At 50.1% G+C, this 43,892-nt stretch carries 44 protein-coding genes, 1 tRNA gene and 2 pseudogenes; 17 read left to right on the forward strand and 30 right to left on the reverse strand.

The genetic code is table 11. The features are described 5' to 3' along the window. Positions 1-233, forward strand: a 233-nt coding sequence (locus tag LBF86_07030; protein ID MDR0665256.1) for a S1 RNA-binding domain-containing protein, incomplete at its 5' end; no start/stop codon positions are given. A 334-nt stretch (positions 234-567) separates the two neighbouring features. Here the strand turns inward: LBF86_07030 and LBF86_07035 are convergent. The 3 genes and pseudogenes from LBF86_07035 to LBF86_07045 form a co-directional block, all read right to left on the reverse strand. After that, a pseudogene (locus LBF86_07035) lies at positions 568-1,710 on the reverse strand (PepSY domain-containing protein). 138 nt (positions 1,711-1,848) lie between these two features. Further along, a complete protein-coding gene (locus tag LBF86_07040) occupies positions 1,849-4,152 on the reverse strand; it encodes a TonB-dependent receptor plug domain-containing protein (GenBank protein ID MDR0665257.1) in 2,304 nt (767 codons plus the stop codon). Further along, the gene (locus LBF86_07045; protein MDR0665258.1) at positions 4,149-4,562 is read right to left on the reverse strand and encodes a hypothetical protein; all 414 of its coding nucleotides are present in this window, start codon (positions 4,560-4,562) and stop codon (positions 4,149-4,151) included. Before LBF86_07045 ends, LBF86_07040 begins: the two co-directional genes overlap by 4 nt. A 399-nt stretch (positions 4,563-4,961) precedes the next feature. Here LBF86_07045 and LBF86_07050 point away from each other — a divergent pair, with 399 nt between their 5' ends. Together LBF86_07050 and LBF86_07055 are read left to right on the forward strand one after the other, a co-directional pair. After that, entirely contained in the window at positions 4,962-5,282 is a 321-nt protein-coding gene (locus LBF86_07050) for a CCDC90 family protein (protein MDR0665259.1), read from the forward strand. Between the two features lie 97 nt (positions 5,283-5,379). Further along, a complete protein-coding gene (locus LBF86_07055) occupies positions 5,380-5,862 on the forward strand; it encodes an NAD(P)H-dependent oxidoreductase (protein MDR0665260.1) in 483 nt (160 codons plus the stop codon). Positions 5,863-5,945: 83 nt separating this feature from the next. On the opposite strand, the gene guaA is transcribed toward LBF86_07055, so the two are convergent. The 5 genes and pseudogenes from guaA to LBF86_07080 all read right to left on the reverse strand — a co-directional run bounded on the left by guaA (position 5,946) and on the right by LBF86_07080 (position 11,330). After that, entirely contained in the window at positions 5,946-7,481 is a 1,536-nt protein-coding gene (gene guaA / locus LBF86_07060) for a glutamine-hydrolyzing GMP synthase (protein MDR0665261.1), read from the reverse strand. Positions 7,482-7,536: 55 nt separating this feature from the next. Further along, on the reverse strand, positions 7,537-8,472 hold the full coding sequence (locus LBF86_07065) for a hypothetical protein (GenBank protein ID MDR0665262.1): 936 nt from the start codon (positions 8,470-8,472) through the stop codon (positions 7,537-7,539). Between the two features lie 271 nt (positions 8,473-8,743). Next, a pseudogene (locus LBF86_07070) lies at positions 8,744-8,833 on the reverse strand (GMP synthase). 70 nt (positions 8,834-8,903) lie between these two features. Next, positions 8,904-9,695, reverse strand: coding sequence for a hypothetical protein (locus tag LBF86_07075; GenBank protein ID MDR0665263.1), 792 nt, complete (start codon positions 9,693-9,695; stop codon positions 8,904-8,906). Between the two features lie 192 nt (positions 9,696-9,887). After that, the gene (locus tag LBF86_07080) at positions 9,888-11,330 is read right to left on the reverse strand and encodes an FAD-binding protein (GenBank protein ID MDR0665264.1); all 1,443 of its coding nucleotides are present in this window, start codon (positions 11,328-11,330) and stop codon (positions 9,888-9,890) included. 79 nt (positions 11,331-11,409) lie between these two features. Here LBF86_07080 and LBF86_07085 point away from each other — a divergent pair, with 79 nt between their 5' ends. After that, complete coding sequence (locus LBF86_07085; protein ID MDR0665265.1) at positions 11,410-11,847, forward strand: hypothetical protein; 438 nt, start codon at positions 11,410-11,412, stop codon at positions 11,845-11,847. On the opposite strand, the gene LBF86_07090 is transcribed toward LBF86_07085, so the two are convergent. Then, positions 11,822-12,520, reverse strand: coding sequence for a phosphatase PAP2 family protein (locus tag LBF86_07090; protein ID MDR0665266.1), 699 nt, complete (start codon positions 12,518-12,520; stop codon positions 11,822-11,824). The genes LBF86_07085 and LBF86_07090 overlap by 26 nt on opposite strands. 67 nt (positions 12,521-12,587) lie before the next feature. Between LBF86_07090 and uvrC the strand changes: the two genes are divergently transcribed. From uvrC to LBF86_07105, 3 genes are all read left to right on the forward strand, one after another. Continuing rightward, entirely contained in the window at positions 12,588-14,393 is a 1,806-nt protein-coding gene (uvrC, locus tag LBF86_07095; GenBank protein ID MDR0665267.1) for an excinuclease ABC subunit UvrC, read from the forward strand. Next, on the forward strand, positions 14,380-14,991 hold the full coding sequence (locus LBF86_07100; protein MDR0665268.1) for a 7-carboxy-7-deazaguanine synthase QueE: 612 nt from the start codon (positions 14,380-14,382) through the stop codon (positions 14,989-14,991). The genes uvrC and LBF86_07100 overlap by 14 nt, the downstream gene beginning before the upstream one ends. 562 nt (positions 14,992-15,553) lie before the next feature. Further along, a complete protein-coding gene (locus LBF86_07105) occupies positions 15,554-15,664 on the forward strand; it encodes a tetratricopeptide repeat protein (GenBank protein ID MDR0665269.1) in 111 nt (36 codons plus the stop codon). A 173-nt stretch (positions 15,665-15,837) separates the two neighbouring features. On the opposite strand, the gene LBF86_07110 is transcribed toward LBF86_07105, so the two are convergent. Both LBF86_07110 and thiL read right to left on the reverse strand, forming a co-directional pair. Then, positions 15,838-15,915 (reverse strand) — tRNA-Pro (locus LBF86_07110). A 142-nt stretch (positions 15,916-16,057) separates the two neighbouring features. Next, a complete protein-coding gene (thiL, locus tag LBF86_07115; GenBank protein MDR0665270.1) occupies positions 16,058-16,978 on the reverse strand; it encodes a thiamine-phosphate kinase in 921 nt (306 codons plus the stop codon). 70 nt (positions 16,979-17,048) lie between these two features. On the opposite strand from thiL, the gene LBF86_07120 reads away from it, so the two are divergent. Next, the gene (locus tag LBF86_07120) at positions 17,049-17,675 is read left to right on the forward strand and encodes a DUF502 domain-containing protein (protein MDR0665271.1); all 627 of its coding nucleotides are present in this window, start codon (positions 17,049-17,051) and stop codon (positions 17,673-17,675) included. A gap of 48 nt (positions 17,676-17,723) precedes the next feature. Continuing rightward, positions 17,724-18,347: a glucosaminidase domain-containing protein gene (locus LBF86_07125; protein ID MDR0665272.1), complete on the forward strand. Its 624-nt coding sequence runs from the start codon at positions 17,724-17,726 to the stop codon at positions 18,345-18,347. On the opposite strand, the gene LBF86_07130 is transcribed toward LBF86_07125, so the two are convergent. From LBF86_07130 to LBF86_07145, 4 genes are all read right to left on the reverse strand, one after another. Further along, complete coding sequence (locus LBF86_07130) at positions 18,333-18,953, reverse strand: HAD family hydrolase (GenBank protein MDR0665273.1); 621 nt, start codon at positions 18,951-18,953, stop codon at positions 18,333-18,335. The two genes, LBF86_07125 and LBF86_07130, sit on opposite strands and share 15 nt — an antisense overlap. 76 nt (positions 18,954-19,029) lie before the next feature. Next, the gene (gluQRS, locus tag LBF86_07135) at positions 19,030-19,884 is read right to left on the reverse strand and encodes a tRNA glutamyl-Q(34) synthetase GluQRS (GenBank protein ID MDR0665274.1); all 855 of its coding nucleotides are present in this window, start codon (positions 19,882-19,884) and stop codon (positions 19,030-19,032) included. Then, positions 19,865-20,848, reverse strand: a complete 984-nt coding sequence (locus LBF86_07140; protein MDR0665275.1) for a DUF475 domain-containing protein — start codon at positions 20,846-20,848, stop codon at positions 19,865-19,867. The genes gluQRS and LBF86_07140 overlap by 20 nt, the downstream gene beginning before the upstream one ends. After that, a complete protein-coding gene (locus tag LBF86_07145; GenBank protein ID MDR0665276.1) occupies positions 20,841-21,332 on the reverse strand; it encodes an HIT domain-containing protein in 492 nt (163 codons plus the stop codon). Before LBF86_07145 ends, LBF86_07140 begins: the two co-directional genes overlap by 8 nt. A gap of 270 nt (positions 21,333-21,602) precedes the next feature. Here LBF86_07145 and LBF86_07150 point away from each other — a divergent pair, with 270 nt between their 5' ends. From LBF86_07150 to LBF86_07160, 3 genes are read left to right on the forward strand one after another with little or no spacing between them, the layout of a single operon-like run. Further along, complete coding sequence (locus LBF86_07150) at positions 21,603-23,111, forward strand: DUF1538 domain-containing protein (GenBank protein MDR0665277.1); 1,509 nt, start codon at positions 21,603-21,605, stop codon at positions 23,109-23,111. Further along, on the forward strand, positions 23,108-23,455 hold the full coding sequence (locus LBF86_07155) for a transcriptional regulator (protein ID MDR0665278.1): 348 nt from the start codon (positions 23,108-23,110) through the stop codon (positions 23,453-23,455). Before LBF86_07150 ends, LBF86_07155 begins: the two co-directional genes overlap by 4 nt. Beyond that, the gene (locus LBF86_07160; GenBank protein ID MDR0665279.1) at positions 23,452-23,859 is read left to right on the forward strand and encodes a CBS domain-containing protein; all 408 of its coding nucleotides are present in this window, start codon (positions 23,452-23,454) and stop codon (positions 23,857-23,859) included. The genes LBF86_07155 and LBF86_07160 overlap by 4 nt, the downstream gene beginning before the upstream one ends. A 213-nt stretch (positions 23,860-24,072) precedes the next feature. Here the strand turns inward: LBF86_07160 and LBF86_07165 are convergent, their stop codons facing one another. From LBF86_07165 to LBF86_07175, 3 genes are all read right to left on the reverse strand, one after another. Further along, positions 24,073-24,981, reverse strand: coding sequence for a radical SAM protein (locus LBF86_07165; GenBank protein ID MDR0665280.1), 909 nt, complete (start codon positions 24,979-24,981; stop codon positions 24,073-24,075). Continuing rightward, positions 24,978-26,000, reverse strand: coding sequence for a uroporphyrinogen decarboxylase (hemE, locus tag LBF86_07170; GenBank protein MDR0665281.1), 1,023 nt, complete (start codon positions 25,998-26,000; stop codon positions 24,978-24,980). The genes LBF86_07165 and hemE overlap by 4 nt, the downstream gene beginning before the upstream one ends. 190 nt (positions 26,001-26,190) lie before the next feature. Next, complete coding sequence (locus LBF86_07175) at positions 26,191-27,303, reverse strand: hypothetical protein (protein ID MDR0665282.1); 1,113 nt, start codon at positions 27,301-27,303, stop codon at positions 26,191-26,193. A 254-nt stretch (positions 27,304-27,557) separates the two neighbouring features. Between LBF86_07175 and creD the strand changes: the two genes are divergently transcribed. Further along, complete coding sequence (gene creD, locus LBF86_07180) at positions 27,558-28,886, forward strand: cell envelope integrity protein CreD (protein MDR0665283.1); 1,329 nt, start codon at positions 27,558-27,560, stop codon at positions 28,884-28,886. Positions 28,887-29,309: 423 nt separating this feature from the next. Here creD and LBF86_07185 read toward each other — a convergent pair whose 3' ends face one another. From LBF86_07185 to LBF86_07200, 4 genes are read right to left on the reverse strand one after another with little or no spacing between them, the layout of a single operon-like run. Beyond that, the gene (locus LBF86_07185; GenBank protein MDR0665284.1) at positions 29,310-29,819 is read right to left on the reverse strand and encodes a YqhA family protein; all 510 of its coding nucleotides are present in this window, start codon (positions 29,817-29,819) and stop codon (positions 29,310-29,312) included. A 21-nt stretch (positions 29,820-29,840) separates the two neighbouring features. Then, positions 29,841-30,863: an aspartate-semialdehyde dehydrogenase gene (locus LBF86_07190; GenBank protein MDR0665285.1), complete on the reverse strand. Its 1,023-nt coding sequence runs from the start codon at positions 30,861-30,863 to the stop codon at positions 29,841-29,843. Positions 30,864-30,883: 20 nt separating this feature from the next. Further along, positions 30,884-32,191: a sigma-54 dependent transcriptional regulator gene (locus LBF86_07195; protein MDR0665286.1), complete on the reverse strand. Its 1,308-nt coding sequence runs from the start codon at positions 32,189-32,191 to the stop codon at positions 30,884-30,886. Then, positions 32,172-32,573: a hypothetical protein gene (locus tag LBF86_07200; GenBank protein MDR0665287.1), complete on the reverse strand. Its 402-nt coding sequence runs from the start codon at positions 32,571-32,573 to the stop codon at positions 32,172-32,174. Before LBF86_07200 ends, LBF86_07195 begins: the two co-directional genes overlap by 20 nt. A 94-nt stretch (positions 32,574-32,667) precedes the next feature. Between LBF86_07200 and LBF86_07205 the strand changes: the two genes are divergently transcribed. After that, positions 32,668-33,600, forward strand: coding sequence for a chemotaxis protein (locus tag LBF86_07205; protein ID MDR0665288.1), 933 nt, complete (start codon positions 32,668-32,670; stop codon positions 33,598-33,600). 60 nt (positions 33,601-33,660) lie between these two features. Here LBF86_07205 and aat read toward each other — a convergent pair whose 3' ends face one another. The 3 genes from aat to LBF86_07220 are packed head-to-tail and all read right to left on the reverse strand — an operon-like array spanning position 33,661 to position 36,824. Beyond that, positions 33,661-34,335 (reverse strand): leucyl/phenylalanyl-tRNA--protein transferase, encoded by a 675-nt coding sequence (gene aat, locus LBF86_07210; protein MDR0665289.1) that lies wholly within the window; start codon positions 34,333-34,335, stop codon positions 33,661-33,663. After that, entirely contained in the window at positions 34,319-36,520 is a 2,202-nt protein-coding gene (gene clpA, locus LBF86_07215; GenBank protein ID MDR0665290.1) for an ATP-dependent Clp protease ATP-binding subunit ClpA, read from the reverse strand. The genes aat and clpA overlap by 17 nt, the downstream gene beginning before the upstream one ends. Further along, the gene (locus LBF86_07220; GenBank protein ID MDR0665291.1) at positions 36,513-36,824 is read right to left on the reverse strand and encodes an ATP-dependent Clp protease adaptor ClpS; all 312 of its coding nucleotides are present in this window, start codon (positions 36,822-36,824) and stop codon (positions 36,513-36,515) included. The genes clpA and LBF86_07220 overlap by 8 nt, the downstream gene beginning before the upstream one ends. 57 nt (positions 36,825-36,881) lie before the next feature. Here LBF86_07220 and LBF86_07225 point away from each other — a divergent pair, with 57 nt between their 5' ends. The 3 genes from LBF86_07225 (at position 36,882) to LBF86_07235 (ending at position 40,414) form a co-directional block, all read left to right on the forward strand. Further along, positions 36,882-38,327: a UDP-N-acetylmuramoyl-tripeptide--D-alanyl-D-alanine ligase gene (locus tag LBF86_07225; GenBank protein MDR0665292.1), complete on the forward strand. Its 1,446-nt coding sequence runs from the start codon at positions 36,882-36,884 to the stop codon at positions 38,325-38,327. Positions 38,328-38,445: 118 nt separating this feature from the next. After that, positions 38,446-39,489 (forward strand): hypothetical protein, encoded by a 1,044-nt coding sequence (locus LBF86_07230; GenBank protein MDR0665293.1) that lies wholly within the window; start codon positions 38,446-38,448, stop codon positions 39,487-39,489. Then, complete coding sequence (locus LBF86_07235; GenBank protein MDR0665294.1) at positions 39,476-40,414, forward strand: tRNA-dihydrouridine synthase; 939 nt, start codon at positions 39,476-39,478, stop codon at positions 40,412-40,414. The genes LBF86_07230 and LBF86_07235 overlap by 14 nt, the downstream gene beginning before the upstream one ends. 417 nt (positions 40,415-40,831) lie before the next feature. On the opposite strand, the gene LBF86_07240 is transcribed toward LBF86_07235, so the two are convergent. From LBF86_07240 to LBF86_07260, 5 genes are all read right to left on the reverse strand, one after another. Continuing rightward, positions 40,832-40,993: a hypothetical protein gene (locus LBF86_07240; GenBank protein MDR0665295.1), complete on the reverse strand. Its 162-nt coding sequence runs from the start codon at positions 40,991-40,993 to the stop codon at positions 40,832-40,834. Continuing rightward, positions 40,990-41,355 carry an MmcQ/YjbR family DNA-binding protein gene (locus LBF86_07245; GenBank protein MDR0665296.1) on the reverse strand — a complete coding sequence of 122 codons (366 nt, stop codon included), beginning with the start codon at positions 41,353-41,355 and terminating at the stop codon, positions 40,990-40,992. Before LBF86_07245 ends, LBF86_07240 begins: the two co-directional genes overlap by 4 nt. 11 nt (positions 41,356-41,366) lie before the next feature. Then, on the reverse strand, positions 41,367-41,744 hold the full coding sequence (crcB, locus tag LBF86_07250; GenBank protein ID MDR0665297.1) for a fluoride efflux transporter CrcB: 378 nt from the start codon (positions 41,742-41,744) through the stop codon (positions 41,367-41,369). Further along, on the reverse strand, positions 41,741-42,043 hold the full coding sequence (locus tag LBF86_07255; GenBank protein ID MDR0665298.1) for a hypothetical protein: 303 nt from the start codon (positions 42,041-42,043) through the stop codon (positions 41,741-41,743). Before LBF86_07255 ends, crcB begins: the two co-directional genes overlap by 4 nt. Before the next feature lie 149 nt (positions 42,044-42,192). Next, complete coding sequence (locus LBF86_07260; protein ID MDR0665299.1) at positions 42,193-43,584, reverse strand: ATP-binding cassette domain-containing protein; 1,392 nt, start codon at positions 43,582-43,584, stop codon at positions 42,193-42,195. Between the last annotated feature and the right edge of the window lie 308 nt (positions 43,585-43,892).

Raw genomic sequence — 43,892 nt, forward strand, 5'->3', positions numbered from 1 at the left:
AGCTTGAAGGCGTCGTCGTAAAAATTGTAGAGTTTGGACTGTTTGTCGAATTACCGGACGGATCGCAAGGGCTTATTCATATCTCCAAAGTCGGAGCCGGCGGCAAGCGGATCGCAAAAATAAGCGATCATTTCAAAGAGGGCGATCGTATTGTAGTTATTTTTGAGGGACAGGACGAGAGAAAAAAGATCGCGCTTAATTTGCGAGATAAGATCGCGCCTAACGCGACTTAAAACGCCCAACCAAACTAGCGGCGCGAGATCGCGATCTAATCATATAACCGTCGATCGCGAATCTAGATCGCCCGCTACATTTTTTGCGCAATTTCGCTTTGTCGCGATGCAAACCTATCGCTATAGGTTATTAGCGCAAAGCGCCTCAAAGAATAAGGCGGGACAGAGAGGCTAAAGCTCTTGATCGCCATTGCGATATTAACTCAGTAACGCCGTTATCGCCCCGCGTATAGATCGATCGCGCCTATCGTTTCGTTCTAATCGCCGCAAGATCGCCCTGCCCTCTAATTTGCCGCTTCGCGAGAAGCGATCTAAACGCTAACGCCGACAGAGCTTATCGAATAGGCGCTAAGACGCTTGGGCGCCTAGCGTTTCTTTTATTCGAGCGCGTTCGCCTATAAAACATCATCGCCCCGCTTACTCCAAACAACGCCATAGACAGAGACGATACGCACCACAAGGCTTTGCCTACCTCTCCGAAAAACTGCCCGCTATGCAGCGCGTAAATATTGGCTATAAACTTCTCGCCTAAAGTTTTATCGTCGTATAGCTCGTAAGATACGATCGCGCCGTCGTTAGGATCGATATTCAAGCGATTAAAACCCCCGTATTGCCGCTCAACGTAAAATATCTCGTATGGATCGCCCTCGAACGGGATTTCAATATAGTAATCGTAACTACCCTCTATAGCCTCTTTCGCCGCGTCGAACGCCTGTTGAAGCTCTTGCGGAGCGGCTTTCGCGTATGTTCGATCTTCCTCTTGCGCATAGACGGGCTTCTCTACTCACGCCAAGTCATACAGCATATCTCTATACCAATCATACGACCACCAAAGCCCCGTTAAACACATCGTCAAAACAAACAGGCAGGTATAAACGCCGACGACGCTATGGAGCTTATACCAAAAGCCGTAACCTTTTGCTTTCAGATCAAGTTTCATATTTCTTGAAAAATTATGCTTTAGCATTGGAATGTAGAAGTAAAGCCCCGTTATCGTCAAAACAATAATCGCTATAGTAGTAGCGGCGACTATATGTCTGCCCGTTGCGTTTTGCGCCTCAAAATCCAACGAAGTATGAAGCAAAACAATCGCCCAAAAGACACGCTCGGCTATAAAGCTATGCTCCGCTATATCGCCCGAATACATGTCGATATGATAAAACGAATATTTGCCGTCGTTAAACGTCGTAAATGTTAAACTCTTCAAATTATCGCCAAGAGTTAAACCTCTTATATACCTAATATCCGCGTCCGGTCGTTGCCGATAGAACCGCTCGCTTAACTCCCGCAAACTCAAAGGTTCGGCGTTTGGTTTATAGCGCGCGCGCAGATAACTCTCTTTTTCATAATTGGTTATAACGTCGGAATACGAATAGAGCGCGCCCGTTACGCCGATTATAACGATCGTAATACAAAACAGCAATCCAACTATTTTATGGATATTGCGCAACTGCCTCTTGAACGATTTAATTTTCATCTCCCGTTAAACTAGTTTGAACTCGTTCCTATGCGCCGCGCCCAATAAACGCATGGAGAGGGAAACGGCGTTTAATCGCTCTAGCGCATAGGAAAAAATCCAAAGTCGCCGCTTCCGCAACAAGAAGCGGCAAAAGGGCTAATACTCGTATTTCACATTAGCGTAGAACTGTCTGTCCATAGCGTAACCTTCAATGTTGCTCGAACTCGTCGAATAGCTGGCGTCGTTTTTACGATTTAGCAGGTTTAATACTTCAACGCCAAGCGTCAGTTTGTTTTCTCCATACTTCAGCGTATAATCAAGGTTTAGATCGACGTTAAAAATATCGCCGAAATGTTTGGATTCATACTCTTTAGTGGTTAAACCGTTGGAATCTTTCAATACGCTATCGCCAATATATTTATACCCGTCAACGCCTTTTTCATATCTAGCGTTTAATCCTAAACGCAAAAAGTCGCTAAGCGCCATATTATGCGCGTAGGTTATCACCCACGGGGCGTTATAATCGGGAGACGGCATCTCTTCGGCTTTTTTTAACGCGCCGTCATAGGTTACGTGCGTTCGAGAATATGACGGATCGTCGGCGCTTGAGAATCTTAACCCGTTCATATTGGTTTTCGCTTCAGAATTAGTAATGGATAACTCTGAAAAATGCCTTGTCGCGCCTAATTCATACTCTTTAGCGGCGCTAATGGTAACGCCCCAATAACTGCTTTTGCCGTCGTTGGTATTATAATACTCCCATAAGCCGGTAGTTACCGCGCTTTTTTGCGCTTGCTTTAGCTGATCTTTGTGCTCTCTATTTACAAAATCAAGCTTAAATAAAGTATCCCATTTTGCCAACGACGAACCTACGCTAAACTCGTCCGAATAGGGCGTTTCTATCCCATCTAGGCTATAAGTTTCATCTCCGCCCCAACCGGGAATAACAACTGTCGCCCACGGGGCGCTAGCGGCGCTTCTTCTGCGCGTATAAGAGCCGTATTCGTAAATGGAGTTGTAAAGCAACAACCCGCCGTAATATCTATTGTAACCGCCGTATAAGTTCCAAACCTTATCGTTGAAAATATCGGCGTTAGCGTATAGTCTTGGCGCTATATCGGTATTATCCGTAACCGTATCTGTAGAGACTCTAACTCCCGGGCGAATAGTAAAGCGATCGACGCCTATACTATCCTCAAAAAACAGAGCCGCCGTTGTATAGCTTTTTTTATTGTCGATCGGTTCATATACGTATAGCGTGCCAGCCCACTGCTCGCCGTCTATAATACCGTCCTCTTTGCTTCCCGTAACGCCCGCGTTGAGTCCGCCGCCGCACCATGAGCCGTCAATGTCGGCGCAGAAGTAATAGGCTTCGTCTCTTTTATATTGCGCTTTGCCAAACTCGGCTTCCGCGCCCGTTTTGATCAAATGGGTAAAAGCGCCTGATTTTATCTCGTCAAAATCAAGAACGCCTTTGTAGATGATAGCGCTTTCAAGAAACTTCTGATCGCCCGTATTACCTTCGCGCGTTCCCCAACCGTTAGAGGTATCCCAATTGGCGTATCCCAGCGTATGTATCCATAAATAATAGTAGTTTGTGTCGCTATCTGCGGCAAACTCGTCTTGTTTATACGCAAGCGTATTTTTAAGCGTAGCGAAATTAAGCGTATTTTTTACGTCCAAAGCGATATTTAATCCGCCGCCCTTTTGGTCGAAATCGCTGTTATATCTCGTTTCGGGATAATACATAGCGGCGGTATAAGGAGCGTATATAGCGGTTAAACTCGCCTCAAGGTTATCTATATTGCGCGTATTAAGCTTAACAAGATAATTATCGTTATCTCTATATTGCGTCCTATGCTCTTTATAGGTTGTCGTAGCCGAGCTGTTTATATCATATAACGACCAAAGCGGTATCTTTGAATGCTGTTTGCTATAGCTTAGCATTAAGCCTAAATGATCGCTTATGGGTCCGTCGGCGGCAATTGCGTATTCGTATTTATTAAACTCGGGCTGATAGCTAATATCGGTGGATTTATCGGTATTTTTCTGATCGTCGGTAAGATGAAACTGCGCCCAATCGTCTTTGGTATAGCGGTATTTAGCCATAAAATGCCATCTGTCCGTTCTAGCGTCCTTTAACTTTGCGTCGATTACGCCTCCCGTAAAGCCGCCGTATTCGGCTGAAATAGCTTGAGAGCGAACGACGACGCTTTCGAGCAAAGAGGGATCGATAAACAGCGATTGCGCCTCGCCCGACATGTTGCTCCAAACGTCTGCGTCAAGCCCGCCCGGGTTTAGGTTGTTGTTGTTGCTTACGCCGTTTATCATGAAATTATTTTCATAATGTTGAGCGCCATAAATAGATATTCTTGGAGGGGCGATCTCGCCGCCTGTCGCGGAACTTCTGAAATTTCTGGAAAATTGAACGCTGGAGTCGGATCGAAGGGAATCGGTTATAGAGCTACTAGGAGCAAAAGCCCCCCCCGCTCGTCGGTTATTAGAATTTCGCCCAGCTTCTGCGCGTCGGAACGATTCAGATCGCTCGCCGCCGCTTGATCGCCAATCGCTTGCGTCTGATCGCTGGCTATCTGATCGCTCCCCGCCTCATTAACCGCCAACCTTTGATCGCCGTCGCCAAGCGCGATCGTCTGCCCGCTCGCCGCCTCATTGACCGCTAACCTTTGTTCGCCGCCGCTAAAAACCAGCGTCTGATCGCCAATCGCCAACATTTGGCTACCGCTTATCTGATCGCCCGTCGCCGTTTGAGCCTTAACCCTTTGCGTCTGATTAAGGACTTGTTCGTCCGCTTGAGCGGATAAAAAGAGAGCCATAGAGAGAACTAAAGCTCTAGTTGCCGTTGATAACATCGGTTTGTCCTTTTTTTTGATTTGATGTTTTTGAAATTATCTATTCCGAACCTATCCCTAACGCTTCTCGCGATCCGTAAGAACCCAAAAGAACAAGAACCGCGTCCTTGTCCTCTCGATCTCCCCCGAACCGCTCTGCGCGCAAGGACATTTGATAGATAAAGTCAAAATCGTTTGCAATTCTAATACGCTTTCCTTAAATTATTATCTTGACGGCGCTGTTTTTTTGAGCGCAAATTGATTTTTTCAAGGTTTTTTATTGATTTTCGCTGTTTCTAACCTCGCGCAAATGGAGAACGGCGAAAAGCGCCGTAAGTTTGCCTTCGCTTTTACAAATCAAGATTAGGCGCGACATTTAATCCGTTTATGCGTGATATAATTCAGGTAAAGGAACTAAGAATGTCCATAATGAAGTTTGATACGTTTAACGTTATCAAAGAGTTGCAAGGCTACGGTTTTGAACCAAGACAAGCCGAAGGAGTTGTGGAAGCGCTAAAGAAGGCTACGGAAGCGGGAAGCGAAGATTTAGCTACAAAAGGCGATCTAGCTATGGTAAGAGGCGAAATTAAAGACCTTGACGCGAAGATCGACAAGGTAGAGCTTTCGCTAAGCGGCAAGATCGATACGCTAAGAGCCGAAATGACAAGCCTTAAATGGATACTTGGCGTTCTTACCGCCGCGGTCTTTTCGCTTGTAGCGAAAGCGTTTTTATTTCCTTAATCCTCGTTTTTAAATCCCGAATAGGTTTGTAACTTATTGTCCTTACGGCGCTTGAAAAACCAAAATCGTATAATGGCGCAAAGAGGAGGAACGCGAAATGAGCAAGACATTGGTAGCGTATTTTTCGGCAAGCGGCGTAACCGCTAAGGTAGCTAGGACGCTGGCTAAGGCGGCAAACGCCGACCTTTACGAAATCAAGCCGAAAACGCCATACGCGCAAGCCGATTTAAATTGGCAAGACGAGAAATCCCGTAGCGCCGTCGAGATGAATAACAAATCCTTCCGGCCGGCTATTGCCGATAAGAACGCAAACGTCGCCGCTTACGAGGTTGTATTCGTCGGCTTTCCGATTTGGTGGTATATCGCGCCGACTATCATCAACACGTTCCTTGAAAGTTATGACTTTGCCGAAAAGACCGTCGTGTTGTTTGCTACATCCGGCGGTAGCGGCTTTGGTAATACCGTAGAGAACTTGAGAGATAGCGTCCCCGCTTCGACCGTCGTCAAAGAGGGAAAACTCCTAAATGGCGAACAGACAAAGGAAGGCTTGGCGGCATGGGTCGCGAGTCTTAAAATTTAATACTTTTTTGACTATTTCTCGCGGCGGCGAAAAGAATATGCGCGTTTATATTGTTTTATAAGATTTTATAGTTTTTACCCATTCTATTCCCATTCGATTGTGGCGGGCGGTTTGGAACTTATATCATAAACGACGCGATTAACGCCGAGCGCCTCGTTAATAATTCTCGCGCTAATCGCTTCAAGCAGATCAAACGGCAGTTTGGCAAACGCCGCCGTCATGCCGTCGGCGCTCTCTACGGCGCGAACGGCGATCGCGTTGTCGTAGGTGCGGTTATCGCCCATCACGCCGACGCTTTGCACGTTAAGCAGCACGCAAAAACCCTGCCATATCTTGCGGTAATACCCGCTTTTTTTAAGCTCCTCAAGCAAGATCGCGTCGGCTTTTCTTAGCAACTCCAGACTTTCTCGCGTAATCTCGCCCATGATTCTGACGGCTAAACCTGGTCCGGGAAACGGGTGGCGGTAGATCATCTCTTCGGGCAAGCCAAGCTCCAAGCCAAGCGCTCTTACCTCGTCCTTGAAAAGCTCCCTCAAAGGCTCGATCAGCTCAAACTTCATAAAATCGGGCAGACCGCCCACATTGTGGTGGCTCTTGATCGTCTTAGACGGACCCTTAACGCTTACGCTCTCTATCACGTCGGGATAGAGCGTCCCTTGCGCCAAAAACGCTATGCCGCTATGTTTTTTAGCCTCCTCCTCAAAGACCTTTATAAACGTATGTCCGATAATTTTGCGCTTTTGCTCGGGATCGCGAACGCCTTTCAACGCGCTCAAAAAGACCTCCGAAGCCTCCGCGACAATCAGCGGGACCTTCAGCCGCTCGCTAAAAACCTCGCGCGTCTTTTGCGCTTCGTTTAGGCGCAAAAGCCCGTTATCGACAAAAACGGGAATCAGCCTATCGCCGATCGCGCGGTGCAAAAGCGCGGCTACGACCGAGCTATCCACGCCGCCGCTTAACGCGCAGAGAACCTTGCGATCGCCGACTTTCGCGCGCAAAGCGTCGATCTGCGTCTGCGCGAACGATCGCATAGACCAGTTGGCGCTTGCGCCGCATATATCGATCGCGAAAGCTCGTAATATATCCGCGCCGTAATCGGTGTGCGCCACTTCGGGGTGAAACTGAAGGGCGTATATGCGCCGCGATTCGTCGGCGATCGCCGCGTAGGGCGCGTTGCGCGAGGAGGCGAGCGCGACAAACCCTTCGGGCAGGCGCGTAACGCGATCGGCGTGGCTCATCCACACGATCTGCTCTTTTGGCGTTCCCAAAAAAAGCGGCGAGCTTTCCGCGATTATCTCCGCTTTGCCGTATTCGCTGGCGTTGGAGCGCGATACCTCGCCGCCAAGCAGATACGCGATCAGTTGCATGCCGTAGCAAACGCCCAAGATCGGAACGCCTAACTCCAAAACGGCTCTATCGATCAGATACGCGTCCTTATCATATACGCTAGCCGGACCGCCGCTCAATATAATCCCCTGCGGCTTTCGCGCCTCTATCTCCCCGATCGGCGTAGAAAACGGGACGATTTCGCAATATATCTTAGCCTCTCTAACGCGCCTGGCGATCAGTTGCGTATATTGCGATCCAAAGTCCAAAATTAAAATAGGCGTTTGGTTCAACAGGTCTCCTTTTTGATATGGCGCTTTACGCGAATTCGGTTTAATGTCCAGCTTACTATCCGTTATATAAATACAAAACCAATCTTTTGGCGGGGCATACGATAATCAAGCCTATTCGTCCGTAAGCGTAGTAAGAGCCTTCGCTATTGATAATCTCATTCGCCTCTTTTACGATCGCAGGGTCGATATAAATGCGGAAGCCGTAAACGCCAAGATAGTCGTCAATATCAAGGCGCCCCTCTTCATTGACTTTCCAGCTAAAATCGCTCGTCGGGCTTATCGGCGTTTGCCGCCATATTTCGTATTTGCCGCGCCAATCTCGATCGCGTTGATTTTTATTTGGCGGCATATTATTGAAAAACTCGATACCGCGCCGCTCTATCTCGTCCGCAACCTGTTTGGGAAGCGGGAACGCCCTGACGCCCGTTTCATTACCGCCCGGACCAAACCCCCATGATTCCTCTTTGCTATATGAAATGTCGGTTACATGTAAAGCGTCCGGAACAACGCTCAATTTGAAAGCGGCGTCTGGCAAGGCGCGTAGATCGGAGGTTCCAAAAACCGTAAAAAAGCCAATCGGCGGAACGGCTACGGACGCGACAAGTATTAACAAAAGCCAAAAGCGCGAAAACTTCATGTAAGCGAAGATGAGAGAAACGAGCGCCGCCGTTTGTATTAGTTGAACGCTAACGAGGGCGACGCTTAATTTGAAATCGCCAAAAACAACGAAGGAGCCGACCGCTAAAGCGGCTATAAGCGCGACAAGTATTAACAAAAGCCGAAAGCGCGAAAGCCTCATGTAAGCGAAAATGAGAGAAACGAGCGCCGCCGTTTGTATTAGTTGAACGCCAATGATGGCGACGCTTAATTTGAAATCGCCAAAAACAACGAAGGAGCCGACCGCTAAAGCGGCTATAAGCGCGACAAGTATTAACAAAAGCCAAAAGCGCGAAAGCTTCGTATATGCTAACGCGATAGCGGCGGCTACCACAACCGGCGCCAACGTTAGCATATAGAAAAAAGTCATGAAATAAGATATGACATATGACATTCGTCGACTCGATTCCTAAATTGCGGGGCGATCCTAACATAATCCGCTTTTGGCGGAACCGGCGCGGGCAGACCCGCGTTTTCCAACTCGCCCAAACCTTGAACGAGCGGATTCAAGTAGCGTCCGCGCCTTAAACGCGCAAACGGCGATTAAAGCGCAAGTTAGCAGTCTTTGGGCGGCTTTCGCGCCTCTACTCCTAGATCGGCGTAGAAAACGGGACGATTTCGCAATATATTTTAGCCTCTCTAACGCGCCTGGCGATCAGTTGCGTATATTGCGATCCAAAGTCCAAAATTAAAATAGGCGTTTGGTTCAACGGGTCTCCTTTGTGATATGGCGCTTTACGCGAATTAGGTTTAATGTTCGGCTTGCTATCCGTTATATAAATACAAAACCAATCTTTTGGCGGGGCATACGATAATCAAGCCTGTTCGTCCGTAAGCGTAGTAAGAGCCTTCGCTATTGATAATCTCGTTCGCCTCTTTTACGATCGTCGGGGCGACGTCGATGCAAAACCCGTAAGCGCAAATATAGTCGTAAATATCGAGAAGCCCCGTTTTTTCATTCGTTTTCCACCAGTTGCTTATTGGCGTTTGTCGCCACTCTCCGTATATTCCGCGCCAATCTCGACGAGTTCGATTTGGCGGCATATTATTGAAAAACTCGATACCGCGCCGCTCTATCTCGTTTGCGACCTGTTTGGGAAGTTGGAACGTCCTGATACCAGCTTCATTGCCGCCCGGACCAAACCCCCATGACTCCTCTTGGCTATACGTCATAACGTTTACATGGAGAGCGTCTGGAACGACGCTCAGCTTGAAGCTCGTAAGGACCATTAAAAAGACGAATATAGGGGCGATCGCGAGCGCCAAAAATGGCGTCGCAAATCGAGAGCTGGAAAGTTTCATATACGCGAATACAAAAGCGGCGGTCGCTATAGTAGGCGTTAGTAGAAAACCGACGATTACGGCGGACATAACGCTCATCTTGAAATCTCTAGTAACGATAAAAGCGCCAACCGTAGCGCAGATCATAGGGACGGTTACGATCGCGAAACATATTAACCTAAACCAAAAGCGCGAAAGTTTCTTACGCGCGAATACAAGAGCGGCGGTTACCGTAGCCGGTATCAACAGAAAAACAATAAGTATTAAGTATGCCATTAGAGCGCCAATATTAGGGCAAATAGCGCGAAGTTGAAGTCTAGCATTTATCCTCCGGTCTCAAAATTGCGGGGTAATCCTAACATAATACGATTTTGACGAAATTGCGCGGCGGATGACCGCGCCTTAAACGCGAAAACGGGGATTAAAGCGCAAATTAGCCAACTTTAGGCGCCCGCGGCGAATGTCGTTTCAGGCGGCTTCCTCGCCGATATAATGCGCGCCGACGCTGGTTTTTGCCTCGATCGCGCGCGAAACGACGGCTCGCGCCGTTATAAGCGATCGCCGCGTCAAAAGCCCGATCTCTCTGTCGGCAAGCTCGTCTAAAATAGCGGCGGCTTTGTTCAGCGATCCGCTCTCGCGGACGACGCCCGCGTAGCTCCAAAGCGTTTTTTTGATTGTATTCAAAACCTCCGCGTCCTCTTTTTGCGAAAGCGGCTCTTTGATCGTCTCAAACTCGACGCTTTTCGCGCCGCCCTGATCGCTGGTAATCGACTCGGCGGCGACAGCGCCAAAAACCAACGCCTCTAAAAGGCTATTGCTCGCCAGCCTATTCGCGCCGTGCGCGCCGTTCATAGCCGCTTCGCCAATCGCGTAAAGCCCCTCTACGCCAAAAACCCTCGCCTCTTTATCGACGGCGATCCCGCCCATCGCGTAGTGAAAAGCGGGCGAAATCGGCGCTTTGCTAAACGGCGGTTTTAGCCCAAACTCGATCAGCCGCCGCCGCGCGGCGGGAAAACGCTCGGCGAAATAGTCGTTATCAAAGCCGCTTAGATCCAAATACGCGCGCCGCTTAGATTTAATATGCATAAATATGGCGCGGGAGACCTGATCGCGCGGGGAAAGCTCGTTCGCGCCGTAATCTTCCAAAAAGCGCCGATCTCTATCGTCGATAATAGTCGCGCCTTCGCCGCGAAGCGCTTCGCTTAACAGCGGCTTGCTACCCGCGCCGACGCAATCGAGAGCGGTGGGGTGAAACTGCGTGAAGTGCATATCCGCCAGCCTGCAGCCGCGAAAAGCGGCGATTCCGTGCAGCTCGCCCAAAATAGCGGGCGGATTGGTGGTAACCTCGTATAACGCGCCGAAACCGCCGCTCGCGATAATCGTCCGACGCGCGTAGATATTCTCCCGTTTGCCCTCTCTAGCGATCGTCGCGCCGTAACAGCGCCCCTCTTTAATCAGCAGGTCTATTATGTCGCCAAACGCGATCGGGTAGCGCAGGCGTTCCATTAGAAACGATCGTATCCGCGCGCCCGTCTGATCGCCGCTAGATCGCAAAATACGCGCTCTCGCGTGAGCCGCCTCGTTCGCGCGAAGCAGCGCGCCGTTTTCGTCGCGATCGAGCGGCGCGCCCATTTTGATCAGCCTTTCGGTTAGCAGGTAGCCTTCGGATACCAGCTTTCTTACGACCGCCTCGTCGCAACGTCCCGCGCCCGCCTTCAAGGTGTCGGCGATATGGCTTTCTATGTCGTTTTGATCGATCGCGCAGGCGATTCCTCCCTGCGCGAACTCCGTGCCGCAACCAAGCTCCGGCGGCTTTGAAACCAAAAGCGCGCGGACGTTTTCGGGCAGGAAAAGCGCCGCGCTTAACGCCGCCGCGCCGCTTCCAATAATTAAAGCGTCAATTTGCGCCAACGACCAACGCCTCCTCAGACCAAAACGGCGCGCCCTGCTTCGCGCACCCGCACAGCAAAATAAGGGCTAAAATAACGATATGAAAAACGGCGAAGCGATTATTCATAAACTTTTCGGCTCCAATTCAAGGTATAAAAACCAACGTATTATCCGCGCCCTTATCGCCCCGTTTCCGCCGATAATGCGCCAAGCGTTGCGGCGGGGCTACATTAGCGGCGACACTCTTGTTTTGACTCTATCTAGCCAAGCGATGAAGGCTGAATATTATATCAAACGCGATCAGATCAGGGCGTTTTTCAAGGCGCTAAAGCGCGAAACGTCAATATGCGACGGCGTAGAGATCAACAACTTCAAATTTTATGTCGATCGCAAGACAGACCTAATCGCCGCGGAGCCTGCCGATCTTATCTACGAGGAGCGCGCCGTCGGACGATTTGAGAACCGCTGCCAAAACCGCGTCGTATTTGAGGCGATCGAAAGCATTCGCGCTGTTATACGCTCGCGCGCTCTAGCTTGAGGCGATCAAACATAACGTAGAAAAGAATCTTTGCCGTCAGATAGACAAAGATAAAGCTAAATACCACGTCGCTGAAAAAATGCCCGCCCTGCGCGATCCTAGCAAAGCCTATCAAAGAGCCGTAAAGAACCGCGAAAACAAAAACCGCCCTCGACGCGCCGCCTTTAAGAACCATAGCCGCCGAAACAAAATAGAAGCCTACCGTCGCGTGTCCGCTAGAAAACGAGCAGTTTTTTTCGCACTCGTTGGCGATCGTCATCGGCGGCGTAAATCGCTTATCCCCGCCAAACTCGACGATCTGGGACGGACGGGCGCGTCCGAATTGATCCTTAAAAAGCGTATTGACGATCAGCCCCGCTCCAAGCGCGTAACTCAAAACCAAAAAGATCAGCAGATAGCGCCGCGCGTAGAAAAATCCCGCCTCGCCGCCTCGCCTCATGCGAGCGCCCCATATCGCTCCAAGCGCGGCGGCAAAACAGCAAGAGACGAAAAACGCCGTCCCCAACGGCGCGTAATCGTATAAAAACCGCAAAAAAGGGTTGGTTTTCCAGCGCCAAACGCCGTTTTCGTAGAAAAACGAGCTTACCCAAATATCCGCGTAGGGAAACGATATTAAAAATAGCGCGACGACGACGGCGCCGCTCCAAAACCGCCAAGAAACGCCCAAAAACATACAAAACCTCGCAAATATAAAGTCGGCAGTGTAGCATTATGAGTTTAGAAAGGACTCGAAGGCTTAGATGAAATCCCTTGAGGCGACCATAAAGCGGCTGCCGCCAAGCGCGGGCGTGTATCAGTATTTAGACCAAAACGGGCGGTTGCTCTACGTCGGCAAGGCGAAAAATCTCAAAAACCGCGTAAAGCAGTATTTTGCTTTCACGCCGACGCTCGCGCCCGATCCGCGCCTAAGCGCGAGGATAGCCAAAATGATCGGCGAAACGCGCTTTTTGGAGTATATCGTCGTGGAGAGCGAAAGCGACGCGCTTATACTTGAAAATTCGCTGATCAAACAGCTTAAACCAAAATACAACATATTGCTTCGCGACGATAAAACCTATCCGTATATATATGTAGATTTAGCGTTAGATTTTCCGCGCTTCGAGATCACTCGCAAAGTGATCGCGCAAAAAAACGTAAAGTATTTCGGACCCTTTGCAAGCTCGGTTAGAGATATATACGACGCGCTCTATTCGATCTTTCCCCTCGCGCAAAAACGAAGTTGCCTTAAAGAAAAAAAAGCCTGTCTATTTTATCAGATCGGCAGATGTTCCGCGCCGTGCGAAGGACTGATAGACAAAGTTTCATATCGCGCCATGATCGACGAAGCCGCGCTACTTATCAACCACAAGGAGAGACTGGCTAAAGCGCTGGAATCAAAGATGATCGCATACGCGCAAGCGGAACATTACGAGGAGGCGGCGAAAATACGCGATCAGATACGCGGTATTTTATCGGCGGCTACGCTAAGCGGAGTCGATCTGGCTAGAAAAGAGAACTTTGACGTTTTGGCGCTAAGCGATCAGGGATCGAGCGCGGCGGCGGTGCGGCTGTTTATCCGCGAAGGAAAAATCATATCAAGCTCCGCTCAAAGTTTTAGATTTTCGCAAGGTTACGACGAAGACGAAGCGTATAAGCGATCGTTTATCTCGTTTTATCTACCCGATATTCCCGTTACCGCGACGACGATCTACGTCGCTAAGCGTTTTGCCGAAGCGGACGCGATTGTCGAATGGTTAAATAACGCGTATAAACGAAGTTTTGAAATAATAGTTCCTAAAATCGGCGCGAAAAAAGCGCTTGTCGATCTGGCGATTAAAAACGCGAAAGAGCTATTAAAAAAAGACGCGCAAAACTTGTCGATAGAAACAGCTGTAAAAGAGTTGTTAAAACTTGAAAATACGCCTAAACGATTGGAGATTTTCGACAACTCGCATATAATGGGCGAAGCGCCCGTTGGCGCGATGGTCGTTTTTGATAATAACGAGTGGGTAAAGAGCGACTATAGGCATTACAATTTAACCGCGAAAAACGAGTATGAGCAGATGTTGGAAACATTGAGCAAGAGAGCCGAAAAGTTTGGCGAAAACCCGCCGCCCGACTGCTGGGTGATCGACGGCGGCGAAACGTTAAGAAAATTAGCGCTAAACGTGCTTAGTAGCGTCGGCGTGAAAATCGACGTAGCGGCGATCGGCAAAGAAAAACTCGACGGCAAAACCCGCCGCGCCAAGGGCGCGACAAAGGACATACTATACGCGAACGAGGAAGCGTTTAGACTAGAGGCAAGCGACAAACGTCTGCATTTTTTTCAAAAACTGCGCGACGAGGCGCACCGCTTCGCGATCGCTTTTCACCGCAAGCAAAAACGAAAAGCCGACGCTAAACTAAAAATACTGAAGGTAAAAGGCGTAGGCGAGGCGACGTTAAAACGGCTAATTCAAGTTTTCGGATCGTTTGAGGCGATCGAAAACGCAAGTTACGACGAAATTGCTAAGGCGGCGGGGCAAAAAGCGGCGAACGCGCTAAAGGGAGGCAATGAAAGTCGTTGAGATTTTTCGCTCTATCGAAGGCGAAGGCGCTTTAATAGGACAGGCTACGACCTTTATCCGCCTTTTTGGTTGTAATATGCGTTGCTTTTGGTGCGACAGCGCATATTCATACGAAGGCGAATATAAAGAGATCGCTATTGAAGCGATCGCGGCAAAAGCGGCGCTGTTGGGCGGCGCGGTTTTCAGCGTAACGGGCGGCGAGCCGTTTATTCATAGCGAGCTTGGCGCGCTATGCGACGCGTTATTAAAGTTAAACAAAAAAGTTAAAATAGAGACTAATGGAACGCTCTGGCAAGAGATAGACAAGCGCGTTTATATCGTCGTTTCGCCAAAACCGCCGAAATATGAGATTTGCGAACCTATCGCGCAAAGGTTAAACGAGCTAAAGTTTGTCGCGGACGACGATCTTAAAATCGAAACGCTAATGCGAGAGCCGTTTCTATCCGCCTATAAACGCGGAGCGATCGCGACGCTGCAGCTTGAATCCAATAAATCCCAATCGCTTAAACGCGCTTTGGCGCTACAAAACGAGGCGCTCTCCTCGGGCGGGATTTTTCGCGTTTTACCGCAACTTCATAAACTGCTTGATCTGCCGTAGATATTCTGGCGCGGTTTTATAAAAACCGCTAAAAAATTATTTATTATATGCTAAACGCAACCTCTTGCAAATCGCCGCGAAAGCGCGATTAAAACTAGCGCGGTTATTATTGGCTTAGCAGCGAAGAATATTTTCATTTTGATACCCGTAACAGATGAAACCGACAAGTTACAACCGCGCTAAAATAAAACCGCTAACCTTAACGCAAACTCAATCGGCTTTCGCTCGTAAAATCATCATTTCCGCCTCTCTCGTCATACCCGCGAAAACGAGTATTCGTCTCGGCGTAAACTTTAAAAAAAGATAAAATTGGCGACTTGTTATTCCCGCGTAGCTCGTCATACCGCGAAGCTCGCATGCGGATAGGAGCGGGCGCTTCGCGGGAATAACGGAAGCGCGGATACCCGCCTTCGATTACGGGCGGCAAACCGCCCTATCGCTCCGCGCGGGTATGACAAAAGGGCGAAGGCCGATCGGGCGTCGTCGTTTAGATTTTCGTTTGCATTAAGATTAGCGGTTTGATCGCGACGCGGCGATCAAACAATACGATTAGGCGATTAGGATCGATCTAAATAATGCGAGCGTTTACAATAATCGCGGGATCGCTTATGGAAGTTTGGGCGATACAAGCAAAGCGATCGCGAATTACGCCCAAGCGATTAAGATCAATTAAACTTAGCGAGGGCTTACAATAATCGCGGGGAGATTTACGTTGAATTAGGCGATCTAAAAAGCGTTGCGAAGGACGCTCGTAAGGCGCGCTAACTTGGCGATTGCGAGGCGTTGCGATATATGGGCGGGATAAACTATAGCGCGATTAACCGCGCCGCTTTTCAAACTCGGCGCTGGTCGGGATGAGAGGATTCGAACCTCCGGCCTTGTCGTCCCGAACGACACGCGCTAACCAGACTGCGCCACATCCCGCAAAAGAAGCGCAATTGTATCAAACAAACTATGAAGCGTTTAATGCGCGTAGCCGTTGATTGGGCTTTGATAAAAGTCGGCGATCGCCTCCAAATAACCGCGCGAAAACGACGACGACGTTTGGATCGCAAAGGCGATTCGTTTAGAAATGCGAAAAACCGCGCGGTTTAAACGGTTTGCCGCCAATCCTCGCCGTTTTGCCCGCCGTCGCGCGTCCAAGCAAGATAGCGCCGACGCTCGCAAAGCGCTCGCGCGCGTCGATTGGCGCGGTAAAAAGCAATTTATACTCTTCGCCGCTGTTTAGCGCAAAATCTAAAGCCTTATCAAAATCGCCTAGCGCCGCTAACGTTTCGCTTGAAATTAGCGCTTTTGGATCGTCTATCTCAAAACCGACGCCGCTTGATCGCATCAAATGACCAATATCGCCCAAAAAGCCGTCGCTAATATCGATAGCGCCGGAAGCAAACGCGGCGATCAACGGCTGAAAATTAAGCGCGAGCTTCGGATACAGGTGCTTATTGGCTAACGTTTCGTTATTTTCGCCTTTAAGTAGCGACTCCAATCCCAAACGGCTACCGCCAAGCGGCGCGGAGAGCCACAGATCGTCGCCAATTTTCGCGCCGTCGCGGGAGACAAACCGAGCCGTAGTTCCAAGTATCGCGCCGCCGAGCTGAACGCGATCGCAACGCGACAGATTGCCGCCAGTAAGGGCGACGTTAAACTCGTCGAGCGCAAGCGCCATTCCGTCGTATAGCTCGATCAGCCAACTTTCGTTTAAATCGGGCGGAAAGCCTATAGAGACGTTGAACCACTTAGGCGCGCCGCCGCAGGCGAGAATATCGCTTACATTAGCGGCAATCAGTTTATAGCCGATTCCGCGCGGCGGAAAATCGCGTTTGAAATGGACGTTTTCGCGCAGATCGTCGTTGCTAATCAGCAAAAGCTCGTCGCCGATCGTCACGCAAGCGCAATCGTCGCCGATACCGCGTATTACGCCGCCGCCTCGCGGTTTAAGACGCTTAGCCAATCTATTTATAATATCAAACTCGTTGCTCGCGCGCATAGCGGCAGAATGCCATTGTCGAGCTTAAACGCCGGTTTGTTAGAATGTAACAAAACGCGAGGATAAATCTATGAGCGAAACAAACGAGCGCAAAAATAAGCAGTCCCTACCTAAGCGAATGTTCCTGCTGGCTATACAGGGAATCTTGACCATATTTCCGCTTGTCGTTACTATCTATCTTGTCTATTGGTTTACCACCTCCGTCGAAAGCGGCATTCACAAGCTGCTAAACCTGATATTTCCAAGCGTCGATTATTTTCCCGGACTTGGCATAATCGTTGGGCTTGCGGCGTTGCTCGGCGTAGGCTGGCTGGTGAACGCCTATTTTATCCGTAGGCTAATCAAGCTCGGCGAAACGATTTTAGAGCGCATTCCCGTAGTCAAAACCGTTTTTGTAGGGCTGCGCGATTTTGTCGGATTTATGTCAACCACAAAAAAACAGACCGACGGCTCGGCGGTTTTGGTTACGATCGGCGATAAAAAGTTTATCGGCTTCATTACCGATCACAACGCGGGCAAAACGTTGGGGACGGGCGATCCCGATTTGGTGGGCGTATATATGCCGCTTGGTTATATGATCGGCGGTTATGTCGTTTACGTCGATCGAAACGAGTTGACGCGCCTAACCATCGGTTCGGAAGAGGCTATGCGGATCGCGCTGACCGGCGGTATGACGGCGGAAAAAAGCGAAAAATAACGGAACGGCTATTGCTTCCCGACGGCAACTTAGCGTTAGGAAGGTTTAATGCGAAACCTTGTCGCCATTGGGGCGTTAGCGATCCTGTTGCGCGGCGAGGAGATCGCGCGTTTTAATCTGCCGCTCGCGAAGCCGTTTAGCGGCGAAGCGCAAACGCTTCAATCTAAAAAAGACGATTTCGCCCGCGTAACCTACAACGACTCTTTTTTAACGTTCGTAAAAACTTACGCCAACGCGCCGATCGAACACGAGCGGCTTAAAGCGGTAACGCTTGCGATGATGATGCTGGAGTCCGGGCGCGGCTCGTCTGATTTGGCAAAGAAATTCAACAACTACGGCGGCTTGAAATACCGCCGAGAGATGGCTTCGCTCGCGCAAAAGATACGTTATAACGCGTCGGACGGCTACGATTATTATTGCGAGTTTGACTCGGTAGAGGCGTTTATCGGGGGCTTCTGGGCGTTTTTAGATCGCAAACCTTACGAGGGGTGGCGCAAAAAGGCGCTTAGCGAAGAGGAGTTTTTGGCGTTTATCGCGCCGATCTACTGCCCGTATAATAAAAATTACGCGACGCAGGTAACGTCGCTAATTCCGGAAGCGCGCGCGCTGTTAGACAGATACAAAAGCGACAACGCGCGTTTCGCTATGACAAAAACGCTAAAGAACTTCTAATAGCTCTAAGGGTTTTTGGATCGCTCGATCGGCAAATTCGCCTTTTTTTCCGTAGCCCCACGCGGCAAATACGCCGGTTATGCCCGCCGCGTCCGCCGCTTTCATATCTTTGACGCTATCGCCTAAAAATACCGCCTCTTTAGTATCTCCTTTTATGCTTTGTAACGTCAGATTGAGCATATCGGGCGCCGGTTTCGGATTTGCGACGCAATCCGCGCCGACTATCGCCGTAAAATAACGCGAAACGCCCGCGTAATCGAGCATCTTTCGCGCGAACGCGCTTGTGGCGTTTGTGGCTACCCCCATTTTCACGCGCCGATCGTTTAGCGTTTTCAATAGCGCGGCTATCCCGTCGTATAGCCTCAGATCGTTTAGGCACGCTTTTTCGTAATGCGTTTTAAAAACTTTATGATCCGCCGCGTTCGCGTCGTCGCCGTAAAAGTTTTTAATCGATTGAAAGGTAAGCGCGTTGACGTTTTCGATAATATCCGCGCGGCTTAGCGCCGACAAGCCTTTGCGCGCTCTTACGTAGTTGATCGACGAGCCGATATTGTCTTTGCTATCGACAAGCGTGCCGTCTAGATCGAATATAACGATTGATTTCATACCGCAATAATAGCCAACGTTTAACGCCGCTTCAATTAGGCGGATAAATTGTAGAAATCAAACGACGCTCGCGCGGTCAAAAAAAACGCGCGCCGCCCGATCGCTCGCTAAGCGCCCACTCGATAACGGCGCTCGGCGGCGCTTTGGCTAATTTCTTTGGCGGCGAAAAACCTAGAAAAATTAGCGCGGCGACAAGCGTTTGCGAAGCGTTATCAACCCCGATCGCTTTGGCTAAGTTTTGCTTGGATAGCTTCGCGCCGTCGAGTCCGATCGCCAAAGGCAGGTGCGCGTAAGAGGGCGACGAGTAGCTAAGCGCGCGCCGCAGATATATTTGACGCGGCGTAGAATCTAGCAGATCGCGCCCGCGAACAATCTCCGTTATGCCGCTGAACTCGTCGTCTATTACTACCGCGAGTTGATATGTCGGCTCGTTATTCGCATTAAACAGGACAAAATCGCCGACGTCTTTTCGCAGGTTTTGGCATAAGCGCCCGCACAAGCGATCGTTAAACTCAATTGTTTCGTCCGTAACGCGAAGGCGCAAAGCGGCGTTGGCGCCGCCGTTTTTAGCGAGGCATACCGGCGGGTGAACGCCGCCAAACGCAAGCAGATCGGCGCGAGAGCAGCGGCAGGGATAAACCAGATCGCCTAGCGAAACGATCGCCTCGCGGTAGGCTTCGATCCGTTTGCTTTGGTATAGGATTTCACCGTCCCATATAAGCGCGCAAGCCTCTAACTGCCGTAAAATCTCCGCGTCAGCCCCTTTGATCGTTCGCGCTTGATCTATATCTTCCATTCTAACGAGCCACTTTCCGCCGCGCGATTTCGCGCTTATGTAGCTTCCCAGCGCCGCGATCAGCGATCCGAAATGCATCGCGCCGCTTGGCGTGGGCGCGAAACGTCCGATTACGCTATGCGAGGCGTTTTCTATTGGCTACCACCGATCGCCAAAACGCCAGCAAGATAAACGCGGCGCTAATCGTGCCGGTAACGAATTCGCCCACGTGCCAAAAAATTTTAGCGAGCATAATAAGCGCCAGCGCGAAGATCGCGTAATACGCGCCGTGTTCGAGGTAGCGATATTCGGCAAGCGTTCCTTTGCGGACGAGAAATAGCGTGATCGAGCGCACAAACAACGCGCCGACGCCAAGCCCCAGCATAATCACAAATATATTTTCGCTCAAAGCAAACGCGCCTACCACTCCGTCGAGCGAGAAACTAGCGTCAAGCGTTTCGAGATACATAAAGCCGATCGCTCCGTTTCTAACGCCGCCGTTAGTCGAGAGTAGCGCGTCCGCTTTGTGGATAATTTCGTAGAGTAACACGCCGAAAAAATACGCGATCCCAATCGACGCGTCCTTAGTAACGTATAACAAAATCATACCGCCGAGCGTGGAGAAAATCAGCGAAATAGTGTTGATCTGCTTAGCCATTCGCACAAAACGGTTGTTTTCCCAGAACTCAAGCCAATGCACTTTGCGCGAATTGTCAAAATAAAAGCTCTGCGCTACCATAAGCAAAAACGCGCCGCCAAAGGCGAATATCAGATCTTCGCCGCCCTTTAACTCTTCGGCGTAGCGCCCCGGATCGCTAAAAGCGTAAGCGAAAGTCTGCCAAAGCGTCATCGAGCTAACCGCCCACACAAGCGCGACGGGGATTAAAAAGCGCATGCCAAACACGGCGATCGGAATACCCCATACGATAAAACGCCGTCGCCATATAGGGTCCATTTGCAATAGTATTTTCGCGTTCACCACCGCGTTGTCAAACGACAGAGAAACCTCCAAAAGCGTCAGTAGCGCCACGACGTAAAGTCCTGAAACGCCCCAGAAAATTAGCGCGGCGATCAGCGCGATCGCAAGGGCTAGATACGAACCCCAAAAGTGTTTAATCATTGAAATACTTGCCCGCCTCGTTTAACGTTTTTTCGTAAATCTCGTCGAAATCGCGCCCGAATACGCGCGCGTTCGCGATCGTAGTGATGAAGTTTGTATCGCCGATCCAGCGCGGAACAAGATGCAGATGAATATGCTCCGAAATACCCGCGCCGCCCGCGACTCCAAGATTCATTCCCATATTAACCCCTTTGGCGCCCATACGCTCTTTTAGCAATCGAACGCCTTGCCGCGCAAGATAGGAGATACGCAGCCAAGCGCTTGCCTCTAGCTCCTCTAAAGCGTCGGTATGTTTATGCGGGATAATCATAAAATGACCCGGCGCGTATGGATACAGATTCATCACGATAAAACAAGCCTCGTCGCGATATAACACGCGGTTTTGGCGATCGTTTTCAGGGCGCGAGGAGATGTCGCAAAACGCGCAACCGTTTGGTTTAGACAGATGATAACCGCTTCGCCACGGCGCGTAAAGACGATCCATTTATTGCCTCAAAAGCGCTACTTAAAGCCTAAGCATAACAAAACGGAGCTATGTAGCGGCGACGTTGACGAATATAGCGCGACCGCAAAAAAACTAAGCGATAAGCCGAGTAACTTTGGCAAACGAAAAATATAGACGAGCGACCGCTTTAATCGGCGCGGGCTATCGGTAAAAACGCCGACGCGTTAAAGGACGAATTAACGCGGCGGCGGCGCGACATAGCGCTTTTAGCGTAACCGTCGTTTTAGCTTTGTTTGTTAAACTGCCGTTATGCGCGAGTTTGTAATATCGATCCTTAACGCCTGCAAAAGCCTGCTGCCCATTATCGGCGTGATCGTTTTTTTTCAGCTTGTAGTTTTTACGGCGGTTCCCGAAAACCTTAGCTCCATCGCGATCGGAATGGTTATCGTGGTGATCGGAATCGCGCTACTACTACAAGGGCTGGAGCTTGGCGTATTCCCGATCGGCGCGACTCTGTCCGACGAGCTAACCCGAAAGGGCAATCTGTTCTTGCTGTTGCTATTTGGTTTCTGCTTAGGTTTCGCGGCGGTGATCGCCGAACCCGCGCTAATCGCCGTGGCGGATCAGGCGCAGACGATCAGCTTTGGGCGCATAAACGCTTTTACGCTTCGCATGGTTATCGCGGTAGCGGTGGGGCTGGTGATGACGATCGGCATTTTGCGTATCGCGCTTGGGCATCTGGTCTCGTGGTATATGATCGGCGGTTACGCGATTATTTCGGTCGTTAGTTTTTTCGCGCCCGACGAGGTTATATCGCTTGCCTACGACAGCGGGGCGGTAACCACAAACGTCGTAACCGTCCCGCTGATCGCCGCGTTTGGCGTGGGGCTCGCGGGCGCTATCAAAGGGCGCGACACCTTAGCCGACGGCTTTGGTTTGGTGGCGATGGCTCTGCTTGCGCCGACGATTAGCCTGCTGTTTTACGGGATTGTCGTTTATAGCGGCGAGCCGAGCGCGGCGATCGAGATCGCAAACCAAGCGGTCGAGACGACGGAAGAGTTTGTCTCGCAAGAGGAGATTGCGACCTTTGCCCTTAGCGCGGCGGCTTTCGAGCTGATTGGAATGTTTAGAGACGTGCTTCCGATTATAGTAACGGCGCTGTTTTTCCAGTTTGCGGTTTTGCGCCGCCCGCTTGCTAGAGCGCACCATGTGGCGGGCGGTTTTTTGATGGTTATATGCGGGTTATACGCTTTTGTGGTCGGTTTGAAGCTAGGGCTTTTTCCGATCGGAACGGCGATGGCAAATCAGCTGATTGTAAGCGAGGTAAACGTTTTTTTCGTCTATCTATTCGCCTTCGCGCTGGGCTTCGCGGCTACAATGGCGGAGCCGGCGCTGGTAGCGGTGGGCAAACAAGCCGAAGAAGCCGCCAAAGGACGGGTAAAAGCTAGTATCATTCGCTTGATGGTCGCGTTGGGCGTGGCGATTGGCATTACGATCGGCGCGCACAGAATACTATGCGGCGATTCTATGAGATGGTTTGTGATTGTCGGATTTACGATTACGGCTTTTTTGTCGCTGGCGACGCCGCGATACATCGTCGCGCTTGCCCTCGATATGGGCGGCGTCGCGTCGAGCGTGATTAGCGTGCCGCTTATTACCGCGCTTGGGATCGGGCTCGCGGAGAATATTGACGGGCGAAGCGCGCTGATCGACGGGTTTGGATTGCTTATTTTTGCCTCGTTCTGCCCCGCGATCACCGTTATGATCTACGCGCTTGCGGTGGAGTGGAGAACAAAACGGATAAAGGAGGGTGAATGAAATTTTCCGCGTTAGTCGCTATTTTAGCCGACGAATTGGAGGAAAAGGCTATCAAGGTCGCCAAAGAGGCGGGCGCGGAGGGCGTAACGATTATGTCCGCGCGCGGTATCGGCGCGATCGAGAAAAAGATATTTTTCGGGCTTACGCACGAAGGGAGTCAATCTGTGCTAATTTTTATTTTGGAGCGCAAACTTTCGGTCGCCGTTCTAAAAAGCATATCCAAAGAGTTAGAGCTTGGCAAACACTCGAAAGGGGTGGTTTTTACGCTGCCGCTAGAGCATATCGCGGGGATCGATCCCGTGCAGATTCAGCGGTTTGAACAACGCATAAAGGACGAGTTATGAAAGAAACTAGCCTTCTAGTTAAGGATATTATGATGCGCGACGTGGTGATGGTTTCGCCGTTTGCGACATTGCGCGAGGCGATGGCGCTTATGAATAAGCATAAGCTCAAAGCTCTCGTGATGGAAAAACGCCACGAACACGACGCTTACGGCATTTTGACCTATACGACGCTTTTGCGTTACATTGTGGCGGAGGAGGGCGATATAGACCTAATTAACGTCTATGACGTAGCCGCTAAACCCGCTATGACGGTTAGCCGAGAGCTTGAGATTAAGCATGTGGCTAGACTGATGGTAAATCAGGGCATTAGACGAATCGTCGTAACGTTAAACAACAAAATCGAGGGCTTGATCACAATGGACGATATTGTCGGCGTTATATTAAAATCCGTCGAAGAGGAGTAACGCTTAACGGCAATCAATCGCCCGCGACGTTTTCGCTTTCGGCGAATGCGCTAAGGCGTTTGTCTGTCGATAGTTAAGCCGCGGCTCGCTTTGAATTTGCCGCGATTGGGCGCTAACGCGGCGTGTTAAATACGCCGCCGATTAGAGCGGGGGAGGGGGATAAGAGCCTTTTAAGCGGCTTAAGCGCATAACTTCTTTAGGCAAACCCGCCGATTACTCGTTTATCGCGTAGAAGGTTTTGCCGCCTTGCGTTTTTGCCGCGATCGCGCCTTCCGCGACAAGCGCGTTTAGCAGCTCTAGCGTCGGCTCGTCAAAAAGCGCCGCGACTTCGGCGACGCTTAACGATCGCCGCTTCAGCAGATCGAGTAACGCGGCGCGATCAAACGAGCGTTTAGCGATCTCGTGCCTCAAAGGAATAAGGCGCGCGTTCAACCCGATCAGCCGATCGGCAAGCAGACGCATCGTTTCAAGCGAGGCGGCTTGAACTTTGTAGGCGCTTGGACGCTCGATAGCGCCTATATCGATCCGATCGGGCTTGATCCTCTCTAAGGCGAGCGCGAGCGCGTCAAAGTTTTCTCGCGTGTCGTTCGCGCCCGCGACTAGCAATATCTCTATCACAAGCTCGCCTCTGTAGCGCGCCCTGAAACTCGCCATGCTCTCTATTATCGCGTTCAGATCGCTAAAAGAGCTTTCGGGGCGATCTACCTTTTTGAACGCCTTGCTTTCCGCCGCGTCCAGCGAGAGCTTTACAATGTCCAGTTTCGCAAGCGCGTCCGCCACGCTTGGAACGCCGATCGCCGCGCCGTTTGAAAGTATCGTCAGCTTCGCGCCGCCCTTAATCGCGTTTAACTCGTCGATTAGCGCGTTTAGATACGGATAGAGCGTCGGCTCGCCGTTCGCGGTGATCGTGAGTTTGTCGGGCGAACAGGTTTTTAGCGCCTCTTTAACCTCGCTCGCGATCTCGCGCCAATCGACGGGGTCGTCAAAAACGGCGATCGGTTTTGCCTTGCTAAGCTCGCAATAGAGGCAGTCGTAGTTGCAACGCTTGCGATCGGGCGAAAGATCGATGCCGAGCGATAAGCCAAAGCGCCTGCTCGCGACGGGACCGAAAACAAATCTCATCGCGCGAAAATCTCATGAACTAAATCAACCAAAAACTTAGCGTTTTCACGCGGAAAATCCGGTTGCATTCCGTGTCCGAGATTAAAGATATAGCCGTTTTCTTTGCCCATTACCCGCGCGATCTCCCTCGCTCCGCTTTCGATCGTCGCTTTGTCGTAAAGTCTCGCGGGCTCCATATTGCCTTGAAGCGCGTAACGATCAAACAAAACGCGCTTAGCGCGCTCGATCGGCGTGTTCCAATCTACGCCAAACACGTCAAAATCGCCGTCGATCGCCTCCAAATAACCGCCCGCGCCTTTGCTAAAAAGTATTACGGGGACATGCCCTCTCTCGGATTTAACGCGCTTTGCAATTTGCTTCATATAGTTCCAACTAAACTCCAAAAACGCGCTTTGCTCCAACGCGCCGCCCCAGCTGTCGAATATCTGAACCGCGTTCGCGCCCGCGTCGATCTGCCGCAATAGATAATCGCAGATCGCCTCGCTTAGTTTATGTAGTAGATTATGCAGTAATTTTGGCGCGCTGTAAGCCATTTTTTTAACGCTCGCGTAGTTTTTGCTCCCGCCGCCCTCGATCATATAGGTAGCCAGCGTCCAAGGACTGCCCGCAAAACCTATTAACGCCTTGTCGGGCGCTAACGCCGCGCGAACCGTTTTTAGCGCGTTATAGACATATTCTAGCCGATCGGCGCAACCGCTTGATAGGCGATCTATATCGTCTTGATTTTTGATAGGATCGGGCAATATGGGTCCGCGGTTTTCGACAAACTCGACCCTCATTCCCATCTCTAGCGGCACGACGAGAATATCGCTAAAGATAATAGCCGCGTCAACGCCTAAAATCTCTATCGGCTGAAGCGTCGCTTCGGCGGCAAGATCGCTTCGGCGGCAGAAGTCGATAAAGTTTTTGGCTTTGGCGCGAGTGGCGCGATACTCGCTTAGATAGCGTCCCGCTTGGCGCATAAGCCATACGGGCGCGGTCGGCGTCGGTTTTTTGAAACAGGCGTCTATAAAGATCAACGAAAGCCTTTACGCGGTGATTTTTTTAAAAATTGTAACATAACCAAACGGCGTATTGCGAATGTAACAAGAACGAGGACGGGTATGACGCGTTGTCGTTTTAGCGTGGCGTTAAGCGCGATCTAGGCGAAGAAACGATAAGAAAACAAACTCCCGAATCAAACTATGCGCTTTGCCTATCAAGATAGCGCTACATCTTATCAGACTCAAGCGGTTTTTCGATGATTATGATATCGCTGTGCCCTCTGTCGCCTTTAGGAACAGACATTCCATAGGGAATTATCAATGTAATTGAGTGCGCCCCGGTAAGACCGTTTGGAAATTCAAATTCAGGGTCTATGAGAATATATCCATTACGAAAACGATCGCAACCGCTATTAGTAGTTGCTTTTTTACAATCTTCCGCTGTGGCTACCTTAAGTTGTCCTTTTTTTACCGCTTCTGCTATAGCCAGCTGCCCGTGTAGCTTAGTTGTCGCGTATTTTTCAGGTTTAAATTTTTCATATGTAATTAATTTTGAGGAGATTCCTCCGATATTAGCATAACCGTTTTGCGAATATATAAAAGCCGAGATAGGTTTTTTAAAAGTTGCGAGCGAAAATTCATTTAACGCGTATTCGGCGGCAGATTCGATATACCTAAAATTGCATTGCGATAAATAAACCCTATCCGTATCAATTCCAGTAACGATTTGCTTATGATACCCGCTGAAAAGAACCGCCGCTATTTTTGTTTTATTTGTCCAAGAGAGATGCCATATTGTCGGTTGATAAGCGCCTAGTAATAAAATTACCGTTTCGTCCGGTAAATTCACGCTTATCTCAACCGAGCCCGCGTTCTTTCCGCTGTCGTCAATCTGCATTAGTAACTCTTTTCCCCCGCTACCAACGGCATATACCGTCGCGTTTTTTGGGATGTTAAACTTTGGAAGGCTACAGGGCGGGATGGGAGTAAATTTTGGGATAGTTCCAAAAACCTCATTCTTATATATTACGGAGGAGTGTCCCCAATCTCCGGCAGGCATAGACATATTGTCCGGCGTTATCAGAACTATAGAATTCGCCCCATATAAAGGGAAGAAAACAAACTCATCGCTTAAAAGGATGTATGGATCGCGAATGTGCCGCAAATATCTTTTATCTTTAATAGAGTCGTTTAACTCTTTATCCGTCGCTTTTCTTATATGTCCCTTTTGCACGGCTTCCGCTAAAGCGGCAACGGCATCCTCTCTATCGCCCGCATAAGCGCATACGCACATAAATAGCGAGATGAATAATAATATTGTTATTTTTAACGCTTTCATAATCTTGCCTCCTATCACAACATGCTGCAGGGCGCCATAATGATTGATTAGCCGCCCTAAGGGTAACAAATTTGTCTTTGCAATTACCTGATATTATATCTTGCAAATTATTAATAAACCGCCCCGTTTGCTCGCTCAAAACTTCGTTTTCGGAGAGCGTTCCCTGCGGGTTATTTTACAACGGCAAATAGCGAAAGCCGAAATTAAGAAAAATTAGGCTATGATCAAGCCATTTCTTATAACGGGGGCGATCGGTGTTTAAGCGTTTATTCGAGGGCTATACTTTTCGGGTTATCCTGCTGGTTTTTTTAGCGCTTATACTGCTGATACCGCTTAATCTAATCATAAACATTGTCGAGGAGCGCGCGGACACGGCGAATTACGCCGAACTCGATATTATGTCCTCGTGGGGCGGCGAATTGACGATGATTGGACCCATAATTTCGCTCGAGGGCGTCAAAAACGAGGACACAATCTCCATAAACGACAAGGGCGAAAGACGAATCGACAGAGTTAGAAAGCCGTTTAATCTGATTATCGCGCCTAAAGATCTGCGGATTGCGAGCGAGCTCAAAACCGAAACGCGCAAACGCGGCATATTTTCAGTTCCGCTGTTTTCCGGAACAATCTCGCTTAAAGGCAGCTTCGATCCGTCGGCGGCGCTCTCGATGATCGCGATCGCGCCCGACGAAAAAATCAACGACGGCGTTAAACTTGTGATTTCGCTAAACGATCTAAAAGGAATCCGCAAAGTAATCAGCGCGAAGCTTGGCGATAAAGAGCTGTTTTTACAACCCTCTAAAAGCAATACTTTTTCGTATCCAGCCAAGGATATTTTCGCGTTTGTCGATACGTTGCCAAAAGGCGAAACGGATTTTGAAATTATTTTAGAAATTCAAGGCGGCAGAAGCGCGCACTTTGCGCCGATCGGACAGAATACCCACGCCGAAATCGCGTCCGACTGGGGTTCGCCGTCGTTTCAAGGCAATTTTTTGCCCGCGAGTTCGACGATCGCGGACGATCGCTTTAGCGCCTCGTGGAATATCCACTATTTAAGCCGCGATATTCCGCTTGCGTGGCGGCAAAACAACGCCGCTTCTATGACGTTTTTTGGCGTCAATTTCTTTCGCGCGATCGATACCTACGCGCTGAACACCCGCGCCGTGAAATACGCGATTTTGATTCTGATTGTGCCGTTTTTGACGCTGTTTTTGCTGGAGATCGTAGTCAAAACGCGCGTTCATCCCGTGCCGTATATGCTTTGCGGGATTGGCAACGCCGTCTTTTATCTGCTACTTTTGTCGCTTTCGGAGCAGATTCCCTTTTTCGCGGCGTATGCCATCGCCGCGTTTGCCGTAACCGCTATGCTGGCGCTATACGCCCGCTCCCTGCTTTCGTCAAAACGCGAAGGTCTGTTTATGGGCGTGGTAGCCGCCGTAGCGTATCTGGTTCTTTACGCGCTACTAAACGCCGAAAGTTACGCGCTACTAATTGGCTCGATTGTAACGTTTTGCGTGATCGCGCTGATTATGTTCTTGACGCGCAAGCTCGATTGGTATGAGCGCCGAAGCGAAAATCAATAAGCCGTCGCCGAATACAAAGAGTATTCGCGAAGCAGAACTTATCGACGCGGGACAAATACGTTGGCTATTATTGGTAAAAGCGACTATTTAAGCGTTTCGCAAATTGCGTTCAAAAGGCTTTTATCGGCAATATCCGTATCTTGCGAAAGCTCCCAAATTATTGTCTTTATACCGTTACGGTAGAACAAATCTATATTATCTTTAAGGCGAGCGTTCTGATTTGGAAAATGACCTAATCCTGTATCTATGCCGTTCAAATCAAAATCATTTATGGCTTTAACTAATGCGCCAACTATCCAATATTACTATACGCCGTTTTGAAACGCCAGACTCGTTTTCGTTTGTTTTGTCGTCCGCGCATCCTAACGCCAATATAGACGCGCATACAATTGTCCATAGTATTTTTTATACATATCGGCAAATTTAATGCGCGTTCTTATTCATAAAATATAGCGCCACGCCCAGAGCCAAAATAGCCAGCGCTAGATAGAGCATTTCAAGCGGCGTCGCGAACGTCATATGCAAAACGCGCTGAAAAAAGCTGACTACCAGCACCATAATGATCACCTTGCCCAGCTTGTCTTTAAGCTGATCAAGCGATTTGATCGTAAGAATGCTTACGTCTTTTAGCTCTATATCGTCTAGCTTCTCGATCCGCGAGATAAAGAGTTCGTATAGCCCGAAGCTAAATATCAGCAGCACGACGGCGATCAGGTAGAGATCGACCGCGCCGATAATGATCGACACTCCGTCGGCGTGCAGATCCACGTCGGCGTTATGGACGTAATACTGCCAAGTGATAATCGTCGCCTTCACCACGTCGTAGCTTGCGATAATAAACAGCGCCGTCGCCCCTAGCAGGCTAAAAACCACCGAAAGCATAACGAGAAGGCGGCTTTTTACCAGCGCGCTTTCAAATAGCCTCTCTAACACCGTTTTCCTCTTTAAATAAAATCAGTTTGTCTCGATCCACTTTTGCGCTATTCTCACCGCGTTTGTAGCCGCGCCCACGCGCAGATTATCCGCTACGATCCACAGGTGCAAAACGCGCTTGTCGTAAAGGTCCTCGCGTATTCGCCCCACAAAAACCTCGTCCCTTTCGCCGACGAGAATCGGCATAGGGTAGATGTTTTTAGAAGGATCGTCGAGCGTTACGATATGCTCGCCTTTTTTGAGCGCCTTTATCGCCTCTTTGGCGCTAATCTCTTTGGAAAATCGCGCCGCGATCGCCTCGCTATGCCCGCGCAAAACGGGAACGCGCGCGCAGGTGGCGGCGATTTGGATTTTCGCGCCGAGAATTTTTTGCGTCTCGTTGATCATCTTTAATTCCTCTTTCGTAAAGCCGTTATCCGTAAAGCTATCGATATGAGGAATAACGTTCAGCGCGATCTTATGCGGGAACTTTTTAGGCTCGATCCGATCGTAATCAAAGTTAAAAACCGCTCTGTTTTGCTCCATTAACTCGTCCATAGCCTTCGCGCCCGCGCCGCTTACCGCCTGATAGGTCGCTATATCGAGACGTTCCAAGCCAAAAGCGTCGTGTAGCGGTTTAAGCGCGATAACCATCTGAATAGTAGAACAGTTGGGATTGGCGATAATCCCTCTGTTTTTCCACAATTTAATATCGTCGGGATTGACCTCCGGCACGATAAGCGGAACGTCCTCGTCCATTCTGAAATGGCTGGTATTGTCGATCACAACCGCGCCAGCCTTCGCCGCGCTTGGCGCGAACTCCGCCGAGATCGCGCCGCCCGCGCTAAACAGCGCGATCTCTACTCCCTCCCGCGCGAAAACGTCGCGTTCTAAGGCTTTGACCTTGATTTTCTCGCCATTATACTCGACGTTTTTGCCCGCGCTCTTTTCGCTCGCCAACGGCGTTAGCCGAGAAACGGGAAACTTCTGTTCCTCCAAAACGCGGATCATCTCCGCGCCGACCGCGCCGGTCGCGCCAACAACGGCGACAACATACTTTTTCAACATTGTTTCCTTTATAAAAACTAGAGGCTAATTTTATATTTAGAGCGTTTAGTTTCAAAATCTTTGATCGGCATTCCTATCAGTTTCGCCGCTTCGACCGCGTCGCCTCGCGCTTCGCTTAGCGCCTGCGAGATCAACTCTTTTTCTAAGTTCTCAACGCTCTTTGCCCCGCTACGCGCGCGCAAAAACAGATCGTTTGGCTCTATTACCTCGCCGTCGCTTATGATCGCGCTCCGTTCGCAGACGCTAATAAGCTCTCTTACGTTGCCGTGCCAGCTATAACTTAAAAGCTCCTCTTTAGCCGCGTCCGAAAAACGTTTTTTAGCGAAACCGTATCGCTCGCATACGTTCATCAGGGCGGCTTCGGCAAGCGGCAAAATCTCCTCTTTGCGCTCTCTTAACGGCGGAATGGCGATCTCGATCGTGTTTAACCGGTAGTAAAGGTCCCCTCTAAAACGCCCCTCCTTGATCGCCTCGCCGATATTTTGGTTGGTAGCCGCGATCAGGCGCACGTCGATCTCTATATCTTTTAATCCGCCCAGTCTTCTGATCTTTTTTTCTTGGATAACGCGCAGCAATTTCGCCTGTAAGCCGTATGGCATTTCGGCGATCTCGTCTAAAAACAGCGTCCCGCCGTCCGCCTCCTCGAAGCGCCCCGGTTTTGCCGCTTGCGCGTCGGTAAAAGCGCCTTTTTCAAAGCCAAACAGCTCGCTTTCAATCAGCGCGTCGGGCAACGCCGCCATATTGATCGGGACAAACGGCTTTTCGCTGCGCGGCGAGTTGAAGTGAATAAATCCCGCGAATATCTCCTTGCCAACGCCGCTTTCGCCCAAAAGCATAACCGCCGCGTCGGTTTTGGCGGTTTTTAGCGCCACTTGGCGCGGGCGTTCAAGCGCGGTCGAGCTAACGATAAAGAACTCGTTTTTTGCCGTCTCTTTGTGCTTCGCCGGCTCGATACGCGTCGCTTTTTTGATCGCTTGAGCAGCTTTTTTAGCGCGGCTGATCGCCTCGATCAGCGTTTCGATCTCAAATGGCTTTTGCAAAAAATCCTTAGCGCCCAGCCGCATAGCCTCGATCGCCTTACTCAGCGTGGCGTTACCGGTAATCACGATCGCCTCGTATCTGCCGTTTAGCTCGCGCAAAAACTCCAGCCCGTCCATAAACGGCATCGTTAGATCGGTTATCACCAGCTCGAAACTATCGTCAAGTTTTTTAAGCGCGTCTTTGGCGTTTTTGAAGCTGACTACCTCGTAATCGGCGCGCTCCAAGAAGGCGGCTTCAAGCGATTTGCGCAGGTTAATATCGTCTTCAACGATCGCTATTTTCATATACGAGGATTGTAACCATATCCTCTTTAACAAAAACTCCAATTCGCGCCGACGGAAACGTAAGCACGGTCTTAGAACCGACGTCGCGCCGCCTCGACTCCGCCGCGTCGCTTAGCAACACCCCGTTTTTAAACAGGTTTTCAAGCAGTTCGTCTTGATGGGCTTCCAACAGTTTCGTTACGCTAAGCTCGCTCTCTCGCGGCTCTATCTCAAAAGAAAAACCGTTTTTAACGCGCGCGGATTTAGAGACGACCATCGCTTTGGCGATTGTAAGTTTCTCGCTTAAAATCGCGTGTTTCGCGCTTGATTGCCGATAACCGATAAGGTATTCGTCCGCGCCGGCAATCGTGGCGATAAGCAGTAAGCGAATAAAAATTCCCATACCGCCAAAAAAGCAACGCGCGTTCCTATGTAATTATAAGAGTTAGGCGGTATAATAACGGCTAACGCCAATTTTAAGAGTTATCGCAATGGCAATGAAAGCAGTAGACGATCGCGCCAAATTAACGCTTCGCAACCAACTAGAGTTGCTTTGTTTTCGCGTTTTACCCGACGGCACGCGATTTTCCATTAACGTATTCAAAGTGCGCGAAACCGTCAAATATAAAAAACTTACCGATCTGCCGGAGTCCGATAAGGTAATCTGCGGTCTTTTGACGCTTCGCAAAGAGATAATCCCCGTCGTCGATCTTAAAGAGTGGCTTTACGGCGGCTCTCACAAAGCGAACGCGATTAGAGCCGCCGTCGCGTCGATCGATCCGATGGACACTCAAATTATCGTGTGCGAGTTTGACAACGTAACGATCGGGCTGTGGGTCTATCGCGCCGACTACATTATGCGTAGAAATTGGGAAGAGATAAAGGTGCCGGTATCCAGCGAGTTTGGCAACAAAACCAACAATTACACTAAAAGCGACGGCGGCGATATAGTCTATATTGTCGATGTGGAAGGAATGTTGTCCGAACTATTTCCGATGGTCGCCGCGCGCGATAAGGACGAGATCGAGGCGCTCGCGCCCCTGTCGTTAAGAAAAGATTTGAACGTGCTGATCGCCGACGATTCCAAGAGCGCGCTAAAAGGGCTGACAAACGTGCTAGATAAATACGGGGTCGCTTACGTGGCGTTTGAAAACGGACGCAAGCTCCTAAACTATATCGCCGAAAACGGCATAGAGCATACGGGGCTAATCATCACCGATCTAGAGATGCCCGAAGCCAGCGGCTTTACCGTGATAAAAGAGTTAAAGGGCAATCCGCGCACCGCCAAAGCTCCGATCGTAGTCAATACCTCGATGACCGCCGAAAGCAACGTGGAGTTAGCGAGGAATCTAAACGCGCAAGGGTTTATCGGCAAAACCAACCCGCGCGAGATTTCGCGCTATCTGAAAACCTATCTTGGCGCGAATTAGCGCGGAGGAGTAGAACGTTTTCGTCGTCTATGCGATCTTGGCGGCGATTGCGAAGCGGGGTTAGTCGCCGATCTCTAGTTTCAAGCGTTTCAGGTAGGCTTCGCGCGATATTTCTACGCCGCCCAAAGAGGCTAAGTGCGCGCTGGGAATCTGACAGTCAATCATATCGATCTCGCCAAAGGGCGTATTTTTGCTCAAAAAAGCGAGCGCCGCTTTGGACGCGTCCGGCTTAAAGGCAAACATCGATTCGCCAAAGAATACGCGCCCGATCTGCAAACCGTATAGCCCTCCGACAAGCTCGCCGTTTTGCCAAGACTCTACGGAGCGCGCGTAGCCTAACTTATGCAGATCGCGGTAGCTTTTGATAAAATCGCCCGTAATCCACGTTCCTTTCTCTCGTTTGCGTTTTATATTGGCGCAGGCTTCGATCGTTTGCTCGAAAGCGTAATCGGTTTTAATTTCAAAGCGATTATTTTTGATCGTCCGCGCCAAACTTTTAGATAAGCGAAACTTGGAAGGCTCCAAAATCATACGAACTCGCGGCGAATACCAGTGCGGCATACGGCATTCTATAAACCAAGGAAACAAGCCGATTTTATACGCGTTGAGAATTCGATCCGTCGATAGATCGCCGCCTATTGCGACGAGATCGTCGAAATCTTCGGCGTCAAGGTTAGGAAACGGTTCCGACACGCCGATAATATACAGCGGGGGATTTTTATGAACTAAAATCAAACTCTAACTCGTCGGCTTTGAGCCTGACAACCGCTTTGCCGCCTTTCGCGAGTTTGCCAAAGAGCGCCTCGTCGGCGATTTTATCCTTAATCTTCGCTTGAATTAGCAATCCTAGCGGTCTTGCGCCCATATCCTTGTCGTAGCCGTTTTTCGCAAGATACTCTCTAGCTTCGGCGCTAAGATCGATCGCGATCTTTCGTTCGGCAAGTTGCGAGGCAAGCTCGCCGATAAACTTATCTACTACGAAACTCATCGTTTCTTGGCTAAGCGGCGCAAAGTGCGCGATCGCGTCGAGACGGTTTCTAAACTCAGGCGAAAAGAACGCGCCGATCGCCTCCTCCGTCCGATTTACCGCGTTGTTTCCAAAGCCGACCACGCCCGCTTCGCGCGCGCCTAAATTGCTTGTCATAATAAGAACCGTGTGGCGAAAATCCGCTTCCGCGCCGTTATTGTCGGTTAATTTCGCCGCGTCCATCACTTGTAAAAGGATATTGATTAGATCGGGGTGCGCCTTTTCGATCTCGTCGAGCAAAATCACGGATCGCGGGTGTTTACGCGCGCATTCGACGAGCGCTCCGCCTTGATCGAAGCCGACATAACCGGGCGGCGCGCCGACAAGACGGCTAACGCTGTGTTTTTCCATATACTCGCTCATATCAAAACGAGCGAAATGAACGCCAAGACTCTCCGCAAGCTGCTTTGCCGTTTCGGTTTTGCCCACGCCCGTAGGTCCCGTAAATAGAAACGAACCGATTGGGCGCGTCGGGGAGCCAAGTCCGGCGTAAGAGCGCTTGATCGCTTTAACCAACTGCTCTATGGCGCTATCCTGCCCGAAAACCCGATGTTTAAGATCGAGTTCCAACGCGCGCAGCCGATCCAAATCGTCGTCCGCGCCGGCTTTGATTGGCGCGCCTATCATCTTTGAAACGACGCGCTCTATATCGGCTATGCCGACCTGCGTTCGTTTTTTCGACTCTTTTAATAGATGAAACGACGCGCCAACCTCGTCGATTACGTCGAGCGCCTTATCGGGCAGAAAGCGATCGTTGACGTATTTTGCGGACAACTCGACGGCGGAACGCAAAACCGCGTCCGAATAGCGAACGCCGTGATACGCTTCGTATTTGGATTTCAATCCGCGTAGAATCCGCACGCTCTCTTCGGCGCTAGGCTCGTTTACCACAATTTTCTGAAAACGGCGGCTTAAAGCGCGATCTTTTTCAAAAAACTGTCTATATTCGTTGTGCGTGGTCGCCCCTATGCAGCGCAGTTTGCCGCCGGCGAGCGCCGGTTTTAGGATATTTCCGGCGTCCAACGCGCCGCCGCTAGCGCTTCCCGCGCCGACAAGCGTGTGTATCTCGTCTATAAATAAGATAACGCCCTCTTTCGAGGACAACTCGTCGATCACTCCTTTTAAACGCTTCTCAAAGTCGCCGCGATATTTGGTGCCGGCTACCAAAGCTCCCATATCCAGCGCGTATATCCGCGAACCTTCTAGCATTTTTGGCGCTTTGTTTTCGGCGATCAACATCGCTAACCCTTCGGCGATCGCGGTTTTACCCACGCCCGGTTCTCCCGTAAGGATCGGATTATTTTTCTTGCGGCGGCAGAGCGTCTGAAGCGAGCGCGTCATCTCGTCGGCGCGTCCCACGATGGGATCGATCGCGCCCTTTTTCGCCAGCGCGACAAGCTCTACGCAAAATTGTTCCAAATAGGTTTTCGCTTTGTTCGGTTCATATTGCGTCTGCGATTTGTTCTCTTCCGACGTTTCGATCTGGCTGATCTCCTCTAGGATATTGATCCGCTCGATTCCCTGCAAACGCATTAGATACACGCCGTAACTGTTTCCGTCCTCAAAGATGCTCGCGAGCAGATCGCCCTGATCGGCTTCGGTTCGTCCCGCGCCCTCTACGTGCATAAGCATCGTCTGCATAACCTTCTGCGCCGCTACCGTCTGCGTAGGCTCCGCGCCTTCGGGCGCGATCTCGATTTCGCGCGAGAGATACGCGTCGAGCCCGATCTTTAGCGATCCGACGTCGGCGCCGCACCGCTCCAATATCTTTTGCGTCGTCGGATCGAATAGGGCGGCGTAGGAGAGGTGATCGACGGTGATAAACTCATGGCGGCGGCGTTTGGCTTCGCGTATCGCGGCGACGATCACCTTGTTTAACGATCTGCTAATCATCGAGCCTCTTCATAGAACATCTAAGAGGATAGCCGTTTGCTTTTGCCGTCGAATGCACCTGCAACACTTTCATCTGCGCTATCTCGCGGCTGTATTCCCCGCACACGCCCACGCCGCGATGATGAACGGAGTAGGTGATCTGTTCGGCTTCCGTCTGATTTTTATGAAAGATCCGCTCCAACACCTTGACCACAAAATCCCATGTGGTGTAGTGGTCGTTGTGGAGTAAAACCTGATATTTGCGAGGAGGTCGCAAATGCGTCTGGCGCTCTAACTCCTGCTCGCGTTCCTCTTTCGTGGTCACCGCCGCTTAACCTTTCGTCTGTTATAAGACGGACATATTACTAAAAGGCGTCTAATTTTGCAAACATTTTTGCCCGTTTTTGAATCGACGTCGCGCGTTTTGTTGCTTTTGACGCTTGGTTGGTATATTATATTAAATCTTCAATGGTTCTCCTATCGCTTTGATCGGCTGGTTTTTCATCATACGAAACCGTGGTGGAACGTCGCTAACGTTGTTATGCCGATCGCGCTTTTTTACGCGGCGGGCGCGTATTTTTGGCTGTTTTTTTATCTCGTATATCTGCCGACGTTATTTTTGTGGTATCGCAAAATTGATAAAAAGTTGGTCGTTACCGCGCGCGTTAAGCGGTTTTTCGCGCTGTTGGCGTTTGCCGCCGCGCTGAGCGAATCTCTGCGTTTTTGGGGCGCGGCGCAGGATAGCGGAACGCTCTCGGCGCTGCTTTTAACCTTTGTTTGTTCGCAGGTACTGGAAAACTTTCTTCGCTTCCGCTTCAAAAAACGAGCTTCGCGCAAACTGCTCGCCCGTCGGGAACTGATCGTAATCCTTTTGACGGCAAGCTACGGCAAAACTAGTTTGAAACATTTTCTGCTGGATATATTAAAGCCGCGTTTCAAGGTTTACGCCACGCCCGGCAACGTCAATACCGATCTTGGAATCGCCGCCGACGTCAACAACGCTCTGCCAAGCGACGCGCAAATCTATATAGTCGAAGCCGGCGCGAGAGAAATAGGCGATATTCTAACGATCGCGGCGATGACGCGACCGCACTACGCGATCATAGGCAAGGTCGGCAAACAGCATATCGAGTATTTCAAAACCGAAGAGAACGTCAAACGCGCTAAACGCGAAGCGCTGGTTTCGCCGAGAATGCGGCGCGCGATAGTCCATGAAAGCGCCGACGTAACGCCAAGCGAATCGATCGTAACGCTAAAAGACGGGCAAATAGAAAACCTTGAGGCGACGCTGGAAGGGACGCGGTGGGATTTAGTTTTGAACGATCGGCGGGTTCGGTTTGAAACGCCCGTCTTGGGCGGTTTTAACGCCGTCAATATATCGCTGGCGTTCCTTGCCGCGCGCGAACTTGGCGTAAGCGAGGAGGAGATTGTAAGGGCGGCGGGCAAGTTAGCCAATTTCGCCCACCGTTTGCAGCCGATCAAAAATAAATACAAGTTTATCCTAGACGACAGCTATAACGGCAATCTGGAGGGAATGTTAAGCGCGATCGAGCTTTGCTCGTCGTGGAAAGATCGGAAGGTTATCGTTACGCCGGGCATAGTGGAAAGCGACGAGGAGAGCAATATTGCGCTCGCGACGAAGATCAACGAAGTTTTCGATCTCGCGCTGATCACCGGAGCGCTAAACGCCGATCTGCTATGTTCTCGCATCGATCGCGCCAAACGCAAACGAATCTACGATAAACGCGGATTAGAAGCCATACTCGCCAAAGAGACGCGATCGGGCGATCTGATACTGTTCGCCAACGACGCGCCAAGCTATGTTTAACGCCTTTTCGCCGCTAAAACGCGCGCTAGAACATTTGGGGCAAACGCCTCGCTAGGCGGCTTCGGACGACCGCGCGGTAAAAAATCGGCGCTCGTATCATAAATAACACGCTATGATATTGGCTAGTATTTTTGACGGGGAATTTACCATGCAGGTTAAACGCTACGTATTGTTTTCGGTTTTGCTCTTGGTCGCGCTAACGATTTTTATATACATCAGCGACAGCTCCAACTACTCTCTTACTATCGGCGAAGAGAAATACGACGTCCCGATTGCCATCTGCGCTATGTTGCCCGCGTTGGTTGTGTTTCTGGTCTCCTTTTCGCATATCGCCTTCTATTCGGCGGCGACGTTTTTCGCCAGATCCGCGTTGGACAAAGATTTCAAAACGTTGAAAAAATTGGCGATCAACGCGCTTTTAGGGCAGACCAGCGTTCTTACCGTGAAACGTTCGGAGTTAGCGCCGATCGGGCGCGTTTTAGCCGACGCGCGGCTTAAACCGCGTTCCAACGACGAAAAGACGGGCGATAGCGAGATTGACGCGGTTCTAGACTTGCTAGCCAAGCTCGAAAAAGGCGAAATAGCGGAGTTAAGCGAGCTGAAGCTCATTAAAAATAGCCCCGTCTGGGTGTCGTTTCAGCTTATAAAGATGAAAGGCGATCCAAAGATTAGCGAGGAGCTGCTCGCGTTCGGCGAAGCGGGAAGCGACGTTTACTTTCAAGCGTTGGAAACATACGCCACATACGGCGATAAAAAGCGGTTTATGCGCGCCGATATGAAAATAAACGCAAAGACCATTCTTAACCTGCTGTCGCGTTACCGCGCGCCGATTCAGAGTTTAGAATTTGAGACGAGCGAGATAATCAGCCTGATTGGCAGAACCTCCTTCGAGGAGAGGGATTTCGTAGCGTTAGCGCGAATTATGAAAGAGCGAGCGTCGCCCGATTTGCTGTTGGAGATTTTCGCGCAGCTTAAAAACTCTTTTGAGGCGGCTCAGAGCGCGTGGTTGTATATCAATATAGAGCTTGAAAGACAGGATAACACGAGAGAGATTTTAGACGCCAGCGCGCGCGACGAATATATAGCGTTCAAATACTATTTCGCGCTGAAAGAGGCGGGATTATCGCCAAATCTCGATTCGCTGATTGATCGCGCCTTTTGATTTTGCGCGGAAACGTTTTGTCTTAGCGCCGCTCGCGGGTTGGAGCGACCCGCCTTTTCGCGCCGCCGTTAAACGTTTCGGAGCCGATCTAACGGTAAGCGAGATGATCAGCGCCAACGCGCTTATTCGCAATCCGCTTAAAACAAAAAAGCTATACGCAAAAAGTCCGCTTGAAACGCCTTACGCGGTTCAGATTGCGGGCGCGCGCGCAAGAGAGATCGCAGAAGCGGCTAAGGCGCTCTCGGACGACGACGAGGTCGATATTATCGATCTTAACGCGGGTTGTCCAGCGCCTAAAATAACGCGCGGCGGCGGCGGAAGCGCTCTGCTGAAAACTCCGTCGGCGCTTGGAGAGCTTGTCGGCGCGATCAAAAAAAACGGCGGTCAAAAACTAACCAGCGTAAAAATTCGCTTAGGTTTTAACGAGAATAACGGCGTTTCTCTCGCGAAGATTTGCGAGGAGGAGGGCGCGGATTTTATAACCGTTCACGGTCGCACAAGAGCGGGAGGCTTTAGCGCGCCTGTGGATTACGAAGCGATTGGAGAGATTAAATCGCGGCTTAAAATCCCCGTGATCGCAAACGGCGACATAGACTCGCGCGAGAAAGCGCTGAGCGTTTTTAGGATTACAAACGCCGACGGCGTAATGATCGGACGCGGCGCGACAGGCGCTCCTTGGATCTTCGCGCAATTAACAAACAATCCGCCTTTTGCCGACGGCTTGTTAAAGCGATCGGTAGTTTTGGAGCATTTTGATCAAACGATAGCGTTTTACGGCGATCGCGGCGCGATTATTTTTCGTAAACATCTGCACAGATACTCCAAAGGCTACGCGCAATCGTCGGCGTTTCGGGCGGAGATCAATAAGCAAAGCGAGCCGTCGATCATAAGAAAGGCAATCGAGACGTTTTTCGACGCTCAATAAGCAAAACTCGCTAAGCGATCCAACGGCGCTTTTGTCTTATTCGCCGCGCACGGTTTTTGTCTTTTTGCGCGATCGCGGCGGCGAATAAATATGCGCTAGATTTCTTAACCTATTTTTGCGCGAAACCTCGCCTTTTAAGCATGGCATAACAGCAGGAAGCGGGGTAGGGCGGGGCAAATAAAGGTTTTAATCTTTTTGGCTTTCGCTAACGCCGTTTTGCCCCCATAGCGATAAACCCATAGAGAATACCGCTAAAAGCGCTTTATAAGATTTTAGCGCGGCGCAATTATCTAGGCGAGCAAGTCGTATCGCCCTCTTCGCAAACGCCTAGCTTTTTGATCTCTTCTGTTCTAACTCGCGTTTTGTCGGCGATGCAGAGGTTTAACGCCATAGCGCGAGCGCTGCCGCCCTTAGCGCCTAAACTTTATTTAGCTCTTTATCGGCGGCTTTATACTCGTTTGCGGCGCATATATTAAGCTCCGTTTGCGTTTTTGCGTCGTCGCAACTTGGCGCGGCGAAACACAAGCCTGCCGCGCACGAGAAAATAAACGCGCCTTTTACAACCGTTAGGTTTTTCATAACTCTCCTTTCAGAGTCGATTTTTGCTTTATTGTAAGCGAATCAAAAACAATCTCATACGACTGCCGTATAAGCAGCTCCAGAAAATCCTCGCCGATCGTAGTATGTTTATAATAGAGCGTATTCCAGTGTTTTTTATTCATATGATAGGCGGCGGTAATATCGCTATACTTTTCGCGCAGATGAAGATTGACGAACGGATCGTTTTTGAAGTTCATCATCGGCGTTTTTGGATCGCGCATAAGAAGAACAAATATCTTGCCGCCAATACGATAAAGCATGGAATCCCAGCTAGGTTTATACTCTTTTATCGCGCCTCGTTGTTTAAGCGCGGCTTTTTCTATCGTCCGTTCCGTAATCATCGCCGTTTTCCTTATGTGATCGCCCGCGCGAGGGATACGCCTAACGCGCCGCATAAAAGCGCGAGAGAGTTATTTAACAAAACATTTGCGATCGTCTTAATCCAAGCGCCGCTTTGAGCCAGCGCGATCGTCTCGTAAGCAAACGCCGAAAAGGTGGTAAAAGCGCCCAAAAAACCTACGATCGCAAACGCTCTAAACTGCGGCGTTACGGCGGCTTTTTGCGAGATCGTCGTCAGTAAAAACAGCGCGGCAAACGCGCCGATCGCATTAACAATCAACGTTGCGTAGGGAAAGCCGCCGCCTAAAAACCGCGTTGAAGCGACGCCAACGCCGTAACGCGCCAACGCCCCTAACGCGCCGCCTAGAGCGATATATAAAACCTCTATCATCGTCGCTTTAACCCTTTTTGAACGTAGCCTTTCATTAACGGCGAACGCGAGAAAGAGGGAGATAACGATATGTTCGTCCCCTCGATAATAGAAGACCATAAACGCCAAACGCGCCGCGAATACCAAAAAATGATCGACGCGATCAGAGCCGCCTCCGCAATAAACGTCGTTTTAATAAACGCGTTAATAGCTTGATTATTCGCCGCGCCAACGCGAATCGCCCATATCGACGCAAGGGCGATCGCGAGGACAAAGGGCGTTGCGCCTAACCCCGCGCCTCTAACTTTGCGCCCTTCCATCATTTCTCCTTTTCGCACCGCCAAGAATGGCAAAGGGCAAGATTATAGCAAAGCGTCGATATAACGCGCCTCGCCGCGCGCGACCCAACTATCTCAAAACGCCTCTTACGCGGCGCGTTAATCGCGGCGAAACAGGTTTGTCGTCCGCGCTACGCGACGTCAAAACGCCAAATTTCGTTCGTAACGTTAGATAAAAAACGACGGTCGTGGCTTACTAACAGCAGCGCTCCGTTATAGGCTTTTAGCGCGTTCTCCAACGCCTCGATCGACGCTATGTCCAGATGGTTGGTAGGCTCGTCCATCACTACGATCGCCGGCTTTTGCGTCAGCCCGAACGCAAGCAGCAGTTTTCGCGTTTCGCCCGGACTCGGCGACGCGCTTTGCAGTAAAGCGTCTGGATCGCCGCTTAAACGGACGATCAAACTCATAAGCCAGCCCTTTTCGTCGTTTTTCATCGTTTGAACGTTTCTGAGCAGTTTTATCGATTCGCTCGCGCTGATCTCCTGCGGTATATAGAGCGCTTCGTCTTCGAGCCAATCGCGGCTTTTTATAAAACGCTCGATAAACCTACTTTTACCGCAACCGTTTCGCCCTGAAATACCTATGCGGCTACGCTCGTCGATTCTGCGCGTTTCAAAAACAATCGGAAATAGTTTTGGGTAACGCGCCGCCTCGATCTTAACGCCGGTTTCATAACGCGGCGCGATCGTCTCTAGCTTATTTTTCGCCTGTTCTAGTCGGCTCTGAAACCGTCTTAATATATTTGTATCCGTCGCGTCTTTACTTGTTACGATCGCTCTGTCTATCCGTCCTTTTTTATCGCTATCTTTGGGATTTATATCGCGTTTTGAAATGCGTTTGCGGCTTTGCTCCGCCTTCTCGCGCCGCGCCTGCGTTATTTTTTCTAACTTTCTAATCTCTTTGGATTGCAGATCGCGGCGCTTAACGGCGTAATCTATCTCGCGATCGCGTTCGATCGCGGCGGTTGAATAAGAGGAGCCTCGCGCGATCGCGCCGCCGTTTTCCACAAAAATTGTTCGTTGGCATAAGCGATCTAAAAGCTCTCTATCGTGGCTTATCAACAGACCAAATCCGTCGTATTTTTCTAGCGCGCCTATTAAATACTCCCTCGCCTCGCCATCAAGATGGTTTGTCGGTTCGTCTATGATAAGCAACTCCGGATTTTTGTATAGCGCGATCGCTATCTGCAAACGTTTGCGCTCGCCATAACTTAATCTGTGCCATCTATCGAGCCAATCGCTTTCTATATTTAGCCGATCGCGTAACAAAAACGCCTCTTTATTGGAGGCGTTTATAAAATCTCTCGCGTTTTGCGGCGCGTCGTCCGCGCGTTGCTCGGCGTAATAAACGGAGATTTTGACCTTTTGAGCGATCAGTTTCGCTAAGGTCGTTTTGCCCGCGCCGCTTTTACCTACAATGCCCGTCCAACCGCGATAAACTTGCAAAGATATATCGCTAAAAACGGGCTGGCTCGCTTTGTCGTAAATAAACGAAAGATTATGAAAAACAAGCGAATTCATAGGCGTTCCTTTGTAAGACTTAGCGCGGATAAGGTCGTTTGATAAGCAAATTATATCGCCCTTTTAGCAAACGCCTAGCCTTTTTACGGACGATCAAACTCATAAGCCAGCCCTTCTTGGATAAGACGCGGCTTCCCGCCTCAATAAAGCGCGAAAAAGCTACCGTTTTGCCTTTTTACGACATACTTAATCGTTACTCTCTTTACTTTTTGCAAACGGCGGCGTAAAAACGCCGATCAAAAATATTCCTAATGGTATCAGCAAATATATGAAAGGAGAAAATATTTTAAATAGATTTTTATAAGTGT

This window comes from Helicobacteraceae bacterium (assembly GCA_031258155.1).
Classification (GTDB): Bacteria; Campylobacterota; Campylobacteria; order Campylobacterales; family SZUA-545; genus JAIRNH01.

Coding starts and splice junctions, on each gene's coding strand:
- LBF86_07120 (MDR0665271.1), top strand. CDS start 17,049: ATGAGCGAAACAAACGAGCGCAAAAATAAGCAGTCCCTACCTAAGCGA.
- LBF86_07155 (MDR0665278.1), top strand. CDS start 23,108: ATGAAATTTTCCGCGTTAGTCGCTATTTTAGCCGACGAATTGGAGGAA.
- LBF86_07255 (MDR0665298.1), bottom strand. CDS start 42,043: ATGGAAGGGCGCAAAGTTAGAGGCGCGGGGTTAGGCGCAACGCCCTTT.
- LBF86_07195 (MDR0665286.1), bottom strand. CDS start 32,191: ATGAAAATAGCGATCGTTGAAGACGATATTAACCTGCGCAAATCGCTT.
- LBF86_07075 (MDR0665263.1), bottom strand. CDS start 9,695: ATGGCATACTTAATACTTATTGTTTTTCTGTTGATACCGGCTACGGTA.
- uvrC (MDR0665267.1), top strand. CDS start 12,588: ATGAAATCCCTTGAGGCGACCATAAAGCGGCTGCCGCCAAGCGCGGGC.
- crcB (MDR0665297.1), bottom strand. CDS start 41,744: ATGATAGAGGTTTTATATATCGCTCTAGGCGGCGCGTTAGGGGCGTTG.
- LBF86_07085 (MDR0665265.1), top strand. CDS start 11,410: ATGAAAAACGGCGAAGCGATTATTCATAAACTTTTCGGCTCCAATTCA.
- thiL (MDR0665270.1), bottom strand. CDS start 16,978: ATGCGCGCGAGCAACGAGTTTGATATTATAAATAGATTGGCTAAGCGT.
- LBF86_07145 (MDR0665276.1), bottom strand. CDS start 21,332: ATGGATCGTCTTTACGCGCCGTGGCGAAGCGGTTATCATCTGTCTAAA.
- LBF86_07260 (MDR0665299.1), bottom strand. CDS start 43,584: ATGAATTCGCTTGTTTTTCATAATCTTTCGTTTATTTACGACAAAGCG.
- LBF86_07140 (MDR0665275.1), bottom strand. CDS start 20,848: ATGATTAAACACTTTTGGGGTTCGTATCTAGCCCTTGCGATCGCGCTG.
- LBF86_07050 (MDR0665259.1), top strand. CDS start 4,962: ATGTCCATAATGAAGTTTGATACGTTTAACGTTATCAAAGAGTTGCAA.
- LBF86_07130 (MDR0665273.1), bottom strand. CDS start 18,953: ATGAAATCAATCGTTATATTCGATCTAGACGGCACGCTTGTCGATAGC.
- LBF86_07055 (MDR0665260.1), top strand. CDS start 5,380: ATGAGCAAGACATTGGTAGCGTATTTTTCGGCAAGCGGCGTAACCGCT.
- LBF86_07045 (MDR0665258.1), bottom strand. CDS start 4,562: ATGTTATCAACGGCAACTAGAGCTTTAGTTCTCTCTATGGCTCTCTTT.
- LBF86_07175 (MDR0665282.1), bottom strand. CDS start 27,303: ATGAAAGCGTTAAAAATAACAATATTATTATTCATCTCGCTATTTATG.
- LBF86_07100 (MDR0665268.1), top strand. CDS start 14,380: ATGAAAGTCGTTGAGATTTTTCGCTCTATCGAAGGCGAAGGCGCTTTA.
- LBF86_07160 (MDR0665279.1), top strand. CDS start 23,452: ATGAAAGAAACTAGCCTTCTAGTTAAGGATATTATGATGCGCGACGTG.
- LBF86_07245 (MDR0665296.1), bottom strand. CDS start 41,355: ATGATTACGGAACGGACGATAGAAAAAGCCGCGCTTAAACAACGAGGC.
- LBF86_07165 (MDR0665280.1), bottom strand. CDS start 24,981: ATGAGATTTGTTTTCGGTCCCGTCGCGAGCAGGCGCTTTGGCTTATCG.
- LBF86_07125 (MDR0665272.1), top strand. CDS start 17,724: ATGCGAAACCTTGTCGCCATTGGGGCGTTAGCGATCCTGTTGCGCGGC.
- LBF86_07150 (MDR0665277.1), top strand. CDS start 21,603: ATGCGCGAGTTTGTAATATCGATCCTTAACGCCTGCAAAAGCCTGCTG.
- clpA (MDR0665290.1), bottom strand. CDS start 36,520: ATGATTAGCAGATCGTTAAACAAGGTGATCGTCGCCGCGATACGCGAA.
- LBF86_07205 (MDR0665288.1), top strand. CDS start 32,668: ATGAAAGCAGTAGACGATCGCGCCAAATTAACGCTTCGCAACCAACTA.
- LBF86_07090 (MDR0665266.1), bottom strand. CDS start 12,520: ATGTTTTTGGGCGTTTCTTGGCGGTTTTGGAGCGGCGCCGTCGTCGTC.
- LBF86_07200 (MDR0665287.1), bottom strand. CDS start 32,573: ATGGGAATTTTTATTCGCTTACTGCTTATCGCCACGATTGCCGGCGCG.
- LBF86_07240 (MDR0665295.1), bottom strand. CDS start 40,993: ATGAAAAACCTAACGGTTGTAAAAGGCGCGTTTATTTTCTCGTGCGCG.